The 55,770-nt window shown below is 72.3% G+C and carries 53 protein-coding genes (1 of these 53 cut by a window edge); 29 read left to right on the top strand and 24 right to left on the bottom strand.

The window, feature by feature from the left end:
- A protein-coding gene (locus ACIA5G_RS30820; RefSeq protein WP_395929474.1) for an Acg family FMN-binding oxidoreductase crosses the window boundary here: on the top strand, window positions 1-835 show its 3' portion. The gene continues 155 nt to the left of window position 1, outside the view; only the last 835 of its 990 coding nucleotides appear in the window; its start codon lies beyond the left edge, outside the window; it ends in the stop codon at window positions 833-835.
- On the opposite strand, the gene ACIA5G_RS30815 is transcribed toward ACIA5G_RS30820, so the two are convergent.
- Window positions 832-1,470: a response regulator gene (locus ACIA5G_RS30815; RefSeq protein ID WP_395929472.1), complete on the bottom strand. Its 639-nt coding sequence runs from the start codon at window positions 1,468-1,470 to the stop codon at window positions 832-834. The genes ACIA5G_RS30820 and ACIA5G_RS30815 overlap by 4 nt on opposite strands.
- 164 nt (window positions 1,471-1,634) lie before the next feature.
- On the opposite strand from ACIA5G_RS30815, the gene ACIA5G_RS30810 reads away from it, so the two are divergent.
- From ACIA5G_RS30810 to cydD, 3 genes are read left to right on the top strand one after another with little or no spacing between them, the layout of a single operon-like run.
- Window positions 1,635-3,035 carry a cytochrome ubiquinol oxidase subunit I gene (locus tag ACIA5G_RS30810; RefSeq protein WP_395929470.1) on the top strand — a complete coding sequence of 467 codons (1,401 nt, stop codon included), beginning with the start codon at window positions 1,635-1,637 and terminating at the stop codon, window positions 3,033-3,035.
- Between the two features lie 15 nt (window positions 3,036-3,050).
- Complete coding sequence (gene cydB, locus ACIA5G_RS30805) at window positions 3,051-4,070, top strand: cytochrome d ubiquinol oxidase subunit II (protein WP_395929468.1); 1,020 nt, start codon at window positions 3,051-3,053, stop codon at window positions 4,068-4,070.
- On the top strand, window positions 4,067-7,426 hold the full coding sequence (gene cydD / locus ACIA5G_RS30800) for a thiol reductant ABC exporter subunit CydD (protein WP_395929466.1): 3,360 nt from the start codon (window positions 4,067-4,069) through the stop codon (window positions 7,424-7,426). Before cydB ends, cydD begins: the two co-directional genes overlap by 4 nt.
- A 247-nt stretch (window positions 7,427-7,673) precedes the next feature.
- Here cydD and ACIA5G_RS30795 read toward each other — a convergent pair whose 3' ends face one another.
- The 6 genes from ACIA5G_RS30795 to ACIA5G_RS30770 all read right to left on the bottom strand — a co-directional run bounded on the left by ACIA5G_RS30795 (window position 7,674) and on the right by ACIA5G_RS30770 (window position 13,433).
- Window positions 7,674-10,034 (bottom strand): phosphoketolase, encoded by a 2,361-nt coding sequence (locus ACIA5G_RS30795; protein WP_395929464.1) that lies wholly within the window; start codon window positions 10,032-10,034, stop codon window positions 7,674-7,676.
- Entirely contained in the window at window positions 10,031-10,936 is a 906-nt protein-coding gene (locus ACIA5G_RS30790; protein ID WP_395929462.1) for a universal stress protein, read from the bottom strand. The genes ACIA5G_RS30795 and ACIA5G_RS30790 overlap by 4 nt, the downstream gene beginning before the upstream one ends.
- Entirely contained in the window at window positions 10,933-11,544 is a 612-nt protein-coding gene (locus ACIA5G_RS30785; RefSeq protein WP_395929460.1) for an HPP family protein, read from the bottom strand. Before ACIA5G_RS30785 ends, ACIA5G_RS30790 begins: the two co-directional genes overlap by 4 nt.
- Before the next feature lie 195 nt (window positions 11,545-11,739).
- Entirely contained in the window at window positions 11,740-12,651 is a 912-nt protein-coding gene (locus ACIA5G_RS30780; protein WP_395929458.1) for a universal stress protein, read from the bottom strand.
- Window positions 12,635-12,913 (bottom strand): DUF1918 domain-containing protein, encoded by a 279-nt coding sequence (locus tag ACIA5G_RS30775; protein WP_395929456.1) that lies wholly within the window; start codon window positions 12,911-12,913, stop codon window positions 12,635-12,637. The genes ACIA5G_RS30780 and ACIA5G_RS30775 overlap by 17 nt, the downstream gene beginning before the upstream one ends.
- Window positions 12,914-13,115: 202 nt before the next feature.
- The gene (locus ACIA5G_RS30770; protein ID WP_395929454.1) at window positions 13,116-13,433 is read right to left on the bottom strand and encodes a universal stress protein; all 318 of its coding nucleotides are present in this window, start codon (window positions 13,431-13,433) and stop codon (window positions 13,116-13,118) included.
- Between the two features lie 134 nt (window positions 13,434-13,567).
- On the opposite strand from ACIA5G_RS30770, the gene ACIA5G_RS30765 reads away from it, so the two are divergent.
- A complete protein-coding gene (locus ACIA5G_RS30765; protein ID WP_395929451.1) occupies window positions 13,568-14,185 on the top strand; it encodes a hypothetical protein in 618 nt (205 codons plus the stop codon).
- On the opposite strand, the gene ACIA5G_RS30760 is transcribed toward ACIA5G_RS30765, so the two are convergent.
- The 3 genes from ACIA5G_RS30760 to ACIA5G_RS30750 form a co-directional block, all read right to left on the bottom strand.
- On the bottom strand, window positions 14,176-14,367 hold the full coding sequence (locus ACIA5G_RS30760) for a hypothetical protein (RefSeq protein WP_395929449.1): 192 nt from the start codon (window positions 14,365-14,367) through the stop codon (window positions 14,176-14,178). The two genes, ACIA5G_RS30765 and ACIA5G_RS30760, sit on opposite strands and share 10 nt — an antisense overlap.
- A gap of 16 nt (window positions 14,368-14,383) precedes the next feature.
- Window positions 14,384-15,196, bottom strand: coding sequence for a polyphosphate kinase 2 (gene ppk2 / locus ACIA5G_RS30755; RefSeq protein WP_395929447.1), 813 nt, complete (start codon window positions 15,194-15,196; stop codon window positions 14,384-14,386).
- A gap of 264 nt (window positions 15,197-15,460) precedes the next feature.
- Window positions 15,461-17,803 carry a heavy metal translocating P-type ATPase gene (locus ACIA5G_RS30750; protein WP_395929445.1) on the bottom strand — a complete coding sequence of 781 codons (2,343 nt, stop codon included), beginning with the start codon at window positions 17,801-17,803 and terminating at the stop codon, window positions 15,461-15,463.
- A 176-nt stretch (window positions 17,804-17,979) separates the two neighbouring features.
- Between ACIA5G_RS30750 and ACIA5G_RS30745 the strand changes: the two genes are divergently transcribed.
- Window positions 17,980-19,005: an Acg family FMN-binding oxidoreductase gene (locus ACIA5G_RS30745; RefSeq protein ID WP_395929443.1), complete on the top strand. Its 1,026-nt coding sequence runs from the start codon at window positions 17,980-17,982 to the stop codon at window positions 19,003-19,005.
- Between the two features lie 64 nt (window positions 19,006-19,069).
- Here the strand turns inward: ACIA5G_RS30745 and ACIA5G_RS30740 are convergent, their stop codons facing one another.
- The 3 genes from ACIA5G_RS30740 to ACIA5G_RS30730 form a co-directional block, all read right to left on the bottom strand.
- Window positions 19,070-19,705, bottom strand: a complete 636-nt coding sequence (locus tag ACIA5G_RS30740) for a CBS domain-containing protein (RefSeq protein ID WP_395929441.1) — start codon at window positions 19,703-19,705, stop codon at window positions 19,070-19,072.
- 2 nt (window positions 19,706-19,707) lie between these two features.
- Complete coding sequence (locus ACIA5G_RS30735) at window positions 19,708-20,592, bottom strand: universal stress protein (protein ID WP_395929439.1); 885 nt, start codon at window positions 20,590-20,592, stop codon at window positions 19,708-19,710.
- A gap of 445 nt (window positions 20,593-21,037) precedes the next feature.
- Window positions 21,038-22,039, bottom strand: coding sequence for a zinc-binding alcohol dehydrogenase family protein (locus ACIA5G_RS30730; RefSeq protein WP_395930320.1), 1,002 nt, complete (start codon window positions 22,037-22,039; stop codon window positions 21,038-21,040).
- A 201-nt stretch (window positions 22,040-22,240) separates the two neighbouring features.
- On the opposite strand from ACIA5G_RS30730, the gene ACIA5G_RS30725 reads away from it, so the two are divergent.
- The 4 genes from ACIA5G_RS30725 (at window position 22,241) to ACIA5G_RS30710 (ending at window position 25,555) form a co-directional block, all read left to right on the top strand.
- Window positions 22,241-23,119, top strand: a complete 879-nt coding sequence (locus ACIA5G_RS30725) for a universal stress protein (RefSeq protein ID WP_395929437.1) — start codon at window positions 22,241-22,243, stop codon at window positions 23,117-23,119.
- Window positions 23,120-23,258: 139 nt separating this feature from the next.
- Window positions 23,259-23,474, top strand: a complete 216-nt coding sequence (locus tag ACIA5G_RS30720; RefSeq protein WP_395929435.1) for a hypothetical protein — start codon at window positions 23,259-23,261, stop codon at window positions 23,472-23,474.
- 8 nt (window positions 23,475-23,482) lie between these two features.
- Window positions 23,483-24,457 (top strand): magnesium transporter CorA family protein, encoded by a 975-nt coding sequence (locus ACIA5G_RS30715; protein WP_395929433.1) that lies wholly within the window; start codon window positions 23,483-23,485, stop codon window positions 24,455-24,457.
- Between the two features lie 225 nt (window positions 24,458-24,682).
- Window positions 24,683-25,555 (top strand): class I SAM-dependent methyltransferase, encoded by an 873-nt coding sequence (locus tag ACIA5G_RS30710; RefSeq protein ID WP_395929431.1) that lies wholly within the window; start codon window positions 24,683-24,685, stop codon window positions 25,553-25,555.
- Between the two features lie 9 nt (window positions 25,556-25,564).
- Here the strand turns inward: ACIA5G_RS30710 and ACIA5G_RS30705 are convergent, their stop codons facing one another.
- The gene (locus ACIA5G_RS30705) at window positions 25,565-25,795 is read right to left on the bottom strand and encodes a hypothetical protein (RefSeq protein WP_395929429.1); all 231 of its coding nucleotides are present in this window, start codon (window positions 25,793-25,795) and stop codon (window positions 25,565-25,567) included.
- Window positions 25,796-25,819: 24 nt separating this feature from the next.
- A complete protein-coding gene (locus tag ACIA5G_RS30700; protein WP_395929427.1) occupies window positions 25,820-26,341 on the bottom strand; it encodes a flavodoxin family protein in 522 nt (173 codons plus the stop codon).
- A 531-nt stretch (window positions 26,342-26,872) separates the two neighbouring features.
- On the opposite strand from ACIA5G_RS30700, the gene ACIA5G_RS30695 reads away from it, so the two are divergent.
- The 8 genes from ACIA5G_RS30695 to ACIA5G_RS30660 all read left to right on the top strand — a co-directional run bounded on the left by ACIA5G_RS30695 (window position 26,873) and on the right by ACIA5G_RS30660 (window position 33,110).
- Window positions 26,873-27,229 (top strand): spore germination protein GerW family protein, encoded by a 357-nt coding sequence (locus ACIA5G_RS30695; protein WP_395929425.1) that lies wholly within the window; start codon window positions 26,873-26,875, stop codon window positions 27,227-27,229.
- A gap of 166 nt (window positions 27,230-27,395) precedes the next feature.
- A complete protein-coding gene (locus ACIA5G_RS30690; protein WP_395929423.1) occupies window positions 27,396-27,647 on the top strand; it encodes a hypothetical protein in 252 nt (83 codons plus the stop codon).
- A gap of 144 nt (window positions 27,648-27,791) precedes the next feature.
- Entirely contained in the window at window positions 27,792-28,490 is a 699-nt protein-coding gene (locus tag ACIA5G_RS30685; protein ID WP_395929421.1) for a response regulator transcription factor, read from the top strand.
- Window positions 28,487-29,866, top strand: coding sequence for an ATP-binding protein (locus ACIA5G_RS30680; protein ID WP_395929419.1), 1,380 nt, complete (start codon window positions 28,487-28,489; stop codon window positions 29,864-29,866). The genes ACIA5G_RS30685 and ACIA5G_RS30680 overlap by 4 nt, the downstream gene beginning before the upstream one ends.
- Window positions 29,867-29,913: 47 nt before the next feature.
- Window positions 29,914-31,302, top strand: coding sequence for a ferric reductase-like transmembrane domain-containing protein (locus ACIA5G_RS30675; protein WP_395929416.1), 1,389 nt, complete (start codon window positions 29,914-29,916; stop codon window positions 31,300-31,302).
- 13 nt (window positions 31,303-31,315) lie between these two features.
- Complete coding sequence (locus tag ACIA5G_RS30670; protein WP_395929414.1) at window positions 31,316-31,771, top strand: FMN-binding protein; 456 nt, start codon at window positions 31,316-31,318, stop codon at window positions 31,769-31,771.
- Window positions 31,768-32,508 carry an FAD:protein FMN transferase gene (locus tag ACIA5G_RS30665; RefSeq protein ID WP_395929412.1) on the top strand — a complete coding sequence of 247 codons (741 nt, stop codon included), beginning with the start codon at window positions 31,768-31,770 and terminating at the stop codon, window positions 32,506-32,508. Before ACIA5G_RS30670 ends, ACIA5G_RS30665 begins: the two co-directional genes overlap by 4 nt.
- Window positions 32,509-32,555: 47 nt before the next feature.
- Complete coding sequence (locus ACIA5G_RS30660) at window positions 32,556-33,110, top strand: hypothetical protein (RefSeq protein ID WP_395929409.1); 555 nt, start codon at window positions 32,556-32,558, stop codon at window positions 33,108-33,110.
- A 25-nt stretch (window positions 33,111-33,135) separates the two neighbouring features.
- Here the strand turns inward: ACIA5G_RS30660 and ACIA5G_RS30655 are convergent, their stop codons facing one another.
- The gene (locus tag ACIA5G_RS30655; protein ID WP_395929407.1) at window positions 33,136-35,706 is read right to left on the bottom strand and encodes a cation-translocating P-type ATPase; all 2,571 of its coding nucleotides are present in this window, start codon (window positions 35,704-35,706) and stop codon (window positions 33,136-33,138) included.
- A gap of 316 nt (window positions 35,707-36,022) precedes the next feature.
- Here ACIA5G_RS30655 and ACIA5G_RS30650 point away from each other — a divergent pair, with 316 nt between their 5' ends.
- Window positions 36,023-36,268: a hypothetical protein gene (locus tag ACIA5G_RS30650; protein WP_395929405.1), complete on the top strand. Its 246-nt coding sequence runs from the start codon at window positions 36,023-36,025 to the stop codon at window positions 36,266-36,268.
- An 84-nt stretch (window positions 36,269-36,352) separates the two neighbouring features.
- The gene (locus ACIA5G_RS30645) at window positions 36,353-36,595 is read left to right on the top strand and encodes a hypothetical protein (RefSeq protein ID WP_395929403.1); all 243 of its coding nucleotides are present in this window, start codon (window positions 36,353-36,355) and stop codon (window positions 36,593-36,595) included.
- Between the two features lie 109 nt (window positions 36,596-36,704).
- Here the strand turns inward: ACIA5G_RS30645 and ACIA5G_RS30640 are convergent, their stop codons facing one another.
- Both ACIA5G_RS30640 and ACIA5G_RS30635 read right to left on the bottom strand, forming a co-directional pair.
- Entirely contained in the window at window positions 36,705-38,069 is a 1,365-nt protein-coding gene (locus ACIA5G_RS30640) for an MFS transporter (protein WP_395929401.1), read from the bottom strand.
- Window positions 38,066-38,971 carry an alpha/beta hydrolase gene (locus ACIA5G_RS30635; RefSeq protein WP_395929399.1) on the bottom strand — a complete coding sequence of 302 codons (906 nt, stop codon included), beginning with the start codon at window positions 38,969-38,971 and terminating at the stop codon, window positions 38,066-38,068. The genes ACIA5G_RS30640 and ACIA5G_RS30635 overlap by 4 nt, the downstream gene beginning before the upstream one ends.
- A gap of 54 nt (window positions 38,972-39,025) precedes the next feature.
- On the opposite strand from ACIA5G_RS30635, the gene ACIA5G_RS30630 reads away from it, so the two are divergent.
- Entirely contained in the window at window positions 39,026-39,979 is a 954-nt protein-coding gene (locus tag ACIA5G_RS30630; RefSeq protein ID WP_395929397.1) for a LysR family transcriptional regulator, read from the top strand.
- Here ACIA5G_RS30630 and ACIA5G_RS30625 read toward each other — a convergent pair.
- Complete coding sequence (locus ACIA5G_RS30625; RefSeq protein ID WP_395929395.1) at window positions 39,972-40,430, bottom strand: MarR family winged helix-turn-helix transcriptional regulator; 459 nt, start codon at window positions 40,428-40,430, stop codon at window positions 39,972-39,974. The two genes, ACIA5G_RS30630 and ACIA5G_RS30625, sit on opposite strands and share 8 nt — an antisense overlap.
- Before the next feature lie 57 nt (window positions 40,431-40,487).
- On the opposite strand from ACIA5G_RS30625, the gene ACIA5G_RS30620 reads away from it, so the two are divergent.
- The 4 genes from ACIA5G_RS30620 (at window position 40,488) to ACIA5G_RS30605 (ending at window position 45,658) form a co-directional block, all read left to right on the top strand.
- Entirely contained in the window at window positions 40,488-41,426 is a 939-nt protein-coding gene (locus tag ACIA5G_RS30620; protein ID WP_395929393.1) for an amidohydrolase family protein, read from the top strand.
- An 844-nt stretch (window positions 41,427-42,270) separates the two neighbouring features.
- Window positions 42,271-43,725: an alpha/beta hydrolase gene (locus tag ACIA5G_RS30615; RefSeq protein WP_395929391.1), complete on the top strand. Its 1,455-nt coding sequence runs from the start codon at window positions 42,271-42,273 to the stop codon at window positions 43,723-43,725.
- Between the two features lie 89 nt (window positions 43,726-43,814).
- Complete coding sequence (locus tag ACIA5G_RS30610) at window positions 43,815-45,008, top strand: sensor histidine kinase (protein ID WP_395929389.1); 1,194 nt, start codon at window positions 43,815-43,817, stop codon at window positions 45,006-45,008.
- Entirely contained in the window at window positions 45,005-45,658 is a 654-nt protein-coding gene (locus tag ACIA5G_RS30605) for a response regulator (protein ID WP_395929387.1), read from the top strand. Before ACIA5G_RS30610 ends, ACIA5G_RS30605 begins: the two co-directional genes overlap by 4 nt.
- Window positions 45,659-45,916: 258 nt before the next feature.
- Here the strand turns inward: ACIA5G_RS30605 and ACIA5G_RS30600 are convergent, their stop codons facing one another.
- The 3 genes from ACIA5G_RS30600 to ACIA5G_RS30590 form a co-directional block, all read right to left on the bottom strand.
- Entirely contained in the window at window positions 45,917-46,648 is a 732-nt protein-coding gene (locus ACIA5G_RS30600) for a hypothetical protein (RefSeq protein ID WP_395929385.1), read from the bottom strand.
- Window positions 46,641-49,655, bottom strand: a complete 3,015-nt coding sequence (locus tag ACIA5G_RS30595; protein WP_395929383.1) for a DEAD/DEAH box helicase — start codon at window positions 49,653-49,655, stop codon at window positions 46,641-46,643. Before ACIA5G_RS30595 ends, ACIA5G_RS30600 begins: the two co-directional genes overlap by 8 nt.
- 69 nt (window positions 49,656-49,724) lie before the next feature.
- Window positions 49,725-50,093: a VOC family protein gene (locus ACIA5G_RS30590; RefSeq protein ID WP_395929381.1), complete on the bottom strand. Its 369-nt coding sequence runs from the start codon at window positions 50,091-50,093 to the stop codon at window positions 49,725-49,727.
- Between the two features lie 63 nt (window positions 50,094-50,156).
- Here ACIA5G_RS30590 and ACIA5G_RS30585 point away from each other — a divergent pair, with 63 nt between their 5' ends.
- From ACIA5G_RS30585 to ACIA5G_RS30570, 4 genes are all read left to right on the top strand, one after another.
- Window positions 50,157-50,615 (top strand): MarR family winged helix-turn-helix transcriptional regulator, encoded by a 459-nt coding sequence (locus ACIA5G_RS30585; RefSeq protein WP_395929379.1) that lies wholly within the window; start codon window positions 50,157-50,159, stop codon window positions 50,613-50,615.
- A 134-nt stretch (window positions 50,616-50,749) separates the two neighbouring features.
- Entirely contained in the window at window positions 50,750-52,414 is a 1,665-nt protein-coding gene (locus tag ACIA5G_RS30580; protein WP_395929377.1) for a discoidin domain-containing protein, read from the top strand.
- A 156-nt stretch (window positions 52,415-52,570) separates the two neighbouring features.
- Window positions 52,571-53,854, top strand: a complete 1,284-nt coding sequence (gene eno, locus ACIA5G_RS30575) for a phosphopyruvate hydratase (protein ID WP_395929375.1) — start codon at window positions 52,571-52,573, stop codon at window positions 53,852-53,854.
- A gap of 95 nt (window positions 53,855-53,949) precedes the next feature.
- Window positions 53,950-54,411 carry a hypothetical protein gene (locus ACIA5G_RS30570; RefSeq protein ID WP_395929373.1) on the top strand — a complete coding sequence of 154 codons (462 nt, stop codon included), beginning with the start codon at window positions 53,950-53,952 and terminating at the stop codon, window positions 54,409-54,411.
- 19 nt (window positions 54,412-54,430) lie between these two features.
- Here the strand turns inward: ACIA5G_RS30570 and ACIA5G_RS30565 are convergent, their stop codons facing one another.
- Window positions 54,431-55,009, bottom strand: a complete 579-nt coding sequence (locus ACIA5G_RS30565) for a TetR/AcrR family transcriptional regulator (protein WP_395929371.1) — start codon at window positions 55,007-55,009, stop codon at window positions 54,431-54,433.
- 30 nt (window positions 55,010-55,039) lie between these two features.
- Complete coding sequence (locus tag ACIA5G_RS30560) at window positions 55,040-55,522, bottom strand: chloride channel protein (RefSeq protein ID WP_395929369.1); 483 nt, start codon at window positions 55,520-55,522, stop codon at window positions 55,040-55,042.
- Between the last annotated feature and the right edge of the window lie 248 nt (window positions 55,523-55,770).

Genomic DNA, 55,770 nt, shown 5'->3' with positions numbered 1-55,770 from the left:
CGCCCTGCCGGTGGCCGACACCGACCAGCGGGAGCTGCTGCTCTCGTGCGGGGCAGCGTTGTTCAACCTGCGCACCGCGATCCACGCTCTCGGCGCCCACCCGGCGACGACGCTGCTTCCCCGGCGTGGCGATCCCACGCTGCTCGCGGTGGTCCGGCCGTTCGCGGTCCGCAAACCCGATCCCCGGCTGGTCGGCCTGGCCGACGCGATCCCGCGCCGTCACACCAACCGCACGCCGTTCGAAGCGGCCGTCATCCCGCCCGCGGTGGTGGCCGAGCTGCGGCACGCCGCCGAGGTCGAGCAGGCCTGGCTGCCCCGGCTGGACGCCCGGCAGCGGGAGAACCTGCGGGAGCTCGTGCACAAAGGACACCAGGCCCAGATGGCCGACCCGGCCTTCCTCGCCGAGTGGCAGCGCTGGACGGCGCGCGACCGCAGCAGCCGTGACGGCGTCCCCGAGTACGCGGCGGGGGCGATGCCCTCGGACAACGGCGGCTGGGTCTTGCGGGACTTCGGCTCGCGGCGCCGCGAGCGGACCGACCACTCCGAACCCCTCGTCGTGGTCATCGGCTCCTTCGACGACACCCGCGCCGACCGGCTCCGCGCCGGCCAGGCGATGCAGCGGGTCCTGCTGACGGCCACCGCCGCCGGGCTCGACGCATCGTTCATCTCCCAGCCGGTCGAGGTCCCGGCCGTGCGCGACGAGCTCCGCCACCTGCTCGGCGGCGGTTTGTGGCCGCAGATCGTGCTGCGCCTCGGCCGCGGCGCACCGGTGCCGTGGACCCCACGGCGGTCCCTGGACGACGTCCTGCTGGACCCGGACCGGCTGAGCGCCTAACCGTTCTGGTTGCGCAGTTCGGTGGCGAGCACGGCGGCCTGCGTGCGGCGCTCCATGCCGAGCTTGGTCAGCAGCCGCGACACGTAGTTCTTCACCGTTTTCTCGGCCAGGAACATCCGCTCGGAGATCTGCCGGTTGGTCAGCCCCTCGCCGATCAGCTCCAGCAGCCTCTTCTCCTGGTCCGAGAGATCGGCGAGCGGGCCCTTCTTGGCCTGGCTGTCGCGGAGCTTGGCCATCAGCGCGGCCGCCGCGTGGGCGTCGAGCAGGGACTTGCCCGCGCCGACGTCCTGCACGGCCGAGACCAGGTCCATGCCCTTGATGTCCTTGATGACGAACCCGCTCGCGCCGGCCATCACCGCGTCGAGCATCGCCTGCTCGTCGGTGTAGGACGTCAGCATCAGGCACTTGAGCTCCGGCAGCTTGGACCGCAGCTCACGGGCCAGCTCGATGCCGTTGCCGTCCGGCAGCCGCACGTCCAGCACCGCCACGTCCGGGTTCAGCGCGGGAATGCGGGCCAGCGCCTGCGAGACGCTGCCGGCCTGCCCGACGACGGTGAGGTTCTCGTCCTCGTCCAGCAGGTCGGCGACACCACGGCGGACGACCTCGTGGTCGTCGACGAGAAATACGCGGAGCATTGCGACCTCCTGGAGCCGGTTCGACGAGATCAGCCTACGACCACAGGGCCCTGGATGGCAGGGACCGGTGACCGTCGCGGAAGTGACCAAGGACCCTCTCGCCGAAGGGCCGTCGGACCGGATGCTTCCGTGGTCAACATCGTCCGCGCGAGCAGGAGAACCGGATGAGCACCCTGGACCTCGCCCGATGGCAGTTCGGGATCACCACCGTGTACCACTTCATCTTCGTCCCGCTGACCATCGGCCTGTCCTTCCTGGTCGCCGGGATGCAGACGGCGTGGGTGCGCACCGGCCACGACAAATACCGGCGGATGACGAAGTTCTGGGGAAAGCTGTTCCTCATCAACTTCGCCATGGGCGTGGCGACCGGGATCGTGCAGGAATTCCAGTTCGGCATGAACTGGTCGGACTACAGCACGTTCGTCGGTGACATCTTCGGCGCGCCGTTGGCCATCGAAGGCCTGCTCGCCTTCTTCCTCGAGTCGACGTTCCTCGGCCTGTGGATCTTCGGCTGGGACAAGCTGTCGAAGAAGCTGCACCTGGCCACGATCTGGATCGCCGCGATCGGCACCGTGCTCTCCGCCTACTTCATCCTCGCCGCCAACTCCTGGATGCAGCACCCGGTCGGCTACGCGGTCAACCCCGCCACCGGCCGCGCGGAGCTCAAGGACTTCGGCGCCGTCCTGACCAACTCCACCGCCGTCGGCGCCTGCGCGCACACCATCACCGCGTGCTTCCTGACCGCCGGCATGTTCGTCGTCGGGATCAGCGCGTGGCAGCTGCGAAAAGGCCGCAACGCGGACGTCTACCGGCCCTCGATGAAGCTCGCGCTGGTCACCGTGCTGATCGCGAGCCTCGGTGTCATCGTCACCGGTGATCTCCAGGCCCGGCTGATGACCGAGCAGCAGCCGATGAAGATGGCCGCCGCCGAAGCGCTCTACGACACCGTCGGGCCCGCGTCGTTCTCGCTGTTCACCATCGGCTCGCTCGACGGCTCCCAGGAGAAGTTCAGCGTCCGTGTGCCCGGTGTGCTGTCGTTCATGGCCACCGGCAGCTTCGACGGCCGCGTCGAGGGCATCAACGACCTGCAGGCCGCAGAGCAGCAGCAGTACGGCCCCGGTGAGTACCGGCCGGACATCCCCGTCGCCTACTGGACGTTCCGCCTGATGATCGGCTTCGGCTTCGCCTGCCTGCTGATCTCGCTGGCCGGCCTCTGGCTGTTCCGCCGCGGCCGCACTCCCCGCGCCCGCTGGTTCTTCCCCGTCGCGACCGCCGGGATCGCCCTGCCGTTCCTCGCGAACAGCGTCGGCTGGATCTTCACCGAGATGGGCCGCCAGCCGTGGTCGGTGTTCGGCGTGCTGAAGACCGCCGACTCGGTGTCGCCCACGGTCCCCGCGGGCAGCGTCCTGACCTCGCTGATCGTGTTCACCGTGCTCTACGGCGTCCTCGCGGTCGTCGACGGCGTCCTGATGGTCCGCTACGCCAAGGCCGGTCCCCCACCACCGGAAGCACCGAGCGAAGACACCGATTCCGACGAGCCGCGGCCCGCGGCCTTCGCCTACTGACGCCGGAGACCCGTCATGGCCCTGACCGACATCTGGTTCCTGCTCATCGCGGTCCTCTGGACCGGCTACTTCGTCCTCGAAGGTTTCGACTTCGGCGTCGGCATGCTGCTGCGCGTCCTCGGCCACGACGACACCGACCGCCGCGTGCTGATCAACACGATCGGCCCGGTCTGGGACGGCAACGAGGTCTGGCTGCTCGTCGCCGGCGGCGCCACCTTCGCCGCGTTCCCGCTCTGGTACTCGAGCTTGTTCTCCGGCTTCTACCTCGCGCTGCTGCTGGTGCTGGTCGCGCTGATCCTGCGCGGGGTGGCGTTCGAGTTCCGCGGGAAGATCGACAGCGCCCGCTGGCGGAACACCTGGGACTGGATCATCGTCTTCGCCTCGGCCGGCCCCGCGTTGCTGTGGGGTGTCGCCTTCGGCAACATCGTCCACGGCGTCCCGCTCGACGCGAAGCACCACTTCACCGGCACGTTCTTCACCCTGCTCAACCCGTACGCGCTGCTCGGCGGGCTGGCCACGCTCACGCTGTTCGCCTTCCACGGCGCGGTGTTCCTCACGCTGAAGACGACGGACGCGCTGTGCGACCGCGCCCGGACGCTCAGCCGCGCGCTCGGCGGCGCGGCGATCGTGTTCGGCGGCGTCTTCCTCGGCTACACCGCGATCGAGCACGGCGGCTGGGCCTGGCTGACCTCGCTGATCGCCGCGGCGCTGCTGGTCGCGGGTGTGCTGTTCGCCGCCGGCGGGCGCGAGGGGTTCGCCTTCGCGAGCACGGCGGGCGCGATCATCGCCGTCACCGTCACGCTGTTCTGGTCGCTGTACCCGAACGTGCTGCCCTCGACGACCGACCCGGCGTTCAGCCTGACCACCACGAACGCGTCCTCGACGCACTACACCCTGCAGATCATGACCTGGGTCGCCGTCGCGTTCACCCCGATCGTGCTGGCCTACCAGACCTGGACGTACTGGGTCTTCCGCAAGCGCATCGGCCGGGACACCATCCCCGCCGGTGGCGGCCTCCCCGCGGCCCGCCGGTGAGGCCCCTCGACCCACGGCTGCTGCGCCACGCGAGCGCGGTCCGGCCGTTCGTCCTCGCCTGCGCCGCGCTGGGCGTGCTCACCGCGATGCTGGTGCTCGCCCAGGCCGAGCTGCTGGCGAAGACGATCACGTGGGCCTTCCTCGACGGCTTCGCGCTGCCGGACCTGCTGGTTCCGGTCGGGATGCTGCTGCTCGTGGTGCTCGCCCGGGCCGGGATCGCCTGGCTGGCGGAGACGACCGCGCACCGCGCGGCCGCGCGGGCGCTCTCCCAGCTGCGGGAGACGGTCATCGCGGCGGCGCTGCGGATCGGGCCCCGGCAGGCGGACCGCTCCCCCGCCGAAGTCGCGTCCTTGGCGACGCACGGCGTCGACCGGCTCGAGGGTTACTTCGCGCGGTACCTGCCGCAGCTGCTGATCGCCTCGGTGGTGCCGCTGGTGGTCGGTGTGCGGATCCTGGCCGCCGACTGGGTGGCCGCGGTCATCGTGGGCTTCACCGTGCCGCTGATCCCGCTCTTCATGATCCTCATCGGGCTCTACACCCAGCGTGACGTCCGGCGTCAGTGGAAGACGCTTTCGTTGCTGGGCAACCACTTCCTCGACCTCGTCGCCGGGCTGGCCGAGCTCACCGCGTTCGGCCGCGCGCGGGCGCAGATCCGCTCCTTGCGAGAGATCACCGAGAAGTACCGGACCCAGACCATGCGGACGTTGCGCGTCGCGTTCCTGTCCGCACTCGCCCTCGAACTCCTGGCGACGCTGTCGGTCGCGGTCGTCGCCGTGTCGATCGGCCTCCGGCTGCTGGCCGGCGAACTCGACCTGCAGACCGCGCTCGTGGTGCTGATCCTCGCCCCCGAGGTCTACCTCCCGCTGCGGGCCGTCGGCGCCCGGTTCCACGACAGCGCCGAAGGCCTTGCCGCCGCCGAAGAGATCATCGCGCTCGCCGGCACGCCTGCGGCCGACACCGGCACCCGCACGGTTCCGGACCTCACGCGGGTGGCGCTGCGCTGCGAGAACGTGACGGTCGAGGGCCGGTCCGGACCGATCCTGGACGGCTTCAGCCTGCGGGTGCCGCCCGGCGAAGTCGTCGGCGTGACCGGGCCGAGCGGAGCAGGCAAGTCGACGCTGCTGGACGTCCTGCTCGGCTGGCGGCGTCCCGACGGTGGCCGGGTGTCGCTCGGCGACACCGACCTCGCCGGCATCGGCCGCGCGACCTGGCACCGGCACCTCGCCTGGGTGCCGCAGCAGCCGCACCTGGTCGCCGGGACCGTGGCCGAGAACATCCGGCTGGGCTCCCCCGACGCCCCCGACGAAGCGGTGCTCGCCGCCGCCGACACCGCGGCGCTCGACGTCCCGCTGTCCACTGTGGTCGGAGAACTCGGCGCCGGGCTGTCGACCGGGCAGCGCCGCCGCGTCGCGCTGGCGCGGGCGGTGCTCCTCGACCGGCCGCTCATCCTGCTCGACGAACCCACCGAAGGCGTCGACGCGGAGACCGAGGCCGCCATCCTGGACCGGCTGCCGAAGGTGCTCGCCGGGCGGACCGCGGTGCTCATCAGCCACCACCCCGCGGTGCTGGCCCGGTGCGACCGGGTCGTCACCCTCGCCGCACCGGTCACTCCGCGCAGCGTGGCGCCGGAGCCCGTCGTCGCGCCCGCTCAGGCTCACCCGGCCGCCACCGCGCCGGTCACCAAACTATCCACAGTGGACGGTACGAGCTCGAAGTGGCGGCCGTTGCTGGCTGCGGTCCGCCCGTATCGGTGGCGGCTCGTCCTGGCGTGTCTCGCCGCCACCGCCGCGCTCGGCTGCGGGGTCGCGCTCACCGCGACGTCGTCGTGGCTGATCGCGAGCGCCGCGTTGCACCCGCCGGTGCTGAGCCTGATGGTGGCGATCGTCGCCGTGCGCACCTTCGGTCTGGCCAAGGGCATCCTGCGCTACCTCGAGCGGCTGCTGTCGCACGACGTCGCGCAGCGCGCCCTGACCGACCTGCGCGTCCGGGTGTGGGCCCGGCTGGTCCGGATCGGCCCGGCCCGCACGGCCCGGCTGCGCCGCGGCGACCTGCTGCACCGGCTGGTGTCCGATGTGGACAGCCAGCAGGACGTGCTGGTGCGCGGCCTGATTCCGGGGATCTCGACGGTCACGGTCCTGGCCGGAATCGCTGTCACACTCGGAATGCTGCTGCCCGTCGCCGGGGTGGCCGCCGCGTCGGGCTTGCTCGTCGCCGGGGTCCTCGCCCCGCTCGTGGCCGCCCTGACCGCTCGCCGGGCCCACCGGGAAACCGCCCGCCTGCACGCCGACGTCAGCGCGAGCACCGTCGAGCTGCTCCAGGCCTCCGCCGACCTGATCGTCCACGATGCAGCGATGCGGCGGCACTCCCGGTTACGTGAGCTCGATGCCGGCCTGACTGCGCTGGCCCGCCGGTCCGCGATCCGGCGTGGGCTCGGCGCCGGGATCGCGACGCTCGGGGTCGGGTTGACCTCGGTGGCCTGCCTGGCACTGGGCATCGTGGCCGTGCGGGCGGGCACCATCCCGGGACCCGCGCTGGCCGTGCTCGCGCTGACCCCGCTCGCGGCCGCCGAGCTGGTGGCCGGCTTGCCGGAGGCCGCGCAGCGCCTGCTGGGCGCAGGGCATTCCGCACGCCGGCTCGCGGATCTCGACGCGCTCCCGGCGCCGCGGACCGAGCCCGGTTCGCCCGCGCCCGCAGCTGACTGCCTGGCCGCGGAACGACTAGCGGTCCGCTGGCCGGACGCCCGTCACGACACGGTCCGCAACGTGGACCTGCAGATCGCGCCCGACCGGCGGCTCGCCCTGACCGGCCGGTCCGGGGCGGGCAAGAGCACGGTGGTCGCGGCGCTGATGCGTCACCTCACCCCGTCCGCGGGGCGGATCCTGCTCGGCGACGTCGACACCCGGGCCTGCGACGGCGACTCGGTGCGGGAGCAGATCGCCTGGTGCGGGCCGGACACACACCTGTTCGACAGCACCTTGCGCGAGAACCTCCGCCTGGCCCGCCCCACCGCGGGCGACGACGACCTGCGCGCGGCGCTCTCCCTGGCTCAGCTGGGCACCTGGCTGAGCGCGCTGCCCGACGGCCTCGACACGCCGCTGGGCACCCACGGCACCCCGATCTCGGGCGGCGAACGCCAGCGCATCGGCGTGGCCCGCGCACTGTTGTCGGACCGCCCGATCCTGCTCCTCGACGAACCGACGGCCCACCTCGACGCCCCGACCGCAGCCGCCCTCGCCGCCGACGTCCTGGCGGCCACCGAGGGGCGCTCGGCGCTGGTGGTCACCCACCGGCCGGCGGAGTTCCCAACGCTCCCGGTCGTCGACGTGACCGCCGCGCGTTCTCTCGACGCCGCCTGAGCACCGCCGGCAGCCACGCAGCCGGGTCAGGACAGCGGAACCCACCAGCGCAGCGGTTGGCGTGCGCCGCAGTCTCCAAAGTGGACACCGCCGCGTCGACACAGCCGGCGGCATCGTTGTGCGGCATGTCGAACGCAGCTCACCGCCCCGGCCGGGCGCGGCCGGGGCGGTGACGCGAACCATCTCCACAGCGGGCGCCCGCGAACAGCACCTCGGCCAGGGCGATCGTGACCGCCACAGCGACGTCTCAGCCCTCCCAGGTCCAGTCGCGGATCTCCGGCAGGTCCTCCCCGTGCGCCCGGATCCAGCGGCGGTGGAGCCCCTGGGCCTCGGTCATCCGCTGCCGCAGCACCCCCGCCGTCGCGACCAGCCCCGGCACCCGGTCGATCACGTCGATCACCAGCTGGAACCGGTCCATGTGGTTGAGCACCAGCATGTCGAACGGCGTTGTTGTGGTGCCGTGCTCGGTGTAGCCCCGCACGTGCATGTCGTGGTGGTTCGTGCGGCGGTAGGCCAGCCGGTGGATCAGCCACGGGTAACCGTGGTAGGCGAAGATCACCGGCCGGTTCGGGGTGAACAGCGCGTCGAACTCGCGGTCGCCCAGGCCGTGCGGGTGCTCGGCTTCCGGCTGCAGCCGCATCAGGTCGACGACGTTCACCACACGCACCGCGAGGTCCGGCAGCTCCGAACGCAGGATCTTCGCGGCCGCGAGCACTTCCAGCGTCGGGGCGTCACCCGCGCAGCCGAGCACGACGTCCGGCTCGCGGTCGGTGTGCGTGCTCGCCCACTCCCAGATGCTCACGCCCCGGGCGCAGTGCAGGGCCGCCTGTTCGGCGTCGAGCCAGTTCGGGCTGTCGTTCTTGCCCGCCACGATCACGTTCACGTAGTCCCGGCTGCGCAGGCAGTGCGCGGCGACTTCCAGCAGGGTGTTGGTGTCCGGCGGGAAGTAGATCCGCACCACCTCGGAGCTCTTGTTGGCGACGTGGTCGACAAAACCCGGGTCCTGGTGCGAGAAGCCGTTGTGGTCCTGCCGCCACACGTGCGAGGTCAGCAGGTAGTTCAGCGACGCCACTGGGCGCCGCCACGGGATCTGCCGGTGCACACGCAGCCACTTGATGTGCTGGTTCACCATCGAGTCGACGATGTGCACGAACGCTTCGTAGCAGTTGAACAGCCCGTGCCGGCCCGACAGCAGGTAGCCCTCCAGCCAGCCTTGGCACAGGTGCTCCGAGAGCACCTCCAGCACCCTGCCGTCGGGAGACAGGTGCTCGTCGACGGCCTCGACCGAAGCCTGCCACTGCTTGGCGGTGACGTCGTAGACCGCGTCGAGGCGGTTGGACGCCGTCTCGTCGGGACCGAAGAGGCGGAAGTTCGCCCGGTCGGCGTTGAACGCGAAGACGTCCCGCAGGAACCGGCCCAGCACCCGGGTCGGCTCGGCCACCGTCGCGCCCGGCGCCGGGACGGTGACGGCATGGGCCTCGACGTCCGGCAGCGTGAGCGGGCGCAGGAGGACACCGCCGTTGGCGTTCGGGTTGGCGCCCATCCGGCGCTCCCCCGCCGGGATCATCGCCGTGACGTCCGCGACCGGGCGGCCGCGCTCGTCGAACAGCTCCTCCGGGCGGTACGAGCGCATCCACGCCTCCAGCTGCCGCCGGTGTTCGGGGTTGCGCCGGACCTCGGTGAGCGGCACCTGGTGCGCCCGCCAGGTGCCCTCGACCGGCAGACCGTCCACAACGGACGGACCGGTCCAGCCCTTGGGACTACGCAGCACGATCATCGGCCACGCCGGCCGTTCCCGGTGCCGGCGGATCACCGCGAGGTCGGCGACCGCCGAGTCGAGCGCGGCCGCCATCGCCTGGTGCATCAGTTCCGGGTCACTGCCTTCGACGTAGATCGGCTCGTAGCCGTACCCGCGCAGGAGCGCGTCGAGTTCGGCCGGGGCGATCCGGGACAGCACGGTCGGGTTGGCGATCTTGTACCCGTTGAGGTGCAGGATCGGCAGCACCGCGCCGTCGCGCACCGGGTCGAGGAACTTGTTGGCGTGCCAAGAAGTCGCGAGCGGACCGGTCTCGGCCTCACCGTCCCCCACCACGCAGGCGACCACGAGGCCGGGGTTGTCGAACGCCGCTCCGAAGGCGTGGGCGAGCGAGTAGCCCAGCTCGCCGCCCTCGTGGATCGAGCCGGGCACCTGCGGGGCGACGTGGCTGGGCACACCGCCGGGGAACGAGAACTGCTTGAACAGCTCCCGCATGCCCTCGCCGTCCCGGGTGACTTCGGGCCACGCCTCGGTGTAGCTGCCTTCGAGCCACGTGTTGGCCAGCAGCGCTGGGCCGCCGTGGCCCGGGCCGGTGACGAACATGGCGTCGAGGTCGTGGGTGAGGATCGCGCGGTTGAGGTGGGCGTAGACGAAGTTGAGACCGGGTGAGGTCCCCCAATGCCCGAGCAGTCTCGGCTTGACGTGCTCGGGGCGCAGCGGTTCGCGCAGCAGCGGGTTCGCCATCAGGTAGATCTGGCCGGCCGCGAGGTAGTTCGCGGCCCGCCAGAGGGCATCCACCTGGGCGAGCTCGGTGCTGCCGAGCACCGCGGGCCGGGCGTCGAGCGCGGTCACTTCGTCCGCTCCGGGCGGACGACGAGCACCGGGCTCTGGGCGTGCTGGACCAGCGCCTGGCTGGTCGAGCCGAGCAGCATCCCGGTGAAGCCGCCGCGGCCGCGGCTGCCGACGACGACCAGCTGGGCGGTCCTGCTCGCCTCGATCAGGACGTGGCGCGGCCGGTCGCGGACCAGCTGCCGGCGGATCTCGACGTCGGGGTACTTCTCCTGCCAGCCCGCCAGGCGCTGGACGAGCAGCCGCTCCTCACCCTCCTCGAGGGTTTCCGGCTGGGTGAGGATCCGGGCGGTGCCCCGGGTGTCCTCGTAGGTGGCGTCGTTCCAGGCGTGCACGGCGACCAGCGGGACACCGCGCAGCGAAGCTTCCTCGAACGCGACGGCGAGTGCCTGTTCGCTGTTCGGGCTGCCGTCGACGCCGACCACGACCGGACCCTCCTCCGGGACGACGGCGGAGGCGTGGCGGCCGCGGACGACCGCAACCGGGCAGTGTGCGTGCGCGGCGACCGTGCCCGCCGTCCCGCCGATCAGCATCCCGGTGAAGCCGCCGGTTCCGGTCCGGCCCACGACGAGCATCCGGGCGTGCCGGGACTCGTCGATCAGTATCGGCACCGGCGGCTCGTTCGGCAGCTCCGTCGTGATGACGAGGTCCTTGTCGACGGACGCGGCGAGGCTGCGGGCATCGGCGACGGCGCGTTCCCCGTCGGCGAGGACCGCGTCGAACAGCTGGGTCGCGCCGATGCCGGACATGCCGCCGCCGTAGTAGAGACCGGCGACCTGCAGTCCGTGGACGATCCTGAGTTCGAGGTGGCGCAGGGAAGCGATCCTGGCCGCCCAGGTGACGGCGGCGGTGGAGCCGGCCGAGCCGTCCACGCCGACGGTGATCCTCGGGTCGGTGGTGCTCATCGGTGCTGCTCCTCACCCGCGTAGGCGGTGTCTGCGGCGACGACGCCGGGCACGGCGAGCGCCAGCAACTGGGCGACGTGCCGGTCGGTGTCGTCGTTGTACTGGTCGACGATGTGGACGTAGCCGTCGCGGACGTCGATCTTCCAGCGGCCACCGCCGCCGTAGATCTCCAGCCGGTGCTTGACGTCCCGGGCGATTTCGGTGTCTTCCCGCGCGAGCACGCGGACGATGTCGCCGCGGGTGACGATGCCGACGACGGCCGAGCCGTCGACGATCGGCATCGCGCGGATCCGGGCGTCCACCAGGGCCTGGCACAGGTCCGAGACGTCGGTTCCGGTGCTCATGGCGGTGACGGGGCTGGTCATCAGGTCCCCGACCGTGTTCGCTGCGGCCGGGTGGTCGCGGTGCTCGTGGGCGTGGCGCGGGTCGACCGGGATCCGGCCGCGGATCAGGTCGGCTTCGGTGACGATGCCGATCAGGTGGTCATCGTCGTCGATCACGGGGAGGGCGGTGAAGCCGTGCATGGACAGCAGCTCGGCCGCCTCCTTGGCGGACGTCCACGGCTGCACGGTGATCACCGGCGCGGTCATCAGGTCGCGTGCGCGCATCGGGGTTCCTTTCGGTCACCTCCCAACCTAGGAAGGCCGGCCCCGGGTCGCCGCTGGCGTCGGTCACCGGTCGTGGGGACTAACGTCCCTTCGCCACCTCACGTCCACAAAGGACGAAGGTCGTGCCAGGCTGCGGGCAGCTCGACGCTCACCCACTGGACGGGCGCGCGCACCCCGATCAAGCCGAAAAGGTGGTCACGTCCCGCTCCCGGTGCGCTGGGGCCGCACCACCGCCACCGGGCACGGCGAGTGCGCGATCAGCGCTTGGCTCGTCGAGCCGAGCAGCATGCCGGTGAACCCGCCGCGGCCGCGGCAGCCCACCACGATCAGCTGCGCCCGCTCCCCGCGTTCCAGCAGCGTCCGCACCGGCCGGCCGCGGGAAACCTCGAACTCGATGGCCAGTTCCGGGTACTTCCGCTGCCAGCCGACCACCTGTTCGGCGAGCTTGACGCGCTCCGCGGCGGCGATTTCGTCCGGGTTCTCCTGCAGCGGGTGCGGGCGGAGCATGCCGTCGGCGAGGATGTCGCTCCACGTGTGCACGGCGGTGAGCGCGGTGCCGCGCAGCCGCGCCTCTTCGCAGGCGAAGCCCAGCGCGGCGTCGCTGTCGGGCGAACCGTCGGCGCCGACGACGACCGGCCCGGTGCCGGGCGGCGGGTCGTGCGGCTGCCGGCCCCGGACGACCACGATCGGGCAGTGCGTGTGCGCCGCCACCGCGACCGCGGTCGAGCCGACCAGCGAGCCGGTGAACCCGCCCAGCCCGCGCGAGCCCAGCACCAGCAGTTCGGCGTGCTGTGACTCCTGCGTCAACGCGGTGACCGGGCTCCATTCGCGGGCCGCCGTGGTGATCTCGAGGCCGGGGTGCTCGGCCAGCACCGCGGCGCGCGCGTCGGCGAGCCGGCCTTCGGCCTGTTCGGCCAACCCCGCCCGGACCTGCTCGTGGGTGCCGACCGCCATCGGCGCCTTCACCCGCGGCAGGGTGTAGACCTGCACCAGCCGCAGCGGGCGGCCACGGCGGTGTGCTTCGTGCCCGGCCCAGACAGCGGCCCGCACGGCCGAGCCGGAGCCGTCGATCCCGGCGACGACCGCGCCGTCAATGAAGCCGTGCATGACCGTCCTCCTCGTGGATCAGGTGCCGGACCCGGTCGTACCGGGTGCGGGCTCGCGCTTCGGCGGCTTCTTCCTCCGCAGCGGTCAGCACGACCGCGTCGGGTCCGGGGAAGACCGTCGAGACGTGGTCGTCGGCGGTCCAGCGGACGACGTACGGCGGGGTGCCGTCGGCGGAGCGGACCTCCTCGATGCGGCCGTGCTGGTCCGGCGCGCCGACCCGCGGGCCCTTGATGAGGAGCCAGTCACCCGGCTTCGCGTGCATGGTCCTGCCTTTCTCAGCTGTCTGCGGTGGCGGGTTCGGGAGTGGTGGGCGTGTCCGGGTGCCGGGCCGCGCGGTGTGCGGCAACCCCGATCAGGACGGCGCCGCCGGCCAGCACCACGGCCCCGGAGAGCAGCAGGCCGAGGGCGATCCAGCCGACCGCGGGCGCGGTCGCCCCGGCCTCGGCGCGCGCGGAGATCCCGCGCTAGGCGTCCGAGTTCATCACGACGGCGGTCCACCGCCCGTCGGCCACCGGCCAGGCGAGGCCCTGCGGGCCCGGACCCCGGGCGCCTGCTCGCAAGCCACGTCGGAGGCGCGGCGGAGCCAGTGGTAAACGTGCTCCAGGACGAGTTCGGAGTCGTCGAGCGGTCGCGGCGGCTCGCCTTCGAAGACGCACGCGTGCACCAAAGCGCAGCGTGGTGTCGCGGCGCAGCGCTTCGGCTGCCGCCCAGCGGATCGCGGCGTACGACACCGGCGAAGCGTCCACGCCGACGAGCACCGGGCGGGTCGCGGTTCCGGTCATCAGATCCTCCAGCGGTCACGGCGTTGGTGCGGCCAGCATGGTCTGCGCCGTACTCGCCGGTCAGAGCACGAAGTCCCTTTCGCCGGGGACCAAATCCGCCTGTCCCGCGCGGCGCCGTCGCCGACCCTGGAACGATGACCGGACCCGACCTGCTGATCGACCACTTCCTCCCGCACCCGCACTTCGAACTGGTGCGCACCGCCCTCGTTGATGCCCCGGTGAAGGAGACGTACGCCGCGGCGCGCGAACTGGACTTCACCGATGTCCGCGGCGGTGCCGTCACCGCCGCGGGATGGCTGCGCATGCTGCCCGAACGATGGCGCAACCGGCACCACGGCCCACCGCGCCGGCCGACCCGGCTCACGGCCGACGACCTCGACGCCGGATCGGAGTGGACCCTGCTCGGCGACCGCCCGGGCAGCGAGTTCGCGCTCGGTGCCGCGGGGAAGTTCTGGAAGCCGGTGATCGTGTGGCGGCGGGTCGAGGCCGACGACTTCGCCGGCTTCGAAGAGCACGGCTACGGCAAGATCGTCATGGCCGTCGCGGTGTTTCCATACGGCCCGCACCGCACCCTGCTGACGGTGCACACGAGGGTCGCGGCGACCGACCCGGAGAGCTGGCTGAAGCTCCGCCGCCACTGGCGTGCCGCCCGGCCGGCCGTCGGCGCCGTGCACACCGCCCTGATCCGCACGATGGCCGCGAACGCCCGGCAGCGGGCGCTCGCGGCCTATGCGCGAACCGATCAGGCCTGACGTCCGGCCACCGGCCGCCGCGGATCGTCCGCGCCGGCCGGGACGACGTCTTCCTCGTTCTCCTTGACCGCGCGGTGCTCGACCGCGTGCAGGTAGCCGCCCAGCTTCGGGCCGTGCCGCCCACGCTCGGCGATGGCACGGCGCGCCTCGGCCTCGATGACCGCCTTTTCCTTGTCGTCCATGGTTTCCTCCTCCGGTTCAGCGCGGCAGCAGGGTCGCCGCGTGGTCGGGAACGTGGGCCTGCAACCGCCGGTCGGGCCGGAAGTAACCGGTGGGTTCGGGCCGCGGCGGCAGCGAAACCGCCTGCCGGGACACCTCGTAGTACGGGACGGTGGACAGCAAGTGCGCGATCATGTTCAGCCGACCCCGGCGTTTCTCTTCGCTTTCCACCACGTGCCAAGGGGATTCGGCGGTGTCGGTGTGCACGAACATGTCGTCCTTCGCCCGCGAGTAGTCCTCCCAGTGCGTCACGGACTGCAGGTCGATGGTCGAGAGCTTCCAGCGGCGCATCGGGTCGTCGATCCGGGCTCGGAACCGGCGCTCCTGTTCGTCGAGGCTGACGGAGAACCAGTACTTGCGCAGCAGGATCCCGTCGTCGGCCAGCAGGCGCTCGAAGATCGGGCACTGCTGGAGGAACCGCCGGTGCTCTTCCGGGGTGCAGAACCCCATCACCCGCTCGACGCCGGCCCGGTTGTACCAGCTGCGGTCGAACAGCACGATCTCGCCGGCGGCGGGCAGGTGCTCGATGTAGCGCTGGAAGTACCACTGCGTCCGCTCCCGCTCCGTCGGGCCCGGCAGGGCGGCGATCCGCACGACGCGGGGGTTGAGGTGCTCGGTGACCCGCTTGATCGTGCTGCCCTTGCCCGCGGCGTCGCGGCCTTCGAACACCACGACCAGGCGAGCGCCTTCCGCCCGCACCCATTCCTGGAGCTTGACCAGCTCGGCCTGCAGGCGCAGCAGCTCCCGCTCGTAGACCTCGCGCGGAATCCGCGTCTTCTTCCGACCCGCCATGCTCTTGACGCTACGAAGCCACCGAGCGGCGGTCTGCGGTCCGACGTCGGCGGTGCCGGGGCCTTTGGTCCTTCACATCGAGGCGGTGCGGCCCTCTCCGCCCGCGCCCGCGGGGAGCATCGTGCGGGGATGCCTGCCACGTTCCTGCTCGGGCGCCCGGCCGGTGTCCGCGTCGGCGCGCACTGGTCCCGTGCTCCTGATCATGGCCTGCTCGTCTAGGCGCCGGCGCGGCCCAGTTCGTCCCCCGGTGTTCCCCAGCACGGCTCACGAGGACGGCAGCGTGAAGTACGCCTCTTCCTCCTGCGCGAAGTGCAAGGTGAGCACGGCATCCAGCCCGTAGAGCGTGGCACGCAGGTCGTCGACCTGGTCGGGCTGGATGCCGTCCGGCGCTTCGGCGAGGTGCCGCTGCAGCCGGCGGGCGAGCCGGCCGATCTCGGCGTGCTCGCGGCTCATCGTCACCGTGCCCTCCGGCCCGCCCAGCGCCGGCGCCAGTGCCGGGTACAGCTCGGTTTCCTCGGACTGCTCGTGCGGCAGCAGCTGTTCGGCCAGCAGCCGGGCCGCCGTGCGGACGGCGTCGTCCGCGGCCGCGGACGCACCGCCGGCCAGTGCGTCCGCCGCCTGCCGGACCGCGAGCCGCGCCGGCACCAGGTGTTCGTGCTCGGCCTCGAACCGCCGCACCAGCTCGGCGGGCGCCGGCCCGCCCGGCTTCGCGCCGCCGAGGGCACGCAACGCGTTCAGGATCACCGCGACGTCGATGGCCTCCTGCACCAGGGCTCCGGCGACCGGCACCAGGAAACCCCCGGCCGCGGCGAGCATCGCCACCAGCGACAGCAGCGTCCCGGCCACGGCGCTCTGCACGGCGACCCGGCGCGAGCGGCGGGCGATCTCGGCGGCGTCGGCGAGCCGGTCGAGGCGGTCGTCGAGGATCACCGCGTCGGCGGCCTGCGCCGCCGCGGTCGCGCCCCGCGAGCCGAGTGCGACACCGACGTCCGCGGCGGCCAGCGCGGGCGCGTCGTTGACGCCGTCGCCGGTCATCACCGTCACCCCGCGCGCCTTCGCGGCTTCCACCTCGCGCACCTTTTCCGCGGGCGTCACCTCGGCGTGGACGTCGTCGAGACCGAGCAACGCCGCGACCTCGCGGGCGTTGTCGACCCGATCGCCGGTGAGTAGCCGGATCTCGCGGATGCCGGCCGCGCGCAGGCGACGCATCGTCCGGGCCGCGTCGGACCGGATCGGATCCTTGGCCAGCAGCGCGGCGACGGGCTCACCGTCGAACTCGACCCACAGCACCGAAGCGAGATCAAGCCGGCCGCGGCGGGCGGCGCCGCGCGCCCAGGCCGGAAACCCGACCCCGGTCGGACGGCCGATCCGGACCACCCGGCCGCGCACCCGGCCCTCGACCCCGGATCCGGGTTCCTCGGTGACGTCCTCCGCCGGTGCGGGGGTGAGCCCCGCCGAAGCCGCGGCACGCACGACCGCGGCGGCCAGCACGTGCGGCGAGTACTGCTCGACACCGGCGGCGTGCTCGAGGACCTCGGCAACGTCGTGCCCCGGCGCGCAAACGACGTCGGTCACCTCGGGGCGGCCCCGGGTCACCGTGCCGGTCTTGTCCATCAGCAGCACCGCGGCCCGGCCGAGAGCCTCGAGCGCGGCACCGTCCTTGACGACCACACCGGCTCTGGACGCCCGCGACATTCCGCCGGTCACGGCGATCGGGACCGCCAGCAGGAGGGGGCACGGTGTCGCGGTCACCAGCACCGCCACCGCCCGGCCGGACTCGCCCGTCACCGCCCAGGCCAGCGCGGCGATCAGCAGGGACGCGGGGAGGAACCAGAGCGCGACGCGGTCGGCGATCCGGGCCACCCGGGCGGTGCGCGCCGCGGCCTGTTCGGCGAGCCGCACGACGCCGGCGTAGGCGCTGTCCGCCGCGGCCGCGCTCGCCCGCACGTCGACGGCGGCGCCGGCGTTCACCACTCCACTGTGGACGGTGTCGTTCGCGGGCCGGGCCACCGGTAGCGGCTCGCCGGTCAGCGCCGACTCGTCGAAGGTCCCGCCGGCCGGCAGCACGCCGTCCACCGGCACGACCTCGCCCGGCAGCACGACGATCAGCCGCCCCGGCCGCACGGCGTCGACCGGCACGGTCTCGTGGCCGGTCTCCGTGCGCACGTGCGCCACGCGCGGGGCCCGGTCGAGCAACGCGGTGAGGTTCCGGCTCGCCCGCCGTTGCGCCCCGGCTTCGAGGACCCGCCCGGTGGCGATCATCGCCGCGACGATCGCGCCGGCGAGGTACTCCCCCACCGCGAGGGTGGCCGCCAGCGCGAGCACCGCCAGCAGGTCCGCGCCCCAGCGCCGGGCCCGCAGGTCTGCCGCAACCCACACCAGGGCCGGAACGAGGGTGACGACGTCCGCCACCGCCCACACGACGTTCGCCACCGTCGGCGCGCCCAGCCACCACGCGGCGCCACCGGCCGCAACGAGCAGCACGACGAAGCCGAGCAGAGCGGCTTCCCGGTGCCTCGACGAACGCTCGTCAGCTCGCACGGAGTTTCTCCTCCTCGCCGGGTTGCCCTGCGGCCGCGGTGCTTTCCGCGTGGGCGAAGGGATCATTCGGGTGCGGCATGGTCCCTCCCGCCGGCCGGGGTGAGCCCCCAGGGTCGGCCCCGGCCTCCGCCCGGAAAAGGGCCTTAGGGCCTCGACCGGGTCACCTCCGCGAAGTCCTTCGGCCCTGGGGATCGGCGGCCCGTCGCGACGAGCATGGGGGCAGCCCGATCGAGGAGGAAGCGATGGACCACAACCTGCCCGACGCGTACACGGTGAGGGCGGCCATCGCACTGGCTGTGCGTGCTCCGTCCGTGCACAACAGCCAGCCCTGGGCTTGGCGGTTCACCGGCCGCACGGTCGAACTGCGCGCCGACCCGCATCGTCAGCTGCGCAATGCCGACCCCGACGGCCGCGACCTGCTGGTCAGCTGCGGCTGCGCCCTGCACCACTTCACGGTCGCCGCGGCGGCCATGGGCTGGGCCGCGCAGGTCCACCGGCTGCCGGATCCCGCCGAGCCGGAACTGCTGGCCCGGGTCACCCTGGTGCCGCACGAAACCCGGGACGGCGACATCGCACTGGCTGCCGCCATCCCGCGCCGCCGTTCGGATCGGCGCCGGTTCGCCGACCGGCCGCTGCTCGTGCGGGACGAGGTGTACCTGCGGAAGAGCGCCGCCGACCAGGACGCGGCGCTGCAGATCGTCGACGACGCACCGCGGCTGTCGGCCCTCACGAAGGCCGCCGCGGAGGCCGGCGGACTGCACCGGGCCGACCCCGGGTACACGATCGAACTGGCCGCTTGGAGCGGACGGCGCTACTCCCCGGACGGCGTACCCGCGCAGAACGCGGTGTCGGCGCGCACGGTGGGCCAGGAGCTGCGGGTCCGCGACTTCGCCGACGCCGGGCTGGTCGACGGCGAGGGCCACGACGGCGCCGTGCTGACGGTGCTGTCCACCGCGGGTGACACCCCGCTCGACCGCCTTCGCGCCGGGGAAGCCGCCAGCGCGGTCCTGCTGACCGCGACCCGGCTGAACCTCGTGTCGTGCGTGTACACCGAACCGTTCGAACTCACCAGCACCCGCGCCCTGGTCCGCGACTGCGTCCTGGCCGGCCGCGGCGAGCCCCAGCTCGTGGTGCGGGTCGGCTACCTCCCGGAGGGCGCGGCGCCACTCCCGGCGACACCACGCCGTCCGCTCGGCGAGGTCGTCCACCCACCGGCGCACCCCTACGGCGCCGGGCTTCCGGTGCCGGCACAGCTGCGCGGCCGCTAAGACCAGGAGTGGTGCACAAAAGGGTCTCCGTCCGAACCAGACGGAGACCCTTTTCGCACGCTCCTCAGGCGACGTCGTTCCAGACGTAGTCGAGGCGGTTGCGCACCTCGACCACGCCCGGCAGCTCCTGGATCAGCCGCGTCACCGGGTCGATGTCGCTGCGGCGCTCCACGCGGCCGCAGACGGTCACGATGCCGGCCCGCACCGCCACCCGCACCCGGTCGGGCCCGAGGTTGAGCTGCTCGCGCAGCACCTGGTCACTGATCTCCCGCTCGAGCTCGGCGTCACCGCGGGTGAAGACGCGCACGAGGTCGCGGCGGGACAGCACGCCCGCCACCTTTCCGTTGCGCAGCACGAACAACCGCCGGATGCCGTGGTGCGCGAACTCGGCCGCGGCGGCCGCGAACGTGGCGTCCGCGTTGATCGTGACGGCCGGGCTGGTCATCAGGTCCTCGGCGACGCACGCGGTAGCTTTGCGGGCCAGCAGACGGTCGCGCCACCGGGGCTTGCGGTCTTCCCACAGGTGCGGCAGCAGGTCGGCCTCCGAGACGACGCCGACGAGCGTGCCGGTCTTGTCGAGGACGCCGACCGCGCTGATCTCGTTTCCGGTGAGCAGTTCGGCGATGTCCTTGAAGGGGGTCTGGGTGGAGACGGTGATCGGGTCGGCGGTCATCACCGCGGACACCGTGCCGGCGTTCATGTTCACTGCTCCTTTTCGGTGCGGACGACCATGACCGGGCAGCTCGCGTGGTGCAGCAGGGCCTGGCTCGTCGAACCGAGCACCAGGCCGGTGAACCCACCGCGGCCGCGGCTGCCGACGACGACCAGCTGAGCGTCGTGGCTCGCGGACAGCAGCCGGGAGCGGGGCTTGTCGTGTTCGACGCGGCGCTCGACGTCGACGTCCGGGTACTTCTCCTGCCAGCCGGCGAGCCGCTGGGCCAGCAGCCGCCGGCCGGAGTCCTGCAGGCCTTCGCCCTGGAACGCGACGTTGCTGTCGCTGAACAGACCGGCGGTGTCACCGTCGTGCCAGGTGTACAGCGCGACGAGCGGGGCGTTGCGGAGCGAGGCTTCCTCGAACGCCCAAGCGATCGCGGCCTCGCTGAGCGGGCTGCCGTCGGCGCCCACGACCACCGGGCCGTCGACCGTCTCACGACCGCGCACGACGACCACCGGGCAGTGCGCCTTGGCGGCGAGGTCGACATCGGGCGAACCGCTGAACAGGCCCGCGAGCGCGCCGACCGGCTCGCCGGTGACGAGGAGCCGCGCCTTTTCCGAAACCTCCAGCAGGCCCGCGACGGGACCGCGGTCACTCGCCTCGGTGGCGACCTGCAGCCCCGGAACGGCGGCTTCGAGGGTGGCCCGGGTCTGCCGCAGCATCTGGTCGGCTTCCGCCTCCTTGACCGCGAGCCAGTCCGACGGCGGGTAGATCTTGCCGCCGAACGCGGCGTCTTCGTAGCCGTACGCGGTGAAGACGAGCAGGGACGCGTGCCGGCGGGCTGCTTCCCCGGCCGCCCACAACGCGGCCGCCGCGGCGGTTTCCGAGCCGTCGACGGCCACGACGATCGGCGGGTTTCCGGTTGCGCTCATGACGTGTTTCCTCCGGGTTCCGGTGCGCGGACCACGCATCCGACCCGAAGGTATGGCTCGGCGGCGGACCGGCGCTGCGGTCGTTCGTCCCCGCGCCCGAGGACCTTTGACCGCTCCGGCCCGCCCGGCCGGAAGCGCATCGTGAACTCGGGAGGTGTGCTGCGATGACGGAACCGCGCTGTGGGTGCACGGCCCGCGCGCGATGGCTGCCACCGCACTGGCACTGGGCCTGCCGCCTTCGTGCTCGGCACGGCGAAGTGGACCGGCGCGGCGAAGTGGCTCAGTGCCCCGCTCGGCACGGCCGCCCTGCTGTTCGCGGTCTGGACCCTCGTGACCGGCAGCGCCGGCACCCTGGCCGTGCTGGTCGGCTTGATTGCGGCGCTGTGGTTGATTTCGACCGTCCGGCACCTGCGGAGCGGCCGTGACCGTCCGGCTGGTCCCCGGCTCAGGGTCCCAGCAGCACGGCCGCGCCGTTCACCCGGTCCGCGGCCAGGTCCGTGAGCGCCTGCTCGGCCTGGTCCAGGGCATAGGGCACGGTGCTGACGCTCAGGTGGTGTTCGCCGGCGAAGGCCAGGAACTCCCTCGCGTCGGCCCGGGTGTTCGCCGTGACACTGCGTACCTGCCGTTCCTGGAACAGGTGCTGCTGGTAGCTCAGCGGCGGGACGTCCGACAGGTGGATGCCCGCGATGGCCAGCGTCCCGCCGCGGTCCAGCGCTTCCAGCGCGGGCAGCACCAGCTCCCCGGCCGGCGCGAACAGGATCGCCGAGTCCAGGGGCTCCGGCGGTGGCTCGGTGGCGCCCCCGGCTGACGCGGCGCCCAGCTCGAGCGCCAGCTCGCGGGCCTCGGCGCTGCGCGTCAGCACGTGGACGGTGGCACCGCGGGCGATGGCCACCTGTGCCGTCAGGTGGGCGCTGCCGCCGAAGCCGTAGATCCCCAGCCGGCCGCCCTCGGGCACTTCCGCCCGGGCCAGGGCGTGGTAGCCGATCAGCCCGGCGCACAGCAGCGGCGCGAATTCGCCGTCGGAGTAACCGCCGGGCAACGGCAGCGCGTACGCCGCCGGGACCACGGCGAACTCGGCGTACCCGCCGTCGGCGTCCCAGCCGGTGTAGCGCGACTCCGGGCACAGGTTCTCCCGGCCGCGCCGGCAGTACCGGCATCGCCCGCAGGTCCCGCGCAGCCAGGCGATGCCGACGCGGTCGCCGGTCGCGAAGCCCGTGACCGCGTCGCCGGTGGCGACCACCTCGCCCACGACCTCGTGCCCCGGCGTCACACCCGGCCGGTGCACCGGCAGGTCACCTTCCGCGACGTGCAGGTCCGTCCGGCACACGCCGCACACGAGCACCCGCACCAGCAACTCGCCGGCCGCGGGCCGGGGCACCGGCACCCGGCACCGGTCCAGGGGGCCCGAAGCCATCGGCCCGGGCCGGGTGACCCGCCACGCGGTCATCGTCGTCGACAGGTTCGTCATCGGTGACCTCCTCGGGCCCGGCGCCTCCCGCCAGGATGGCCGCTTCACCGGCACGCCGCGACCTCACGAAGTCCCGCGGAACCCGGTCGGAAGTCCTCACGACCGGGGACTTCCGGCCGCGGCGGAGTCCCGGCCGACGGACCTACGGTCGGTGCACGACAACTACGTCAGGAGCCGCCGATGCCCGCCTCAACCGGACTGCCGATCGTCGTCGGAGTGGACGGATCGGCCGAATCGCTCGACGCCGTCCGCTGGGCGGCGCGCGCCGCTCGCCGCCGCGGTGCGCCGCTGGAGATCGTGTACGCACTCGACTTCTCGGCCCTGCTCGCCGGCGGGGTCGTGCCGCCGCCCGAAGAGATGAAGGACGTGCTGCGCGTCCGCGGTCACCGGTATCTGCGCACCGCGGCGGAACTCGCGTCCGCGCAAGGCGTTCCGGCTGCCGCGACCCGGCTCGATCCCGATCGCGCCGCCTCGGCTCTCGTCGACGCGTCCAAGACGGCCGCGCTGGTCGTGGTGGGCGCTTCCGGCCGGGGCCGGCTCACCGAACTCCTCGCCGGGTCGGTGGCCTCGGCGGTCAGCGCGCACGCTCTGTGCGACACGGTGATCGTCCGTGGTGACACCTGGGACGAGGCCGAAAAGTCCGAGCGGCCCGTGCTCACCGGCATCGACGGCGGTGAAGCCAGCGGCGGCATTCTCGAAACCGCCCTCGACGAAGCCGCGGCCCGCCACGCCCCGCTCGTCGTCGTGCACGCGTGGGCCGACGACCCGCCACCGCACGAAGCCGACCACCCCGAGCACCACGAATCGGTGGCCGGCGCCGGCCACCGGCTGCTGGCCGAGCGGCTCGGCAAGCACAACACCGGCAAGGTCGAAATCGACCGGGTCGTCGTCCGGACCCACCCGCGTCGCGAGCTGATCGAGCGCAGCGGCGCCGCCCAGCTCGTCGTGCTCGGCGACCGCGGCCGCGGCGGCTTCCCCGGCCTGCTGCTCGGCTCGACCGGACAGGCCCTGCTGCACAACGCGGCCTGCCCGGTGTACCTCGTGCGAACCGCCTCCTGAGGAACCGAAAGTCCTCGTGCCCGCGGGCCTTCGACCCACCGGAACCGGTGTCCGTGGGCCCCGGGACCGGGGACGGTACGGCCCTCGTCCCCCGGCCCCGCCCGGCGGAGTCCGGGATCAGACGAAAGTGAGGCACCTCATGGACAGCCAGCACTCCCCCCGCGGATTCGCCCCGGCGACCACGGCCGAGCCCGAAGAACAGTCCGAAGAGGACGGTATAAAACGCACCACCTGCCGGACGCACCGCCGCTGGCTGCACGACTGCGTCGCCTCGCCCCTGCACGTCGTGATCATCACCGGCACCAGCTGGTGCCGCGCCTGCCGCGCCAGCCTGGCCGCGGCCTCGGACCACTGAGCCCGATCGTGACGCGCAGCCGGCTGTACCGCAGTGGCGTCCTCGAGCGGACGGACTTCCCCGCTTCCGAGGCCGCGCACCACCTCGCCGACCCGTCGGTGACACTCTGGCTGGACCTCGACACCCCGGCTCCGCAGGACCTCGCGGAGCTCGCCACCGCACTCGGGCTGCACCCGCTGGCGGTGGCCTCCGTGCTCGACGACGACCACCAGCGGCCCAAGCTCGTCCACTACGACCGGCACTCGTTCCTCGCCGCCTACGCCGTCCGCGTGAACTCCGCCGACGGCGAGCTGACGGCCTCCGAACTCGACGCGTTCGTCACCGATCGGGTGCTGATCACCGTGCACCGCAACAACACCGCCGACATCGACGCCCTCACCGCGCGCTGGGACAGCACGCCCGAGCTGGCCAAGAGCGGCGCCGGGTACCTGCTGCACGGCCTGCTCGACCACCTCGTCGACGGGCACCTCGACGCCGTCCAGGTGCTGGACGAACGGATCGAAGAGCTCGAGGACCTGGTCTTCGCCGACCACGTCGACCCCACGGACCTGCAGCGCCGGTCCCTGCGGCTGCGCAAGAGCCTCAGCCGGCTGCGGCACCTGGCCGTCCCGATGCGGGAGATCGTCGGCTCCCTGATGCGCCGGGAGATGCGCTCGGTCGACGACTCGCTGTTGCCGTATTTCCAGGACGTCCACGACCACGTCCTGCGCGTGACCGAGTGGACGGAGTCGCTGCGCGACCTGATCACGACGATCCGCGAGACGCAGCTGACCATCCAGGGCAACCGGCTCAACACGATCATGAAGAAGGTCACCAGCTGGGCGGCGATCATCGCGGTGCCGACGGCGATCACCGGCTTCTACGGCCAGAACCTCCCCTACCCCGGCTTCGCCCAGGCGTCCGGCGTGTGGGTGTCGACGCTCGCCATCCTGGTCATCTCCACAACCCTGTACGTCCTGTTCAAACGCCGCGACTGGCTCTGAGCGCTTTCGGCCCCGAGTGCCGGCGGAAAGAAAAACACCGGTCACCGCCGGAAAACGTGGACGGCAACCCGGGCCGAACGGCCCTGATTCCCCGCTGCCGACAGTGAATAGGCTGCGGTCAGTTCGACACCGCCCGAGTGCCGGCCGCCGGTCATCGGCGCGTGAAGGGCGTCCTGCCGAGCCCCGGCCCGGCCGACATCGCCGTCTACCACCAAGAGGTTCAGCATGCCCAGCAGACCCGTGACCCTCGCGCGCACCCACCTCCCGAAGGTGGTGCGCCGGGCGAGGCGCGCGGCTTCGGGAGCTGAAAAACTCCTTCAGCGCGCACTCACGACCGCCGGTGCCCGGCAGTCCGAGGCACGGATCGCCGCCGACGCCCAGGACTACTGGCACCGGCCCGCGGACGCGACGTGGCGGGGCAACTCGCACTGGCGGGACGCTCCGGTGTTCGGCGACAGCGACCTGTGGGACCGCGTGGGAGCCGGGCACCTCGCGATGTTCGACGCCGGAGCCCGCATGTGCGGCTTCGACCGGCCGTGGGACCGCGTGCTCGAGTGGGGCTGCGGCGGCGGCGCCAACGCCGTCCACTTCGCCCCTCGCGCCGGGGAATTCGTCGGCGTCGACATCTCCCCCGAGACCCTCGTCGAATGCGAGACACAGGTCGGCGCGGTGTGCGACACCCCGGTCCGGTCCATCACGATCGACGTGGCGGACCCCGAAGCCGCCGTTCCGCAGATCGGCGGCCGGTGCGACGTCTACCTGTCCTTCTACGTCTTCGAACTCATCCCCACCCCGGAATACGGTGAACGCCTGCTGCGCATCGCCCACGAGGTCCTGGCGCCGGGCGGGCTGGCCCTGATCCAGGTCAAGTACTCGGACGGCCGGTGGCGCACGCGGTCCCGCCGCCGCGCCTACCGCCGGGGGCTCGCCGAGATGACCACCTACCCGATCGACGAGTTCTGGCGGCTCGCCCAGCGGTGCGGCTTCGCCCCCCAGGCCGTCCACCTCGTTCCCCGCAACGAGCTCGACGAGCGTTACGCCTACTTCTTCCTCCTCCGGGAACCGGACGGGGAAAACTCCGCCCCCGCGGCGGGCTGACGACGGCGGTCACCGTCGACCGCCTTCCCGGTCCGGGCCGGTCCCCCGCCGGGCCGCCACCCGGCGCCAGAACAGCTTGTCCGCCTCCACCACGGCGAATGCCACCACGGCCGCTCCCAGCCACCCACAGCCAGGACACCGCCCCCACCGGCGGTGTGGAACCACGTCGAGCTGCGCGGCGACGTCGGGCACCGGCAGCGCGTGGAACGCGTGGGTGTCCGCCACGGTTTCGGAGTTCACTCTGCTGTCGCCAGGCTTTGGTCGTCAGGAACCGGTGCGGCGCAGCGCCGCACCGAGGGCCGCGCCCCACGCTTCGGCGCGGGCCGGCTCGCCGGGCTCCGGGCCGACGTCGACCGGTTCGGTGCCGACGAAGAAGCTCTCGGCGGGCGCCGCCAGACGGCCTCCCAGCCGGGACAGCCGCTTCGCGACGCCGAGCGAGGCGGCGCCGGTGAACACGCGCGGCTTGTCGATCCGGGTGTCGAAGGCCGCGACGGCGAGCCCGTGCGGGAGCGGCCCGAGGGAGGCCAGCCATTCGCGGATCCCGGTCTTCGACCGCATCGGGTAGGTCACCTGGTCCGCGGCCGACTGACGGGTCGTGGCGCGGGTCATGCCGTGCACGTGGGTGGGGCCGCCGACGACCAGCAGGTCGACGCCGGTGAGATCGATGGGCGCGTCGTCGACGTTCACCACCTCGGCCCCGGCCGACACGGCCATGCCGTCCGCGATGGCGCGGGCGAACTTCTCGGTCGCGCCGAACATCGACTCGAAGACGATGACGATACGCATGTGCCCACTCCTCAGTTTTCGAGCCGGACCGGTTTGCGGGTCAGCTCTTCGATGTCCCCGGTGGCGCACTCGAACAGGTTGTGCGCCAGGTCGCTCAGCCCGTGTAGCCGACGGCGTCCGCGCCGAGCCGGACGGCTTCAGCACCAACGGCAGCTCACCCGCGTAGTCCCGGTAGAACTTCTCGGCCAGGCCGATCTGGATCGCGATCCGTTGAAGCCGCTCTCGAGCGCGAGCAGGAAGAACGCGGTGCCGTTGCGCAGGCCGTGTTCGTGGAGGATGCAGTGCAGGCGCGCCTTCTTCCCGGTGTTCAGCCCGAGTTCGGCCAGCGGCGGACGGTGGACCACGACGGCCTCCGGGATTCGCGGATTTCTTGGTGTGCCCAGCACATCGCGCGACGGCCCCGGCCGCAGCAGCCGAACGCCACCGGCTCCCGAGGCGGCCGTCCGGAACTCCGGTGACCAAGGACCCTAGCGACCCGGGGCCGCCCCGCCGTCAGACTTGGCGGACCACGATCCCACCTGGAGGCCGCCCGTGAACGTCGACGAACTGCTCACCAAGGCCAAGAACGGGCTGGAGACCAAGATGGTCTTCGGCGAGCCGTACGAGACCGATGGCGTCACGGTGATCGTGGCCGCCGCGGTCGGCACCGGCGGCGGAGGCGGCGACAGCCGCGACGAGAAGGGCCGCTCGGGGGAAGGCGGCGGCTTCGGCCTGTCGGCGAAACCGGTCGGCGCGTACGTCATCAAGGACGGCAAGCTCCGCTGGGAACCGGCGGTCGACGTCAACCGGCTGCTGGCCACCGTCGGCGCGATCGTGGTGGCAGCGCTCTTCGCGGCCACGCGGCTGGCGAAGCTGAAGTACCGGGCGCAGCCGGCTGACGATTCCTGACGATTCCTGCGCTCTCCGGTCGAAAATTCCCGACGGAAATATTTCCTCGCCACATTCCCACGCCGAGTTTCCCGGTTATCGAAACTTGACGGACGGCGCCGGGACTTCGAATTTCGGTTTCCCGGTTACCATCGTCTCCAGAGCTCGTTTCCGAGGAGATTCAGCGATGTCGGACAGACCGTTTCCGGATCCCGTCACGCCGCAGCCGGAGGTCGCGGCCCTCCGCCGTGAGCGCAATCGCTGGCTGCGCCGGGAAGCGAACCTGGTCTTGGGCCACGACAAAGCGGATCAGGCCGCGGCCCAGCAGGCCCGGACCGCGCACCTCGTGCTCACCTACGCCCTGGCGGTCATCGAGCAGCGGCCCGCGGACGTCGGCTCGTTCGCCGACCTCACGCGGGAATGCCGGGGCGGGAACTGAGGTTCCCTCCGGCACGACATCATTCGAGACCGGGACGGCCAGCGGGTAAAACGACTTCGGTTTTGGGTTCGGCATCGTGCGACCACCGGTTTTACCTTTCGCTAACTCTCTGCTGGCACAACGAAAACCTGCCGCACGGGCATGATGACGGCCATGCCCCACCGCGTCCTGCTCGCCGACGACGACCGCGCGATCCGCGAGTCCCTCGTCCGCGCCCTCGATCTGGAGGGCTACCGCGTCACCGAGGTGACCGACGGCGTGAGCGCACTGGCCACCGCCCGCCGCGACGACTTCGACGTGCTGATCCTCGACGTGCTGATGCCCGGTGTCGACGGCCTCGGCGTGTGCCGGGTGCTGCGCGCCGAAGGCGACCAGACGCCGATCCTCATGCTTACCGCCCGGGTCGAAACCCCCGACCGGGTCGCCGGGCTGGACGCGGGAGCCGACGACTACCTGCCGAAGCCGTTCGAGCTCGACGAACTCCTCGCCCGGCTGCGCGCGTTGCTGCGCCGCACCTTCGCCGACCTCGGGGCGGCGACCCAGCGGACACTCCGCCTCGGCGAGCTCGCGGTCGACCCGGCGGGCCGCCGCGTGTGGTGGCAGGGCACCGAGATCACGTTGTCGAAGACCGAGTTCGACCTGCTGGAACTGCTGGTGCGCAACGCCGGGATCGTGCTCGACCGCACCACGATCTACCAGCGCATCTGGGGTTACGAGTTCGGCTCCGAGTCGAAGAACCTCGCCGTCTACATCGGCTACCTGCGGCGCAAGCTGGAGCAGGCCGGCGCGGCGGAGCTGATCCACACCGTGCGCGGCGTGGGCTACTCGGTGCGGCCGGCGTGAACCTGCGCAGCAAGCTCTCGATCGCGTTCGCCGGTGTCGGCGCGGCGGCAGCGATCCTCGTCGGAGTGTTCAGCTACCAGGCCGCCTCCCAGCGGATCAACGCCGAACTCGACCGGTCCCTGCTGACGACGTCGGCCGAGGTCGCGGCCGGGGCGACGCAGGTGCTCGCCCCGAGCCCGGTCACCCGCGGCCCGGACGACGACGACCACGACGAGGCCCAGCCGATGGTGGCCCAGGCGATCGCCCCGGACGGCACGGCACGCCCGATCGGCGGCCGGCCGGTGCACCTGTCCGTCGACGACGCCGACCGGACGCTGGCCGGCACCGGCGCCCTCGGTGACCACCGCTACCGGGACTTCACCGCCGGCCGCGACGACTACCGGGTGATCACCGTGGCGCTCGGCCCCGGCCGTGGCGCGATCCAGCTCGGTGTCGACGTCGACGAGTCCCGGCACGTCCTGAGCGAGCTGGCCGCCCGCATCACCGGTGTCAGCGCGCTCGTCCTCGTCGGGGCGGCCCTGGCCGGCTGGCTGCTGGCCCGGCAGATCACCCGCAGGCTGGTCCGGCTGACCCAGGCGGCCGAACAGGTCGGCGACGGCCGGCTCGCCGGCGTGGCGGTCCCGGTCGGCGGCCGCGACGAGGTCGGCCGGCTCGCGACGTCGTTCGACCGGATGCTCGGCCGGCTCGCCGACTCCCGCGCCGACCAGGAGCGGCTCGTCCAGGACGCCGCCCACGAGCTGCGGACCCCGTTGACCAGCCTGCGCACCAACGCCAGCGTCCTGCGCCGCTTCGCCGAGCTGACCCCCGACGCCCGGGTCCGGCTGCTCGACGACGTCGACGGCGAAGCCCGCGAGCTGACGCACCTGATCGACGAGCTCGTCGAACTCGCCACCCGGCGCTACGAGGCCGAAGAACCGACGCCGGTCGAACTGGGTGACGTGGCCGAGCACGCCGCCGACCGCGTCCGGCGCCGGTCGGGCCGCGCGATCACCGTCGAGGCCGACGCGTCCGCCCTGACCGGCCAGCCGAAGGCACTCGAGCGCGCGGTGTCCAACCTGCTGGAGAACGCCGTGAAGTTCGCCCCGGAAGGGCCGATCGAGGTCGTCGTGCGGGACGGCCGGGTCCAGGTGCTCGACCGCGGACCGGGCATCGGCGACGAGGACGCGGCCCGGGTGTTCGACCGGTTCCACCGCGCGGACGGCGCCCGGGGCCTGCCCGGATCCGGGCTGGGCCTCGCCATCGTGCGGGAAATCGCGCTCGCCCACGGTGGCTCGGTGTTCGCCGGGCCGCGCCCCCGCGGCGGTGCGGTGGTGGGGTTCACCGTCGGCGCCGATCTTCTCTTACCGATTTCTCACCCTGGTCACGTCGACGGCTAACCGGGCTCCGGAAGGGTTGAGCCGAAGCGATCACCACGAGGAGCCCGATGTCCACCACTCTCGCCGTCCGCCGCGTCGCGCGGCCCGCGGTCCGCGCGTGGTGGCGGGACGCCGCCGGCCTGACCGCGTGGCTGAGCGTGCTGTTCGTGGTCGCCTTGTGGGTGTCGGGCCGCGGCCTGCAGGACCTCGCCTCCCCCGCCGGGTTCCTCACCTCGGCCGGGCGGCTCACCGGGCTGGTGTCGGCCGACCTCCTGCTGCTGCAGGTGCTGCTGATGGCGCGGATTCCCTGGGTCGAGCGCAGTTACGGGCAGGACGAACTGGCCCGCCGGCACCGGCTGGCCGGGTTCACCTCGATCACGCTGCTGGCCGCGCACCTCGTGTTCATCACCCTCGGCTACGCCGCGACCGACCGCTCCGGCGTCCTGGGCGAGGCCTGGGCGCTGGTGACGACCTACCCGGGCCTGCTCCTGGCGACCGCCGGGACGGCCGCGCTGGGCATGGTCGTGGTGACGTCGGTCCGCGCGGCCCGGCGGCGGCTGCGCTACGAGTCCTGGCACCTGCTGCACCTCTACGCCTACCTCGGCGCCGGCCTCGCGCTGCCGCACCAGCTGTGGACCGGCGCCGATTTCACCGCCTCGCCCGTCGCGACCGTCTTCTGGTGGGGCGCCTACGCCGCGGCCGCGGGTGCGGTGCTGGTGTTCCGGCTCGGGCTGCCGGTGTGGCTCAACGTGCGGCACCGCCTCGTCGTCGACCAGGTGGTCCGGGAGGGCCCGGGCGTCGTCTCGGTGTACCTGACCGGCCGGCGGCTCGAGCGGCTGCCCGTGGCGGCGGGCCAGTTCTTCGTCTGGCGGTTCCGGTCCGGCCCGGGCTGGACACGGGGCAAGCCGTTCTCCCTGTCGGCGGCACCGGACGGGCGCCGGCTCCGCATCACGGCCAAGGACCTCGGGCCGGGAAGCCGCCGGCTCGCCACCCTCCGCCCCGGCACCCCCGCGCTCTTCGAGGGCCCCTACGGCACGCTCACCGAAACCGTCCGAAAAGGACCGAAGCTGGCGATGTTCGCCTCCGGCATCGGGATCACGCCTCTGCGCGCGCTGCTGGAGGAACTGCCCTACCGACCGGGCGGAGCCGTGCTGTTCCTCCGCGCCGCGAGGCAGACGGACCTGCTGTTCCGCGCCGAGCTCGAGGACTTGGCGGCACGGCGCGGAGTCCGGATCCACCACCTGCTCGGCCGCCGCGCCCGTGAGCGTTCGTCCTGGCTGCCGGCGGGGTACGCGCCGGTGCCGGACGACGTGGTGCTGCGCCACCTGGTGCCCGACATCGCCGACCACGACGTCTACGTCTGCGGCCCGGACGCCTGGACCGAAGCGGTGCTCGACAGCGCACGCCACGCGGGCGTCCCCACCGCTCGCATCCATTCCGAGCGGTTCGGCTGGTAGGAAAGGACTTCCGATGCGCAGGATCGCGATCACCTTCGCGGCGACCGTCTCGGTCGTGGTGCTGCTGTTCAGCTATCGCACCAGCACGGACGAGACCCCGGTCGCCACCGGACGCCCCCTCGGCGGCAGCGGCACGCAGCCGACTCGCACGACGAGCCCGGCCACACCCGCCGCACCGGGCTCCAGCGGTGGGGACGGCACGTTCACCGGCGACGCCGCCGACACCCGTTACGGCCCCGTGCAGGTCCGGATCACCGTCAGCGGCGGCAAGATCACCGACGCGCAGGCCATCGAGTACCCCCAGGAAAGCGGCCGGGACGTCCGGATCAACTCCGCCGCCGTGCCGGCACTGAACCAGGAGGCGCTGCAGGCCCAGAGCGCGCAGATCGACACCGTCAGCGGTGCGACCTACACCTCCGAGGGTTACCAGCAGTCCCTGCAGTCCGCGATCGACGCGGCCCACGGATGACCGCGTCCCGGCAACGCCGAGCCTGGACGCGCGCCGTCATGGGCACCCAGGTCAGCCTCCACCTGCGCGGGCACCGCGTGGACACCGATCCGGCCGTCGAGCCGGCCGTGGCCGCGGTGTTCGGGCACCTGCGCACCGCCGACGAGCTGTTCAGCACCTACCGGCCGGACAGCCAGGTCAGCGCGATCCGCCGCGGGGAACTCCCCCACGACCGCCGGCACCCCTGGGTCACCGAAGTCGTAGCGCTGTGCGAAGAAGCCCGGGAACGGACCGACGGCTACTTCGACCCGTGGCGGCTCCCCGGCGGCTTCGACCCGTCCGGGCTGGTGAAGGGCTGGGCAGCCGAGAACGCCGCAACCCATCTCGCGCGGCTGCGCGGCTACGACCACTACCTCAACGCCGGCGGCGACATCACCGCCTGCGCCCGCACCGCCCGGGCGCCGGCGTGGCGCGTCGGTGTCGAAGACCCCGCCGACCCGGCCGCCTTCCTCGCCATCCTCGAACTGCGCACCGGTGGTCTCGCGACGTCCGGCTCGGCCGCCCGCGGCGCGCACATCGTCGACCCGCACACCGGCCGGCACGCCGGCGACCTGCTGTCGGTGACGGTCACCGGCCCGACGCTGCTGTGGGCCGACGTCTTCGCCACAGCGGCGTTCGCCCGCGGCGGCGACGCCGGCCGCTGGGTCGCCGCCCGCGCACCCGGCTACGAAGTCGCCGCGCTCGCCCGCGCCCCCTGAGGCAGCCGCCTCGACGACCGCCCCGCCCACACTCCACAAAGGACAGCATGACCACCGTCAACGGCCTGCCCGCCCACATCCTGCTCGTGCACGCGATCGTCGTCCTGCTCCCGCTGGCTGCGCTGCTTCTGGTGCTCAGCGCGCTCTGGCCCGCCGCCCGGGCCAAGCTCGCCGGACCGAACGCGATCCTGTCCGTGCTCGTCCTGGCCCTGGTCCCGGTCACCACCGAAGCCGGCGAGTGGCTCGAACGCCGCGTCGCCCGGACCCCGCTGGTGCGCACCCACACCGAGCTCGGCGACACCGCCCTCTACGTCGCGCTCCCCGTCGCCGTCCTCGCCGTCCTGGTGTGGTGGCGGCGCCGCGAGAGTCTTCGGAGCCAAGCGGCCGACGTCGCGAGCACCGGATCGACCGCGGTCGCCACCCGCCGCCGGACCTTCCTCGCCCCCGCGTCGACCACGGTGACCGTGGTGCTCTCGGTGCTGGCGGTCCTGGCGGCGGGCGCGACGTTCTACGACATCTACCGCATCGGCGACTCCGGGGCGCAAGCGAGCTGGCAAGGCCAGTTCAGCTCGGCGCCGGCGCCGCACACCCCGAACGGCTGATCCCGCGCGGCCCGGCGGGCGGACGTCACCGCCGCCGGGCCGCGCCGCGGGCACGCAGTGCTTTGTGGACGGTGTCCGCGAGCCACACCGCCGGGACCGAGACCAGCGCCCACAGCCATCCCGACAGCCCGGGCAACGCGCCGCCGAGCAGCGCGGGCAGCGGCGGCACGAGCAGGAACGCCGCCAGCATCGCCGCTTCGAACAAGATCGCGTAGACGAGCAGCGGGTTGCCGCCGAAGCCCACCCGGCCGATCCAGCGGGACTCGCTGCGGCAGGCGAAAGCGTTGGCGAGCTGGCCCAGCACGATCGCGGCGAACGCCGTGCCCGAGGCGATCGCCAGCAACGGCCCGTCGGGCACCGCCCCGAACTTCCAGCCGCCGCCGAGCAGGACCGCCAGGAACGCCAGCATCGCCGCCACCGCCTCCGCCGGGCCGAGGACGCCGAACGCCCGGCGCACCACCCTCCCGTCGATGAGGTTGCCGCCGTGCGCGGGTCCCGACATCGTGCGGCGGTTGGGCGGCTCGGCGCCGAGCGCGAGCGCCGGCAGCAGGTCCGTGCCGATGTCGAGGGCGAGGACCTGCAGCACGGTGATCGCCAGCGGGATCTGCCCGCCGGAGAGCGCCCACACCACGAACGGCGTGAGCTCGGCGACGTTGTCGGTCAGGTGGTAGGTGAGGAACCGGCGGATGTTGGCGAACGTGGCGCGCCCGAGCTCGATCGCCGACACGATCGTGCCGAAGTGGTCGTCCAGCAGCACCAGGTCGGCAGCCTCGCGCGCGACGTCGCTGCCGGAGGCGCCCATCGCGATCCCGATGTCGGCCGTCCGCAGCGCGGGGCCGTCGTTCACCCCGTCCCCGGTCATGGCCACGACATGGCCGCGCTCCTGCAGCACCCGGGCGATCCGGAGCTTCTCCTCCGGCGCGACGCGGGCGACGACGACCCCGTCGGCATCGAGCAGCTCGCCCAGTTCCTCGTCCGACGCGGGCAGGTCCTTGCCTTCGACGACCAGCCGGTGCTCGCCGAGCAGCCCGACCTCCGCGGCGATCGCGGCGGCCGTGCCGGGGTGGTCCCCGGTGATCATGGCCAGCTTGATCCCGGCCTGCCGGCACGCCGCGATGGCCGCGCCGACGTCCGGCCGCGGCGGATCCTGCAGGCCGACGAGCCCCAGCAGTTCCAGCTCCTGCTCTTCCACTTCGGTGCCGTCGGCGGGCCGCGCGTCACGGCGCCGGGCCACCGCGAGCACGCGGAGGCCGCGTCCGCTCATCACCGTGACGGCCGCGCCGGCTGCGCCGTTCTGTCCCGGGCACAGGGGCAGGACCGTGTCCGGCGCGCCCGTCACGTGCAGACCGTCGCTGTCGACCAGCGACGACCGCCGGCGGTGCGGGTCGAACGGGTACCGGGCGGTCGGCTCGGGCGGCGCCGGGACTGCCGCCCGCACGGCGAGCACGTGCAGCGCGACCTCCATCGGATCACCGACCGGAAGCCAGTTCCCGGCTTTCGCCAGGGCATGCGCGTCCGGCGAACACCGCGCCGCGCTGTCGGCGAGCACGGCGGCGGCCGCGACGGCATCGGCGGACCCGGCCAGCTCGCCGGTGGGCGCGTAGCCCTCGCCGGTCACCTCGACGGAGCCCGCCGGGGTCCACACCCGCACGACCGACATCTCGTTGCGCGTCAACGTGCCGGTCTTGTCCGTGCAGATGAAGGTGGTCGCCCCCAGCGTCTCCACCGCCTCCAGCCGGCGGACGAGCGCGTGCCGTCCCGCCATCTTCTGGGCGGCGCGGGCCAGCGACAGCGTGACGGTCGGCAGCAGGCCCTCGGGAACCAGGGCCACGGTGACGCCGATCGCGAACAGCAGGCTGTCGGTGCTCGACCGCCCGAGGCCGAGCGCGGCGAGGAAGAACACGACGCCGACGGCGACCGCGATCATCGCCACGACCCGCACGACGCGGTGCAGCTGCGCGGCCAGCGGACTGCGCGGGCGGACCGCGCTCGCGGTGATCTCGGAAATCCCCGCGAGCCGGGTGCGCGCACCGGTCGCCGTGACGACCGCGGCGCCGTGGCCTTCGGTCACATACGTGCCCGCGTACACGGGCTTGCCCTCCTCCGGACGGACGGGCTTGCTCTCGCCGGTGAGCATCGACTCGTCGACCGACAGGCGCCCGCTCTCCAGGAGCGTGGCGTCCGCGCACACCCGGTCACCGGCTTCGAACAGCACCAGGTCACCGGCCACGAGCTCGCCGGCGTCGATGACGACCGCGCTGCCGTCGCGGCGCACGGTGGCCCGGACGGGCAGCAGGTCCCGCAACCGCTCGGCGGCCCGGTCGGCGCGGTACTCCTGGGCGAAGGAGAACGCGCCGTTGAGGAGCACGACGACCCCGATCGCGATGGCCAGCGCGGGCATGCCCGCGAGCAGCGCGAGGCCCGCGGCGGCCCACAGCATGAGGGCGAAGAAGTGCACCATCTGGCCCACCAGCACGAACACCGGGTTGCGCCGGTGCGGAGCCGGCAGCGTGTTGGGCCCGTCACGGCGCAACGCCAGTGCGGCTTCCGCGGTCGTGAGACCGGAGGCCCGGCCCACCGTCTGTGCGCTCGCCACGCCGTACCCCCGTGCCCGTTCGGAGAACCACCGGGCCGATCCCGGTTCACGGTGGATGGTCCGCTCCGGCGGGTCGGCGCGGGAGGGCGTAAAGCATCAGGAAGCAGGGTCCAACGGCCCGAACCCGACACGAGTGCGCTTCCGGCTCGGTCTCCCGAAGCGCCCCGCGCCCGCTCGTCGTGGGCACAACTACCCGGGCGGCCGGGAAGATCGGCCCGTCCGGACTTGCCCTTCTCCTCTGCCGGCCCCCTCCGCCCAGGCGCACCATCAAGAGCGGAGAGGGCCTCCGGCTCCTTCCTCCGGAAAGGAGGCTGAAATGCGCTTCGCCCACACCACCCGGCACCTCGGCCCCACCAGAGAGGGCGGGTTTCCCGCCGGCCTGCACGTACGCGCGCACGGCGGCCAGTTCACCGGGCGGACCGGAGTCGTCGTCGACCGCACCCCCGACCTGCGGCCCGGTTCGATCTGGGTCGAGTTCAGCCCCGGCCACCCGCATCTGGTGCCCGGCTACCGGCTCGACGTCGCGGAGGAGCAGGCCTGTCCGCGACGGCGGCCCCGGTGACCAAATGCCCTGGACGGAACCAGGACGGACCGGCATCGTGGAAAGGCGATCGGTTCGGAAGCACGGTGACCGACAGGGGATCAAATGCCCGGCATCACACAGCTGACCGCGGAGGAGCGGCGCCGCGCCGTCCGCGTGGTGGACCGGCACGCGCACGACGGGCACGACGAGGCCGAGCTGCTGGCGATGCTCGGCTTGGACCAAGCCGAAGCCACACCGCCGGCCCCGCGCCGCCCGCACGGCGCGTTGTCGGCCGCCGAGCTGGTCGAACTGCTCGCACCGTTCGCCAAGGAACGCAGCGGAAATGATCCGCTGATCCGCTGCTGACCGAGTTCCCGGCCATCGGGGCTGGTCGAATCAGCTCGGCTCGCTTGCCGGCAGAACGGGCAACTGAGCGGAGAAGTGCACGGTGGACCCGACCGGCAGCCGGTCGCGGTCACGACACCCTCCGGGGTTGCGGCTTCAGGTCGTCACAGGCGAGCGGGGATTCCCGGCGCAGGCGCGTTGTGGCCGCCGCCGCGAGGACGAACACCGCGGCGTCGTAGACCATCGCCGCGTCCATCGCGCCCGCGGCGTAGACGACGCCGGCAAGAGCGACCCCCAGTGTGCCGCCGAGCTGCTGCGCGGTCGGCAGCAGACCCGACACGGAACTGGCCACCGCCACCGGAACCCGGTTCAGCACCAGGGAAAAGGCCGACGCGGTGAAGAGCCCGAAGGCGAAACCCCCCGCGCCCAGCACCACCCACGACACCGGCGCCGGGGCACCCAGCGCCGGGACGACGAGCAGCGACACGACGGCGAGCCCGCCGGACGCCACCGCGAGTGCCCGGGGCCCGTACCGCCGTGCCGCGGCCTCGGCCACCCCGCTGCCCAGCAACGCGCCGACCGCGTAAGGCGCGATCGTCAGCGCGGTCCACAACGGACCGCGATGCAGCTCCCCCTGCAGGTAAAGGGAAAGCAGCAAGGTGAACGACGGGATCCCGGCGTTGAACACCAGCACCGCTCCGATCCCCCAACGGGTCGTACGCGCCGCAACGGCCTCCGGGCGCACCAGCGGGTACCGCACCAACCGCTGCGACACGGCGAAGGCGGCCAGCACGCCCAGCCCGGCGACGAGGCTGACCCACGTCCACCAGGGCCAGCCGGCGTCCTGGCCGAGCGTGAGCGGCAGCACCAGCAGGACGAGGCCGGTCAGCGACAACGCGGCCCCGGCCGGGTCGACCCGGCTTGAACCCACCGGTCCCCGGCCGTCCGGGAGGGTCCGGAAGAGCACCAGGGCGAGGAGGCCGACCGGCGCCGGCAGCGCGAGGGCCAGCCGCCAGCCGGCGCCGAACGGGTCGAGGGCCAGCAGGACGCCGCTGAACACCGGCCCGGCGAGCGAGGCGACCGCCATCGTCGCCCCGTACCGGCCCAGCACCCGGGCCCGCCGGTCGTCCGGCACGGCGGTCCGGATCATCGAGAGGATCTGCGGGGCGACCAGCCCGCTGCCAAGCCCCTGCACGAGCCGGGCGGCGACGAGCGTCCCGGCGTCCGGCGCGACCGCCCCGGCCACCGAGGCCAGCGTGAACACCGCCGTGCCCGCGACGAACAGCCGCCGGTAACCGAACCGGTCGCCGAGCCGCGCCGCGGTGATCAGCGCGCAGGCGTAGGTCAGGGTGTAGCCGGCGAGGGTGAGCTGTCCGACGCCCGGGCCGGCGTCGAGGTCGTGCCGGATGACGGGCACCGCCAGCTGCATGATGGTGACGCTCATCAGCTGGACGAAGGTGCCGGACAGCAGCACGAACTGCGCGACGGGCCTCATGCCGGCTTCGCGATGCGGTCGAGCAGTTCGGCGAGCTCACCCGGCCGGGTCAGGAACGGGGAGTGCCCGCCGGGCAGGGAATACACCGCAAACGGCGTGTCCGGCGCCGCCCGGTCCGCTTCGGCGATCATCAGGTCCTGGGTGGCCGACGGCAGCGCGAGGTCGTCGGTCAGCCGGATGTAACTGCGCGGCACCCGTCCCCACCGCGCCGCGGTGACCCGGAACTCCCCTGCCAGCGACGCCACTGGCTCGTCCGGGTGCAGGGTGAGGCGCCAGCCCGGCCGGTCCGCGGGCCAGTCGCCGAGGAAAGACCGCCGGATCGTCTCGATCTCGCCGTCGTCGGGTGAGAGCGGGTTGATGCGGAACGCGCCGATGGTCTCGTGGTCGCCGGCGCGGGGCACCTGGACGGCACCCGCGTTCTCCGGCGCTTCGACGTACTCGCCGAACCGGGGGCGGCCGGCAGGCACGAAGGCCGACAGGTACACGAGGTGGTCGGCCAGCTCCGGGTGCCGTTCGACCGCGGCCGACGCCGGGCCGCCGCCCGCGCTGTGCGCGACGAGGACCACTCGCTCGCACCCGCGGCGCACCTCGGCGAGGTCGGCCACCAGGGCGTCGACGAGCTGTTCGGCGGTGAGGCCGGCGAGGCTCGAGCGCTCGGTGGCCAGGCCGGGCTGCCCGGGCCGCAGGTAGCCCGACGGCAGGGGCGCGGTGACGCCGTGGCCGGGCAGGTCGACGGCGACGCCGGGCACGCCCCGCGCCGCGAGGGCGCGCTGGGTGGCGGCCCAGTGGAGCGAGGAGTGCCAGGCTCCATGGACGAACACGACGGTGGTGCGCTGGTTCATGACAACCTTCCGGGGGATCAGCAGGACACCGTCCAGCCCACCGCACCCGAAGAGCGTCATCCACGTTCATATCTCGACCATGGCTCCGTCATACTTTTCACGTATGGTCCGGGGATGGAAGCGCGTCATCTCCGGTACGCCCTCGCCCTGGCCGACCACCAGCACTTCGGCCGCGCCGCCGCGTCCCTCGGCATCGCCCAGCCACCGCTGTCCGCGCAGATCGCCGCGGTCGAGCGCGAGGTGGGCGAGCGGTTGTTCGACCGCACGTCACGCGGCGTGTTCCCGACCGCCGCCGGCGCCGCGTTCCTGGCCCGGGCCCGGCGGGCGCTGGACGAGATGACGGCGGCCAGAGTCGAAGCCGGCCGGGCCGCGCGCGGGGAAACCGGGCTGCTGCGGATGGGCTTCATCGGCTCGGCCCTGCTCGACCCGCTGCCGGGCGTGCTGGGCCGATTCCGCAAGAACCGCCCGGACGTCCGGCTCGACCTGCGCGAAATGAGCAGCCCGCAGGCGGCCGCGGCCCTGGTCGCCGGCGACCTCGACGTCGCGGTCGGCCGCGGTAACCCGCGCGGCGCGGGCGCCGAGAACCTGGTCACGGTCCCGATCGGCGCCGACCACCTCGTCGCCGTCGTCGGGACCGCGCACCCGTTCGCGGGACACGCGGAGATCCGGCTCGAGCAGCTGGCGGCCGAACACCTGATCATGTCGGCCCCCGAGCAGGAACCCGCGGTGGCCGCCCACCTGCGCACGCTGTTCGGCCCCGACGCGACGGTGCTGGACGCCGCCACGACGTCCCGGGACGTCCACACGATCATCGGCCTGGCGGCCTGCGGCGTCGGTGTCGGTGTCGGCCCGGCCCGGATGCGGCTGGTCACCCGCAAAGACATCTCGTTCTGCGACATCGCTCCCCGGTTCCGCCTCCCGGACCTGCAGATGTCCTTCCGCGCGGCAGAGAGCTCACCGGTGCTCGCCGCGTTCCTGGACGTCGTCCGCGCGAACTGTTCCGAAGTCGGCTCGCGCCTGGACGACGTCCTCGCCCGGCACCCGGCCGCGACGCACGAGGTCAGCTGATGCTGTCGATCACCGGCACGAGCCTGCGGAGCAGGGCGACGAGCTGCTTGCGCTCGGCGGGCGAAAACGCCTCGAACGCTTCCGCCTGACGACCACGCCGGCCGGCCAGGAGCCGCGCCAGCCGCTCGTGTCCCTGCGGGGTCAACGTCACCAGGACCTTGCGCTCGTCTTCGGGTGACCGCCGGCGCACCACCACGCCGGCGCTTTCCAGCTGCTGGAGCATCCGGGTGGCGGTGGGGATGGACACGTCGGCGGCCGCGGCAAGCCGGCCGACCGGGAGCTCCGGCTCATCGACCAACGGCTCGAGCAGCGTGACCTGCGGCAGCGACAGCCCGGCGTCCCGGTCCGCGCCGGCCGACCGGGCCTTGCGCATGGCGAAGAACACGGCGTCGGCCGCCTGCACCAGCTCGTCGATCTCCGCGGCGCTCAGTGGCTTGTTGCCCGTCGTCATACGAGTTAGCCTAGCAAAGCAATAGTTAGCAACCTAGCTATTAGGAGGCTAGATATCATGAGCAGCCGGATCGACGTGCACCAGCACCTGCTTCCGCCGCGGTACCAGGAGGCACTGACGAACAGTGGCCGGACCGCGGGCGGGTGGCCGATGCCCTCGTGGACGCCCGGCGCCGCGATCGCGATGATGGACGAAGCGGGCATCGCGACCGGAGTGCTGTCCATCAGCGCGCCGGGTGTCCACTTCGGCGACGACGCCGCGGCCCGGGACCTGGCGCGCGAGATCAACGACTTCCAGGCGGAACTGGTCAAGGACACCCCTGACCGCTTCGGGCACTTCGCCGTGCTTCCGCTGCCGGACTTCGACGGCGCGGTCGTCGAGGCGGCACGAGCTCTGGACGAACTGCACGCCGACGGTGTCGTCCTGCTGTCCAACGCCCACGGCCACTACCTGGGCCACCCGGCCTACGAGCCACTGTGGACGGAGCTCGCCGCTCGCGACGCCGTGGTGTTCGTGCACCCGGCCGAACCGCCGATCCCCCGCCTCGACGGCCTGCCCAGCCCCCTGCTGGACTTCCCGTTCGACACCACACGCACGGCGCTCGACCTGGTGGCCCACGGCGTGTTCGACCGGCATCCGGAACTGCGGATCATCCTGTCCCACGCCGGTGGCTTCCTGCCCTTCGCCGCGCACCGCTTCACCGGTGCGGCGATGTTCAACCCCGGCACCACCCCGGAGAGCATCATGGCCGGGCTGCGGAAGTTCTACTTCGACACGGCGCTGTCCGCCTCGCCGACCGCACTCCCGTCGCTGTTCGCGTTCGCGGAACCCGGCCACGTCCTCTACGGCAGCGATTTCCCGTTCGCGCCGAAGGAATGGCGAGGCGAGCTCGACCGGTACCTCACCGCCCACGACGGCCCCGGCGCCGAACGCTTCACCGACGTCGACCGCACTGCCGCGGAGGTGCTGTTCCCCCGGCTCACCACTCGCTCTTGACCCGGCTGTCGCGAAGAGGGCCGAGAAGGTTCCCGGGCCTCAAGCTTCTCTGCGCACGACTGCGCTACGGAATGTTTCCGCCTACTGCAGCGCCACGGCAGCGGCATCGTCTACGTCCACCGCGCGACGATCGATCGGGGGCAGCCCGGTTCTTCCCGCGACCGAGAGCCGGCCCGTCTGCTACTGCGGCGACCATCCCGGCTTTCGGCGGGGACCACCTGCTCGTCTTTTAATGCCCGTCGCACAACGACGCGGTCTGCCTCAAGGAGCAGCTTCCGGAACGGTATCGGGACGCACCGCCGATTTGGCAGCACCCGGGCGCGTTCTGGCGGATCCTCCTGCACCGGGACACAACCGGCCCGGCCGGCGACGTCGAGCGGTACCTGCGGCCGCACCGGCTCACCGTCCGCCCGGACGGCGAAGTCTCCGAACGCGGCATCGGCCGCCCCGGATTCAAGATCGGCGGAGTACCGAGCTGGGCGCAGGAGCCCGAGTCCTACCGCTGCGCCTGCGGCACCCGGCTCGAATACCTGTGCCAGGTTCCCGAGAACACCGGCTTCGACAAGCAGCCCCACCAGCCCGGGCAACCCGGCACCTTCAACTCCGCCCAGTACGGGCTGTTCCAGAACTGACACCAGGAAGCTCGGACCGTGGCCGGGCGGTGCCAAGGCTTGGTGCGACTCCTCCCTAGTCCCTTTGACCGATAAAGAGGTGTCCCGGAACCATTCCCGCGCTCGATGTGCGCGCGCCCGATCATCAGCAAGATAGGACGCGTTCACCGCTCGCGACGATCACCGGTTGACCGGAAACGGTGGCGCTCGCGGCATTCCGAGGAGGGAATCGCATGGGAAAGACGTGGTCCGTTGCGCTCGCCATCGGCGTCCTGGGGGCAGGAGCGCTCGCGGGAGTGCCGGCGGGGGCGTCGCCGGGCGGGGTGCGGTGGGGGCCCTGCCCGGCCGACGCCGCGGCGCCCGGCTTGGAATGCTCGACCATCAAGGTTCCGCTGGACTACCAGGATCCCGGCGGACGGCAGATCGACGTCGCGATCTCCCGGCTGGCGAGCAAGAACCCGGCCCAGCGCCGCGGGGTGCTGCTGACCAACCCGGGCGGTCCGTCGGCCGGGCTGAAGTTCCCCGCCGAGCTCGCCGCGGCGAAAATGCCGCAGAGCGTGCTCGACAGCTACGACCTGATCGGCTTCGACCCACGCGGGTTCGGGCACAGCACTCCCGTCACCTGCGACCTGACGCCGGAGCAGCAAGCGGTCGGCAACGTTCCGCCCTATGCGCGCAACGCCGCCGACGTCACGAAACGGGCCGAGCAGTCCAAGGCCATCGCCCGCCAATGCGCCACCTCGAAGTCCGCGTGGATGCTGCCGCACGTCAGCACCGCCGACACCGCCCGCGACATGGACCGGATCCGCGCCGCCCTAGGCCAGTCGAAGATCTCCTTCGCCGGCTACTCCTGGGGCACCTACCTCGGCGCGGTCTACACAACGCTGTTCCCCCAGCGCGGCGATCGGATCGTGCTCGACAGCAACGTGCACCCGACCGGCTGGGACTACGCGAACGACCGGCTCTACGCCCAGGGCTTCGACGACCGCTTCCCGGACTTCGCGAAGTTCGCCGCCGCCCAGGACGCCACCTACCACCTGGGCAGCACGCCCGAGCAGGTCACCGCGAAGTACTTCGAGCTGGCCGCGCGGGTCGACAAGGCACCCGTCCAAGGCATCGACGGCGCGACCTTCCGGATGGCCACCTACGGCTTCCTGTTCAGCAACGCCGGGATGCCGGTCGTGGCCAAGATCTGGCAGGCCATCAACACCGACGGACCGCTCCCTCCGCTTCCCGGCGACGGCACCACGCCCGACGCGGACAACGTCATCTCGGGCCGCTACTACATGATCTGCGCCGATTCGCGGTGGCCGCGGTCGGTGGGCACCTACCAGGCCACGGTGGCGCTCGACCGGCTCCGCCACCCGATGTTCGGCGCGGCGGGGGCCAACGTCCAGCCCTGCGCGTTCTGGCCGGAGCCGGCCGAGGCGCCGGTGCGCGTCGGCGATCGGGGCCCGTCGAACGTGTTCATGCTGCAGAACCAGCGTGACCCGGCGACTCCGCTCGCCGGCGCCGAGCAGCTGCGGAAGGCGTTCGGTGACCGGGCCCGGATGGTCACCGTCGACGCGGGCGGGCACGGGGTCTACCCCTACGTCGGCAACCAGTGCGCCGACACCGCGGCGACCAGCTACCTGACCACGGGCCGGTTCCCGGACCACGACCTCGCTTGCGCGGCCGAGCCCGAGTAACGCGATGATGCCGGGGCGCCGGGTGGTCCGGCGCCCCGGCACCGGTCATGATGATCACCCGGACCACGCAGGAAAGGACAGCCACGAACGTGCTCCCGACCACCGCTCAGCCGCCGGTCCGTGGCCTGGTGATCGCCGAGATCGTGGTCCTGGGCGGCCTGAACCTCGACCAGCTCCTGCGCCACGTGATCCTGCGGGGACCGGCCCCGGCGGGCGAGATCTGCTACTTCGTGGTCGGGGCGGCGCTGGCGGTGCCCGCGCTGCTGCGGCGTCGCTTCCCCGAGCGGACGGCGGCCCTGGCCACGGCGGGGATCGTGCTCTCGCTGGCCTGCAGCGCGATGGGCTTCCTCGTCAAGCCGGTCGCCTCGCTCGACGGCGATCCTGAGACCGTCGCGTTGATGCTCCTGGTCGGGGCGGCGTGCCACCGGCTGCCACGGACCCTCGCCGCCGTGCTCGCGGTGCTCGGCGGGCTGGCGATGGCGTTCGCCCCGATTCTGCGCTACGGCGACTCGCCCGCGTCGCTGACGGTGGCGGTGCTGTGGGCCCTGCTGTGGGGCGGCACCGTGATGGTCGGCCTGATCTTGCGCGACGCCGACGCCCGCCGCGAAGCCGCATTCATGGCTGCCCGCAACCGCGAGCGGCTCGAGCTGGCGAGAGAGCTGCACGATCTGGTCGCCCACCACATCACCGGAGTCGTGGTGCGGACCCAGGCCGCCGGCGTGATCCTGGCCGACGGCCCGGAACGCGACCTGATCAAGGAAATCGAGCACGCCGGCACGGAAGCCCTCGGCGCGGTACGGCGGCTGGTCACGATGCTGCGCAGCCCCGGGCACGCGTCGCCGGTTCCCGCAAGCACGCTGGTCGAAACGGTCAAAGCCGCGGTCGGCGACGACAACAGCGTCACGGTGCGGCTCGCGCCCGGCCTGGCGGATCTCGCGGTCACGCCGGAAACCGTGTCGACCGTCCACCGCGTGGTGCTCGAATCGCTGACCAACGTCCGCAAGCACGCCTCCGACGCCCGCACGGTCACCGTCGCGGTCGAGCCCGCGGACCACGGCCGGCTCCTGCGGGTCGAGGTCGGCAACGACGGGCTCCGCCCGGGCCGCGTGCGCCGCTCGCCGGGCGGGTACGGCCTGATCGGGATGGGCGAACGCATCGCGGCGCTGAACGGCACGCTGACGGCCGGGGAACACGGCGAGCGCGGCTGGCGAGTCCTCGCCGAACTGCCCCTGCCGGACGCCACGGCGGCGGCCCCGCCCCCCAAAGAGGAGGATGCCCGGTGACGTTGCGAGTCCTGCTGGCCGACGACCAGGCCATGGTGCGCGCGGGCTTCCGGCTGATCCTGGAGCGTGTGCCCGGCGTCGAGGTGGTCGGCGAGGCGGAGAACGGCGAGCAGGCCGTGGAGCTGGCCCAGGAACTGCGCCCCGACGTCACGCTGATGGACATCCGCATGCCGGTGGTCGACGGACTCGCCGCAACCCGCCAACTGGCCGGCCCGGACGTCGACGACCCGTTGCGGGTCCTCGTCGTCACCACCTTCGACCTCGACGAACTGGTCCACGAAGCCCTGTGCGCCGGCGCTTGCGGGTTCCTCCTCAAGGACGCCGGTCCCGGCCTCCTGGTGGAGGCGGTGCACGCGGCCGCCAACGGCGAGGCACTCGTCTCACCGTCGATCACCACGCGGCTGCTGGCCCACTTCACCGCATCCTCCGCCCGGCGCCGTGCCCGCCGCGCCGACCCCGCCCTGAGCCAGCGCGAACTCGACGTCACCAAGGCCATCGCGCGTGGCCGGACGAACGCCGAGATCACCCAGGAGCTGACGATCTCCCTGTCGACCGTGAAGACCCATCTCGCGTCGATCCAGCGCAAGATCGCGGCCCGCAACCGCACGGAAATCGCCGTGTGGGCTTGGGAATCAGGCTTGGTGCGCTGAGTTCGAAGCTAGGAGCTGTCCTGTAAGTCATCGGAGCCAGAGCACCCCGGACGTAGATTTTGGTGCTCAGTCCGCCTCGGGTCCGCCCGAGTCCTTCCCCATCGAGGGCTTCGATTCCGTCGCTGTATCCCCTTTCCGGTTTCCACGGCCCATACAGTTCGGGCAGGTCACGCCACGGAGCGCCGTTTATCCATCAACTCACCGCGACCAACCACGTCCGCAATCCAACCGGACCGCAGCTAGATCACAGGACACGCCCTATGTGCCGTGCTCGCCCGCGAGTGCCTGGTAAACCGGCCGGAGCAGCTCGGCGACGTCTTCGCCGCCCGCCGTGATCGTGAAGCGCGGGGCCTGGTCCAGTAGCGCGTCGAACGGCGTTCGCGGCCGGTGCAACGGCGCCGCGCCATCCAAGCCCGGGGCCTGACCACAGTCGAAGAACGTGTCCATGACATCAGTCAGGGCCGGAGACCGATCGTCGGGATCAAGCGGCTCGGCGGAGATCAGCCGGTTCTTCAGCTCCTCAAGCAGCGCCTCGCGGTTCCGGCCGCGCAGCGCGAGGATGGTGAACGGATCCTCGCCGACCCGTGCCACGAGCGCGGAGAACACGGCGTTCAGGTGGCCGCACGGCACTTCGGCGGCCGGGCAGGTGCAGTCCAGTGACACCTCGCGCGCCGACGACGGGAACAACGGCCGCCGGACCGCTTTGAAGATCTGTTCGACGTCACGGGGCAGCTCGCCGCTGAGCAGCTGGACCGTGGCCGACGCTTTGGCGGCGAGCGCATGGGTGATCGTCGCCCAGTCCGCTTTCCCGAACGCCGTCAGCCCGATCCGCACCTGGTAAGGACGGCCGTCCTGCACCTCGGCGTCGACGCGGCCCGCGCCGACCTCCAAGGTCACGACGCGACCCTGGCCGTGCGCGGGCAGCAGGACTCCGATCGCCGTCAACGCCCGGATGAACCGCGTCGGCCACCACGGGAGTGGCTCAGTCATCGATCGCCTCCTCCCCCAAAGCCAGCACCCCGCGCAGCGCGTCCGTGGACAGTTCCGTGAGCCAACTTTCGCCTTCGCCGACGACCATTCCCGCGAGCGCGCGTTTCCGGGTGATCAGGGTGTCGATGCGGTCCTCGATGGTGCCCGGGCAGACGAACTTCCGGACCTGGACGTTCCGTCCCTGCCCGATCCGGAACGCCCGGTCGGTGGCCTGGTTCTCCACCGCCGGGTTCCACCAGCGGTCCAGGTGCAGGACCTGGCTGGCGGCGGTCAGCGTGAGCCCGGATCCACCCGCTTTGAGCGAGAGCAAGAGGATCCGCGGCCCGTCGCCGGCCTGGAAGCGTTCCACGATCGTGTCTCGCGCCCCTTTTGCCAAGCCACCGTGTAAAAACGCGACTTCGGTGCCGAGCCGGTCCGACAGATGCGGCACCAGCATGTGCCCGAATTCGGTGTACTGCGTGAAGCACAGCACTCGATCGCCCGACGCCAGGATTTCCGCCAGGATCTCTTCGAGCCGGCTGACCTTGCCGGAGCGGTGCCCGATCGGGGAACCGTCGTGCAACAGGTGCGCCGGGTGGTTGCAGACCTGCTTGAGTTTCGTGATCGCGGCGAGGATGTTGCCGCGCCGCTTGATGCCCTGGCTGTTCTCGATCTTCGTCATCATCTCGTCGACGATCGCGCGGTACAGCGTGCCCTGTTCGCGGGTGAGCCGGTATTCCTGCCTGATTTCGATCTTTTCCGGGAGCTCGGGCACGATCGCGGGATCCGTCTTCACCCGGCGCAGCAGGTACGGCTGGGTGAGCCGGCGCAGCTCAGCGGCGGTGGCGGTGTCGCCCCGCCGCTCGATCGGGGCCGCGAACCGTTGCCGGAACTCGAACCGGCTGCCGAGCAGCCCGGGGTTGAGCAGGTCCAGCACCGACCACAGGTCCGCCAGCCGGTTTTCCACCGGGGTGCCGGTCAGCGCGAGCCGGTGCCCGGCCGTGAACCGCCGCACCGCCTTGGCCGTCGCGGTGTCGGCGTTCTTGATGGCGTGCGCTTCGTCGAGCACCAGGCGTCGCCAGGTGAACTTCTCGAGTTCGTCGGCGTCGCGGGCGGCGGTGGCGTAGGTCGTGACGACGAGGTCGGCCGTGGCGATCTGCTCGGCGAGCGCCTCCCCGTGCGCGCGGGCGCTGCCGTGGTGGGCGTGGACTCGCAGGCCGGGGGCGAAGTTCGCCGCCTCGCGCTGCCACATGCCGACCAGCGACATCGGGCACAGCACCAACGTCGGCTCGCGCTCGTGGTCTGCCCGCTCGACGGCCTCGAGCGCCAGCGTCTGGACGGTTTTGCCGAGGCCCATGTCGTCGGCCAGGCACGCGCCGAGCCCCAGCGACGACATGAAGGACAGCCAGGCGACACCCCGCTGCTGGTAGGGGCGCAGCGTGGCGCGGAACGACGACGGCAGCTCGACCGGTCGCAGTTCCTGGTGGACCCGCTCGGCCAGGACGTCCCCGACCCAGCCGTCGGCGCTGACGCCGGTGACCGGGAGCGGCGTCTCCTGGCCGAGGTGGACGAGCTCCAGCAGCTCGGCCGCGGTCGGCGGCTGAATGTGCCGGTGCGGGTCGCGGCGCAGGAACTCGAGACCGGCGCGGAGCCGGTCGGCGTCGACGCTGACCCACCGGCCCCGCAGCCGCACCAGCGGGGTCTTCGCCGCGACGAGCTTCGCCAGCTCTTCTTCGCCGATTTCGTGGTCGCCCACCGCGATCGACCAGCGGAACGCGGCCAGCTCGTCGCGGCCCACGCGGCTGCGGGTGACAACCTGTTCGGACGGTGTGCTGTGGACGGAGAGCCGCAGCCCGAGCCGGCGCCGGCCGTCCCAGGTGGCCGGGAGCTGCACCTCGAACCCGGCCTCGATCAGCCGGGTCGCGCCCGAGGTGAGGAACTGCTCGGCCTCTTCGACGGTCAGGTCGTACTCGGACGGCTGGGTCCGGCGCAAGGCCGGCGCCAGCATCGGCTCCACCAGCGCGGCCCGGCCCAGTTCGGCGACGAACAGCTCCCTCGGGTCCCTGACCAGCCCGTTCGCCTCGCCCGACCAGATCTGCCCCGCCGACAGCAGCAAGCTCGGATCGGCTGTTGCCCGCAGCAGGAACTGCAGCTGCCACTTGGTGCCGTCGCCGGTCTGGTCGTCGAGATCGTCCTCGGCCGGCCGGCGCAGCGTGCCGACTTCGGCCAGCCGGAAACACGCCCGGCCGTCGACGACGTCGGTGTCGGCGACCTCGTCCCACTTCGCGACGGCGTCGGCCAGCACACCGAGCTCACCCAGCGGCAGCTCGACGCGGGCAACACCGCCCTGCAACGCGGCCAGCCACACCCCGGCCGCGCCCCGGCCCCCGCGCAGGTCGACGGGCGGATCGGCCCGCGCCAGGAGGTCCCGGACCGCCGCGTCGACCAGGGTGTGGAGGGCATCGGTGACAAGCGCGCGCGGCGACGCCCCGGTGAGCGGCGCGATCTGCTCGGCCCGCCCGACCGGCGGCATGGCCTCGACCAGCGCGTCGAACGCGACGAAGTCCACGCCCTGCAGCACCGGGCGCCACCGGGCCTCTGCCGCATCACCCTGACGGATCAGCGTCGGCAAGACCCGCCCCCGCCGCACCAGATCCGCGGCCAGGTGGGCCACCGCGCGCAGGTACGTGACCGAAGCGCCGTACGAGGCCGAGTCGTCGAGGTCGTCCAGCTCGGTCGCGTCCACGACCAACGCCGGCACCGACCACGGCCGCAACGACGGCGCCGGGCCACGCCGCTTCGCCGGCTCGGAGGAGGCAAGCGGCCGGTTCACCCGCGACGGCAGCAGCAAGGTCACCGAGGTGGGCTTGCCGGGATGCAACGCGGTCAGCTGCGCGCTGGAGACCGCGAACGGATGCGGAAGCGCGATCCGCGCCGAACGGCTCGACGTGCCGGCCGGGCCCCGGTCGTGCTCCGCCCAGAGCAGCAGCCCCCGGCCCGGCGACCACAGAGCGTGCACCAAGGGCAAGGTCTGAGGCTCCTTCGTCCGATCCGGGTTCCCCGCAGATCGTCGCACGGCAGGCCGAGAGATCGCCGGTCAGGCGCGGTCGTGCAGGGTCACCTGGTAGCCGTCAGGGTCGGCGAAGGTGAACGTCCGGCCGAAGGGGCCGTCGATCGGTGCGGAGACGATCGTGTGGCCGTCGGCGGCGAGAGCGTCGTGAATGGCCTGGACATCGGTGGCGTGGAGCCAGATCGCGGCGCCGATGCCGGGCTGGGGCACGGAGGCGAGATCGGTGCCGGGAATGACGTCGCGGAGCGCAAACGCGATCGGCTTCGTCTCGAAGACGACGGCGTGCGGAGGCCCGGCCGGCGAACGGACGAGGCCGAGGTACTGCTCGTAGAACTTCTGCGAAGCGCCGAGGTCGCGTGCTTGGAGCGAAATGAAGTCGGGGCCGGTGGCGGGCATGGTCATGCTCCTTCTTTTTGTGTCAGTCTTCTGACACGCGTCAACCTATGTCAGAATGCTGACATGAGTCAAGACGGTGCCGGCGTCGACCTGGAGACGTCACTGGGCTACCTGCTGAAAGAGGCGTCGAGCGCGCTGCGCGTGGCGATGGAGGAGGTGCTGCGACCGCTCGGGATGACCGTGACGCGCTACTCCTGCCTCGAACTGCTGGCGCAACGCCCGGGCCTGTCGAACTCCGAGCTCGCCCGGGGCGCGTTCGTCACCCGGCAATCGATGAACGTGCTGCTCCAGGCCCTGGAACGAGAGGGCTGCGTGACCAGGCCCGCGGAGGCGCCCGTCGGGAAGGTCCTCCCCACCCGGCTCACGCCTCGCGGCCGGCGCCTCCTCGAGAAGGCGACCGTGGCGGTCCGGTCCGTCGAGGTCAGGATGCTGGCCGGGTTGACCGAGTCCGAGCAGTCGGGCGCGTTCCGGATCCTGCAGAGCATGGTCCGTTCCTTGCGCGACGACAACAACGGCGCATAGCCCTCAGAGCACTATCTTGCTCGCTTCGGTACGAAAATTTCAGAAATCAGTTCGAGTATTGCCACTTCTTGGCCGGAAGCCTACAGTCCGTTCACCGGCAGACGTACTCGTGCAGCGTGGCGGGAGGAACGGGCATGGCGATCTCGCGCAGGACGTTCATCGGCTCGGCCGCGGCCGCTTCGGCCTGGGGTGCGCTCTCCCTCGCCGGGGCACGTGAGGCCGCCGCGGCGAGCCCGCCCGGGGACGTCGTCGGCAAGATCACCGTCGGGTACCAGGGCTGGTTCGCCTGCGCCGGCGACGGCGCGCCGATCAACGGCTGGTGGCACTGGAGCCAGGACTGGGGCCGGACGCCGTCGCCGGCCAACAACGTCATCAAGGCCTGGCCGGACATGCGTGAGTACACCCGCACCTACCCGACGGCCTACAACAACCTCGGCAACGAGCAGCCGGCCACGCTCTTCTCTTCCTACGACCAGCAAACCGTCGACACGCACTTCCGGTGGATGCAGGAAAACGGCTGCGACACCGCCGCGCTACAGCGCTTCAACCCCAACAGCAGCGAAGGCCCGACACGCGACGCGATGGCCGCCAAGGTCCGCAGCGCCGCCGAGGCGCATGAGCGGAAGTTCTACATCATGTACGACGCCACCGGCTGGGCGAACATGCAGCCGGAGATGAAAGCCGACTGGACGACGAAGATGTCGGCGCACACCGCGTCGCCTGCCTACGCGCGCCAGAACGGCAAACCGGTCGTCTGCATCTGGGGCTTCGGGTACAACGACGGCAACCACCCGTGGGACGCCGGCACCTGCCTCGACGTCGTGAACTGGTTCAAGGGCCAGGGTTGTTACGTCATCGGGGGTGTGCCGCGCGAATGGCGGACCGGCGACGGCGGGTCGCGGCCGGGCTTCGGCGACGTCTACCACGCCTTCAACATGATTTCGCCGTGGATGGTCGGGGCGATCAGCGACGCCGCGGGCTCGGACTGGATGTACCAGAACCTGAACGTGCCCGACCAGGCCGACTGCGCCGCCCACGGCATCGACTACCAGCCGTGCGTGCTGCCCGGCGACGTCTCCGGCCGGCAGCGCGCCCACGGCGACTTCATGTGGCGGCAGTTCTACAACATGGTGCGCGCCGGCGCGCAGGGCATCTACATCTCGATGTTCGACGAATACGGCGAAGGCAACCAGATCGCGAAGACCGCCGAAACCGCCGCCATGTCCCCCGTCGGCGCCGGCCTGCTCGCCCTCGACGAAGACGGGACCGCGTGCTCGTCGGACTACTATCTGCGGTTGACCGCCGACGGCGGCCGCATGCTCAAAGGCCGGCTTCCGCTGACCGCGACCCGGCCGACGCCGTCGACGCTGACCACCGGCGGCTCGACCGACCTGGCACGCGGCCGCGCCACCACCGAAAGCAGCCACACCCAGGGTTATGGCGCGGGCAATGCCGTCGACGGGAACCCCGACAGCTACTGGGAAAGCGCGAACAACGCGTTCCCCCAGTGGATCCAGGCCGACCTCGGCGCGGCGACGGCGGTGACGCGGGTCGTGGTGGCCCTGCCACCCTCGAGCGCGTGGGGCGCCCGGACGCAGACCTTGGCCCTGTCCGGTTCTTCCGACGGCACCACGTTCGGCACCCTCGTCCCCGCGACGGGATACGTGTTCGATCCGGCGCGGGGCAACAGCGTCACCATCACCGTCCCTGCCGGCAGCCCCCGCTTCCTCCGCCTGACCTGCACCGGCAACACCGGGTGGCCGGCCGGCCAGGTCGCCCGGTTCGAGGCCTACAGCTGAGTTCGCGGCCGGGCCCGAAAAAGTTCAGGATCGATTCAGTAACTTCTGCTAGTCTCCCCGATGCTTTCGCGGCTCACCGTGGCGCCGCGCCCTGCAGCCGCTGCGCCGTGGTCGTTCCGGACCCGGTGTTCCGGCGCGAACTCATCGAGGAGCGAAATGACTGCCATCGTCCGGGTCCACGGCCGCCAGGTCCTCGACAGCCGGGGCAACCCGACCGTCGAGGTCGACGTCGAGCTGGCGGACGGTTCACTCGGCCGCGCCGCCGTGCCCTCCGGCGCGTCCACCGGGACCCGGGAAGCGGTCGAACTGCGCGACGGGGACAAGTCGCGCTTCCACGGCAAAGGGGTGCGCAAGGCGATCGACGCGGTCAACACCGAAATCGCCGACGCGATCGTCGGTCTCGACGCCGAAGCCCAGACCGAGGTCGACCGCGCGCTGATCGCGCTCGACGGGACCGCGAACAAGGCCCGGCTCGGCGCGAACGCCACCCTCGGGGTCTCGCTCGCCGTGGTCAAGGCGGCCGCGGCCGCGTGCGAGCTGCCGCTCTACCGCTACGTCGGCGGTGTGTTCGCCCACCTGCTCCCGATGCCGATGATGAACATCATCAACGGCGGCGCGCACGCCGACAACCCGATCGACTTCCAGGAGTTCATGATCGGCCCGGTCGGCGCCGAGACGTTCGCCGACGCCGTGCGCATGGGCTCCGAGGTCTTCCACACCCTGCGCAAGTCGCTGCACGAAGCGGGGCACAGCACCAACGTCGGCGACGAAGGCGGCTTCGCGCCGAACCTCAGCTCCGCCGACGAGGCGCTCGAGTTCGTCCTGCGCGCGGTCGAGAAGTCCGGCTACACCCCCGGCGAGGACATCGCGCTGCTGCTCGACCCGGCCGCGTCCGAGTTCTACACCGGCGAGGTCTACGACTACACCGGCGAAGGCCGCAAGCGCAGCGTCGAGGAGCACGTCGCCTACCTCGCGGACCTGACCGCCCGCTACCCGATCGTCTCCATCGAGGACGGCCTGGCCCAGGACGACTTCGCCGGCTGGAAGCAGCTCACCGACCAGATCGGCGACCGCGTCCAGCTCGTCGGCGACGACCTGTTCTGCACCAACGTGGAAATCCTCAAGGACGGCATCAACCGCGGCATCGCCAACTCGATCCTGATCAAGGTCAACCAGATCGGCACCCTCACCGAGACGCTCGACGCCGTCGAAACCGCGCACAAGGCCGGCTACTCGGCCGTCATGTCCCACCGGTCCGGGGAAACCGAGGACACCACGATCGCCGACCTGGCCGTGGCCACCAACTGCGGCCAGATCAAGACCGGGTCGCTGTCCCGATCCGACCGCACGGCCAAGTACAACCAGCTCATCCGCATCGAAGAAGAGCTCGGCGCCGAAGCCCGCTACGCCGGCACGAGCACCATCAGCGGCCGCCGCTGACGCGCTGTCGCGGGCGTGGTGCCGCCACGCCCGCGACAGCCATCAGGTCGGCGTGCAACCGGGCAGCCGGGCACTTCCGTCCTCGGAGCGTGCCCATGCGAAGACTGCCCGCGCTGTCCGGTGTCCTGCTCCTCGTTGCCACCGTCGCGGCGTGCGGCCGCGCGGAACCGGGGGCCGGGCCGGCGCTGTGCTCCCCCACTTACGAACCCCGGGAGCTAGTGAGCCGCGGCCCCGTTCAGCCGTCGCTGCCGTCCATCTCCGGCCGGCCGGAGATGCACCCGCCGGGCGAAACCCGCACCACCGACGCGGCCACGATCAAGAAGATCGCCGCCGCCGCGTGCTCGCTGCCGACCCCGCCGCAGGACCTGGCCTGCACCCTCGAGCTCGGACCGAGTTACGAACTCCGCTTCCTCGACACCCAGGGCCGGACGACCACCGTCACCGCCGCCGGTTTCGGCTGCCAGTTCGTCGAAGGGCTGGGCTCCCGCCGGTACGACGCGAAGCCGCTCTGGGAAGCCCTGGCCGCGGCCGGCCTCCCCGCGCCGCCACCTCGATGACCGCCGTGAAGGAATCTGATCAGGGGCCGAGCAGCGAAGTCACCAGGGCGTCCGCGATCTCGCGCAGGTCCGCCGGCCCGTGGCCGACCCGTTCCATCACCGCGAGCCCCCGGGTGGTGGTGACCACGAGCCGGGCCGCGGCGCGCGGGGCCACCGCCGGGGTCACGCCGTCGTCGATCGCGGCGAGCCCGTCGTGGACCACGGTTTCCAGCTCGTCGAGCATCACCCGGACGGCGGCTTCGGCACGCGGGGACTCGGTCGCCGCTTCGATGGCCGTCCGGGTCGACAGGCAGCCTCGCGACGGGGAGCCGGCCGAGAACGTGGTGACGCAGTAGTCGAAGAAGGCCAGCAGGGCGGCCCGCTTGCCCGGGCGGTCGAGCGCTTCGGCCGCGCCGGCCAGGAACCGGCCCGCGTATTCCTGGAAGGCGCGCACGAAGATCTCTTCCTTGCCGCCGTAGGCGTGGTAGAGCGAACCGCGCTGGACGCCGGTGCCGGCCGCGAGGTCGAGCATCGACGTCGCCCGGAAGCCCCGCGCCTGGAACACGTCCAGCGCGCGGCCGAGCGCGACCCGCTCGTCGAACTGCCGTACGCCCGCCATGGAATCCCTTCCGCCGATCGGTGATCCACCCTAACTCGCGGTCTCCCGCACCAGGAGGCCGCCGACCAGCCGGCCGAGGGCGGCGGCCGGCAGGATCGCGGGCAGCAGGTCGAGCCCACCCAGCTCGACCGCCAGCACAACGGCGGTGACGGGAGCCCGCCCGGCCGCGGCCAGGCACGCGGCCATCCCCGCGACGGCACCACCGGCCACCGGAACGGCGGCTCCCACCGCGGCCCCGACGACCAGCGTGGGGCCGATGGTGCCCCCGACCCCACCGGCGGCGAAGGTCACGCTCGTCGTGACGATCTTGCCGGCCGCGAGGAGGAGCAGTCCGGTTTGGCCGGTCCCGTCCGAGAGGCCGGCGAACAGGTCGGGTCCGGCGCCGCCGATGCCGGGGATCGCCCACAGGACCGGCCCGGCGACCAGGCCTCCAACCACGGGCCACCACCACGGCCGGCTGGGGTGCCGCTCGGCGAGCCATCGGTGGCCGGTAGCCGCCGGTTCTGCGCGCACCACCGGAAACCACCGGCCAACGACGGACCGCCCAACCCAAACCGACCTACTGACGCGCCGCCCGACGAGCCGCCGACCTCGGACAACCGCCAGCTCTGCGCGCGCCGGAAACCACCGCCCCGCACCCCACCGCCGAACCCACCGGCCAACGAGGGACCGCCCAACCCAAACCGACCTACTGACGCGCCGCCCGACGAGCCGCCGACCTCGGACAACCGCCAGCTCTGCGCGCGCCGGAAACCACCGCC

The organism is Amycolatopsis sp. NPDC051758, assembly GCF_044453095.1.
Lineage (GTDB): Bacteria > Actinomycetota > Actinomycetes > Mycobacteriales > Pseudonocardiaceae > Amycolatopsis.
This window is presented reverse-complemented; position numbering and strand designations above follow the sequence as displayed.

Coding starts and splice junctions, on each gene's coding strand:
- ACIA5G_RS30815 (WP_395929472.1), bottom strand. CDS start 1,470: ATGCTCCGCGTATTTCTCGTCGACGACCACGAGGTCGTCCGCCGTGGT.
- ACIA5G_RS30810 (WP_395929470.1), top strand. CDS start 1,635: ATGAGCACCCTGGACCTCGCCCGATGGCAGTTCGGGATCACCACCGTG.
- cydB (WP_395929468.1), top strand. CDS start 3,051: ATGGCCCTGACCGACATCTGGTTCCTGCTCATCGCGGTCCTCTGGACC.
- ACIA5G_RS30790 (WP_395929462.1), bottom strand. CDS start 10,936: ATGAGCACCACCGACCCGAGGATCACCGTCGGCGTGGACGGCTCGGCC.
- ACIA5G_RS30785 (WP_395929460.1), bottom strand. CDS start 11,544: ATGCGCGCACGCGACCTGATGACCGCGCCGGTGATCACCGTGCAGCCG.
- ACIA5G_RS30780 (WP_395929458.1), bottom strand. CDS start 12,651: ATGCACGGCTTCATTGACGGCGCGGTCGTCGCCGGGATCGACGGCTCC.
- ACIA5G_RS30775 (WP_395929456.1), bottom strand. CDS start 12,913: ATGCACGCGAAGCCGGGTGACTGGCTCCTCATCAAGGGCCCGCGGGTC.
- ACIA5G_RS30770 (WP_395929454.1), bottom strand. CDS start 13,433: ATGACCGGAACCGCGACCCGCCCGGTGCTCGTCGGCGTGGACGCTTCG.
- ACIA5G_RS30765 (WP_395929451.1), top strand. CDS start 13,568: ATGACCGGACCCGACCTGCTGATCGACCACTTCCTCCCGCACCCGCAC.
- ACIA5G_RS30760 (WP_395929449.1), bottom strand. CDS start 14,367: ATGGACGACAAGGAAAAGGCGGTCATCGAGGCCGAGGCGCGCCGTGCC.
- ppk2 (WP_395929447.1), bottom strand. CDS start 15,196: ATGGCGGGTCGGAAGAAGACGCGGATTCCGCGCGAGGTCTACGAGCGG.
- ACIA5G_RS30750 (WP_395929445.1), bottom strand. CDS start 17,803: ATGATCCCTTCGCCCACGCGGAAAGCACCGCGGCCGCAGGGCAACCCG.
- ACIA5G_RS30745 (WP_395929443.1), top strand. CDS start 17,980: ATGGACCACAACCTGCCCGACGCGTACACGGTGAGGGCGGCCATCGCA.
- ACIA5G_RS30740 (WP_395929441.1), bottom strand. CDS start 19,705: ATGAACGCCGGCACGGTGTCCGCGGTGATGACCGCCGACCCGATCACC.
- ACIA5G_RS30735 (WP_395929439.1), bottom strand. CDS start 20,592: ATGAGCGCAACCGGAAACCCGCCGATCGTCGTGGCCGTCGACGGCTCG.
- ACIA5G_RS30730 (WP_395930320.1), bottom strand. CDS start 22,039: ATGACCGCGTGGCGGGTCACCCGGCCCGGGCCGATGGCTTCGGGCCCC.
- ACIA5G_RS30725 (WP_395929437.1), top strand. CDS start 22,241: ATGCCCGCCTCAACCGGACTGCCGATCGTCGTCGGAGTGGACGGATCG.
- ACIA5G_RS30720 (WP_395929435.1), top strand. CDS start 23,259: ATGGACAGCCAGCACTCCCCCCGCGGATTCGCCCCGGCGACCACGGCC.
- ACIA5G_RS30710 (WP_395929431.1), top strand. CDS start 24,683: ATGCCCAGCAGACCCGTGACCCTCGCGCGCACCCACCTCCCGAAGGTG.
- ACIA5G_RS30700 (WP_395929427.1), bottom strand. CDS start 26,341: ATGCGTATCGTCATCGTCTTCGAGTCGATGTTCGGCGCGACCGAGAAG.
- ACIA5G_RS30690 (WP_395929423.1), top strand. CDS start 27,396: ATGTCGGACAGACCGTTTCCGGATCCCGTCACGCCGCAGCCGGAGGTC.
- ACIA5G_RS30685 (WP_395929421.1), top strand. CDS start 27,792: ATGACGGCCATGCCCCACCGCGTCCTGCTCGCCGACGACGACCGCGCG.
- ACIA5G_RS30675 (WP_395929416.1), top strand. CDS start 29,914: ATGTCCACCACTCTCGCCGTCCGCCGCGTCGCGCGGCCCGCGGTCCGC.
- ACIA5G_RS30670 (WP_395929414.1), top strand. CDS start 31,316: ATGCGCAGGATCGCGATCACCTTCGCGGCGACCGTCTCGGTCGTGGTG.
- ACIA5G_RS30665 (WP_395929412.1), top strand. CDS start 31,768: ATGACCGCGTCCCGGCAACGCCGAGCCTGGACGCGCGCCGTCATGGGC.
- ACIA5G_RS30660 (WP_395929409.1), top strand. CDS start 32,556: ATGACCACCGTCAACGGCCTGCCCGCCCACATCCTGCTCGTGCACGCG.
- ACIA5G_RS30650 (WP_395929405.1), top strand. CDS start 36,023: ATGCGCTTCGCCCACACCACCCGGCACCTCGGCCCCACCAGAGAGGGC.
- ACIA5G_RS30645 (WP_395929403.1), top strand. CDS start 36,353: ATGCCCGGCATCACACAGCTGACCGCGGAGGAGCGGCGCCGCGCCGTC.
- ACIA5G_RS30640 (WP_395929401.1), bottom strand. CDS start 38,069: ATGAGGCCCGTCGCGCAGTTCGTGCTGCTGTCCGGCACCTTCGTCCAG.
- ACIA5G_RS30635 (WP_395929399.1), bottom strand. CDS start 38,971: ATGACGCTCTTCGGGTGCGGTGGGCTGGACGGTGTCCTGCTGATCCCC.
- ACIA5G_RS30630 (WP_395929397.1), top strand. CDS start 39,026: ATGGAAGCGCGTCATCTCCGGTACGCCCTCGCCCTGGCCGACCACCAG.
- ACIA5G_RS30625 (WP_395929395.1), bottom strand. CDS start 40,430: ATGACGACGGGCAACAAGCCACTGAGCGCCGCGGAGATCGACGAGCTG.
- ACIA5G_RS30620 (WP_395929393.1), top strand. CDS start 40,488: ATGAGCAGCCGGATCGACGTGCACCAGCACCTGCTTCCGCCGCGGTAC.
- ACIA5G_RS30615 (WP_395929391.1), top strand. CDS start 42,271: ATGGGAAAGACGTGGTCCGTTGCGCTCGCCATCGGCGTCCTGGGGGCA.
- ACIA5G_RS30600 (WP_395929385.1), bottom strand. CDS start 46,648: ATGACTGAGCCACTCCCGTGGTGGCCGACGCGGTTCATCCGGGCGTTG.
- ACIA5G_RS30590 (WP_395929381.1), bottom strand. CDS start 50,093: ATGCCCGCCACCGGCCCCGACTTCATTTCGCTCCAAGCACGCGACCTC.
- ACIA5G_RS30585 (WP_395929379.1), top strand. CDS start 50,157: ATGAGTCAAGACGGTGCCGGCGTCGACCTGGAGACGTCACTGGGCTAC.
- ACIA5G_RS30580 (WP_395929377.1), top strand. CDS start 50,750: ATGGCGATCTCGCGCAGGACGTTCATCGGCTCGGCCGCGGCCGCTTCG.
- eno (WP_395929375.1), top strand. CDS start 52,571: ATGACTGCCATCGTCCGGGTCCACGGCCGCCAGGTCCTCGACAGCCGG.
- ACIA5G_RS30570 (WP_395929373.1), top strand. CDS start 53,950: ATGCGAAGACTGCCCGCGCTGTCCGGTGTCCTGCTCCTCGTTGCCACC.
- ACIA5G_RS30565 (WP_395929371.1), bottom strand. CDS start 55,009: ATGGCGGGCGTACGGCAGTTCGACGAGCGGGTCGCGCTCGGCCGCGCG.